A 57,671-nucleotide genomic window follows, 5' to 3' on the forward strand; every position below is an offset into this window, starting at 1 on the left:
TGTCCGTATCCCGCAGGCACTTCACTGTAACTTGTTGGCATCTGACTATATCCTGCTGGCATCTGTCCATATCCCGCAGGCACTTCACTGTAACTTGTTGGCATTTGACTATATCCTGTAGGCATTTCCCCATATCCTGCAGGCATTTCCCCATATCCTGCAGGCATTTCCCCATATCCTGCAGGCATTTCCCCATATCCTGTTGGCATTTGACTGTAAGCTCCCGGCATCTGTCCGTATCCTGCAGGCATTTGACCATATCCTGCTGAATCCATCATTGGCTGCTGAAATACAGGGCTTTGAGCACCCATCACAGCTCCCGGGTTGTACGCTGGATTTACAACTGGCATTTGCGGCATAAATGATGACGATTCATCATGGAAAAATTGCCCCGGCATAACTGATGTACCAGCAACGGTTGGAGCGACGCCTGGAGTACCATGGATCATTCCATGCGGCGGAGCCATTGCCATTCCTTGTGAATATGGCATCATAGGAGGTATTGGGAATCCGCCTCCCCCAAATGGCGGGCAGAAACCAGGCCCTGGCATTACTGGTGTGACAGGGACACAATATTCCTGGGGCATCTCACAAGGTGCTTCTTGAACAGGCAGGGGCGCTGGAATTGGAATTTCCTTCTTTGGAACCTCTGGCTGCACGGTCATATTGGCCATGTTTGTCATATAATAATTACTAACATCAATTTCTGGGACTACTTGTAGAGGCATTTTAGGAGTATAGGGTGCTTTTGGTGCTTCTTTGATGATAGGCACTTCTTTTTTCGGTACTTCTTTTTTCGGTACTTCCTTTAATGGCACTTCTTTAATAGGTACTTCCTTTTTCGGCATTTCTTTAATAGGTACTTCCTTTTTTGGTACCTCCTTTATCGGCATTTCTTTAATAGGTACTTCCTTTTTCGGTACCTCCTTTATCGGCACTGCTTTAATAGGCATTTCCTTAGGCTTCTCTTTGGCAAACGGGTGCTCAGCAATGGGCACTTCCTTTTTTACTCCTATATTGATTGTCCCTTCTTTTTTTACGGATCCCCCAGAGGTTGGAACCTTAATTTTCATACCGGGCATAATCATATCAGGGTTGCTGAGCTGTGAATTCATCTTTTTCAGCTCTTCAAAATTCACGCCGTACTTCTTGGCGATCTTCCAAAGAGTATCCCCTTTCTGTACGATATGGATCTTCACTCTGATTTCCCTCCTATGGCATAAGTCCATATAGTGTATGTGAAAATGGGCAAAGTGCTAACATTCTTCAAAAAAACTTATGCTATTTTTTTAATAAATATGTTTGTTTGTCATAACGGAATTTACGATTATCCTTATCTTTGGGAAAGTTTTATTTTTAGAAGCAGTATGTTAAAATTGGGTATTATGCCTACTGTGAGGAGCGGTTTTTACATATGGAACAAAAAAAGATTCTTGGGGAAGAGCGGAGAAAATTTATTTTACAATTGCTAAAAGAAAGCAGTACCCCAATTACTGGGAGCGATTTAGCCGAGCAAACCAATGTAAGCAGACAAGTGATTGTAGGGGATATCACGCTTCTAAAGGCAAAAAATGAACCGATAATTGCCACAAGCCAAGGCTACATTTATTTAAAGCAGAGTACCAGCATGCCAGTATTCGAAAGAACGATTGCTTGCAGGCATACTCCAAAAGATACAGAAAAGGAACTAAATTTATTAGTGGATCACGGCGTTTTAGTGAAGGATGTAAAAATTGAACATGCGGTTTACGGCGATTTAACTGCATCGATTATGGTTTCTAACCGCCAGGAAGTGAAGCAATTCTTAAAAAGATTGGAAACAACACAAGCCTCATTACTATCGGAGTTAACAGGCGGCTTCCATCTACATACTATTTCAGCAACTACTGAACAGGCTCTCAATAAAGCTGAATCCGCATTAAAGGCGGAAGGCATATTGCTTGAATCATAATAATGACCCGGATAGCACCGGGTCTTTTTTTTGAGCAAAAGCGTTTTTTGACCGATTCTCACCAAAAAGAGCGATCTCGGGTGTAAAAGGCGTTTTTTGTGACTGATTTCAGAAATTAACTTAGAAATGGGCGCAATAGCTTTTATTGTTACCGTAATCCCCAAGTTAGCGTGGGAACGGGTACAAATTGCTTTTATTGTGACCGTTATCCCCAATTTAGCGTGGGGCCGAGCACAAATAGCTTTTATTGTGACCGATTTCCACAATTTAACACGGGAACGAGCACAAATATCATTTTATTGTGACCGTATTCCCAAATTAGAGTTGGAACGGGCACAAAAAGCTTTTATTGTGACCATATACCCCCAAAAGTACATGGTATTGGGTAAAAATCTTGCATCTATTTATTTTTCAAAATCCACCATCTTGGAAGGATAACTTCCTAAAACCTTCACACCGCAGCCTAATGCCTCCAGTTCAGCGATTGCACCAGGAATCAATACTTCATCGAGCTTCATTTCAAGGTCAATAATGAAAAAGTAATTACCAATACCTGTTTTCATTGGCCTTGATTCAATTTTAGAAAGGTTTAATTTTCTCCAGGCAAAGGCAGATAACACTTGATGGAGAGCACCAGCCTGATCCGATGGAAGGGTAACCATGAGCGTCGTTTTGTAATGCGCTGAACCGCTAATCGACTCAAAATCCAAGATTTGTTCTGACAGAACAAAAAAGTTTGTATGATTATAATCAAAATCATGAATATTTTTTTGCACGATTTCTAATCCGTATTCCTTCGCCGCCAATTCATTGGCAATCGCCGCTGCAGTCATTTCAGGGTTTTCCATCACCATCTTTGCTGCTGCCGCTGTAGACGAAACACTATCGATTGGCACTCCCTTAAAATGGGTATGAAGGAACTTATGGCACTGGGCAATGGCATGGGAATGGCTGAACACCATGCTTACCTCTTGCCATCTTTCCTTATTTGCAGGATGAACCATCAAATGCTGCATGATAGGAAGCGTAATTTCGCCAACAATCGGAATTTGAACGACATGGGTTAAATAATCCAGGGTTATATTTACTGAGCCTTCAAGGGCATTCTCAACAGGAACAACTGCTAAATCTACATTTTTATCAACAATAGCATCTATACTTTCAGGAATTGTGCGATACGGCTCAAGCTCGTATCCATGAAATACCTTTTTTACCGCGAGTTCGGTAAAAGTTGCTTTTGGTCCTAAAAACCCGACTTTCATTGCTTCCCCACTCCCCTAATATAAATGAGCAAGCGCTTGTTCAGCACTATTGCTATTTTTCAAAATTTTGCATCACATTTATTTAAAAAGAAAGCTGAGAGCAGGCTCCAGCGGATAAAAGTCCACTATGCACCAGTTCCCAGCACCTCAACCTTCTCGACAAATTCAAGTCTTTGTAAGTTTGCAAGTAAATCGTCAAGCTCTGTTGTGATATTCGATGTGTTTAATGACAATGTCACATTTGCTCTGCCTTGTAGCGGTATCGTTTGGTGAATCGTTAAGACATTACAACCTGACGCCGCTACGACACTTAACAATTTGGACAGTGTCCCGGAGCGATCTTCCAAATGAAAGAAGAGTGAGATGATTTTTTCCTTTTGAATCGTTGAAAAAGGAAACACGGTATCCCTGTATTTGTAAAAGGCACTTCTGCTCAAATCTACCTTTTGAACGGCATCTGCAATCGATTCAGCCTTGCCCTTTTCAAGCATGTCTTTCACATCAATCGTTTTCTTCATCGCTTCCGGCAAAACATCCTCACGGACCAAATAATATTTTTTGTCAAAATTATCCATTTCCACTCTACCTCATTCTCTTACAAAACGTAAAAGGGATTCATGCCAACATCTACTTCGAATTAAAATTATTCAAAGAACTAGCCAAAAAGGTGGTGTGAACAGAGCTAGGCTTCTCTTATTTCGCAGCGTAAAACCACGATTGGATGTACTAATTCTTTTTTGCGCCGCTCCGCCCTTTTTCCTTACAAACTACTCAATAAACTCAAATTCGAACTCTAATAATTTTACGATATCTCCATCTTTTGCCCCTCGTTGTCTTAAAGCATCATCTACGCCAAGACCGCGAAGCTGACGAGAGAATCGGCGGACAGATTCTTCGCGTGAAAAGTCTGTCATCTTAAATAATCTTTCAAGTTTTTCACCTGTGAGGACAAACGAACCATCCGGGTCTCTTGTAATCGTGAAGTTTTCAGGGTCTGCCTCATGTTTGTAAAGAACACGATGAATACCGGTATCCTCTTCTTCATGCTCAAGCGGAAACTCTGGTGTTTCCTCTAATTTATCGGCCACAGCGAATAACAATTCACGCAGGCCTTTACGCGATAAAGCTGAAATAGGGAAGATAGGATAATCCTCTTCAAGCTGCTCTTTAAACTTTTGCAGGTTTTCTTCTGCATCAGGCATATCCATTTTATTGGCAACAATTATTTGCGGACGCTCGGTCAATCTTAAATTATACTCTTTTAATTCGCGATTGATGGTCAGGTAATCCTCCAATGGGTCCCTGCCTTCTGTCGCTGCCATATCAATCACATGGACGATAACCCTCGTCCGTTCAATATGCCGTAAAAATTGATGACCAAGACCGACACCTTCACTCGCCCCTTCAATTAAGCCCGGCAGGTCGGCCATGACAAAGCTTCTGCTGTCCTCTGTTTCAACCATACCTAGATTCGGAACGATCGTCGTAAAATGATACTCAGCGATCTTCGGCTTAGCAGATGAGACAACAGACAATAAGGTAGATTTCCCAACACTTGGGAAACCAACGAGACCAACATCAGCCAAAAGCTTCAATTCCAGAATAACATCACGCTCTTGGCCAGGCTCTCCATTTTCAGCAATCTCCGGTGCCGGATTTGACGGTGTGGCGAAACGGGTATTTCCACGGCCGCCACGGCCGCCTTTAGCTATGACAGCCTGCTGCCCGTGCTCAACTAAATCAGCAATGACCTCTTTTGTTTCCGCATCCATGACCACCGTTCCAGGGGGTACCTTAACAATCATATCCTTAGAGCCTCTTCCATGCTGCCCCTTGGACATGCCATGCTCACCACGATCCGCCTTAAAATGGCGCTTATAGCGAAAATCCATTAACGTTCTCAGCCCTTCGTTTACCTCAAAAACGACACTGGCACCTTTTCCGCCGTCACCGCCGGCAGGACCGCCATTTGGAACATATTTTTCACGACGAAATGCGACCATACCATTACCGCCGTCTCCGCCTTTTACATAAATTTTGACTTGATCGACAAACATCTAATTCCTCCAGTCTTGCATTTTACATAAACTGATGTCAAAACACCTTGTTATAGTACTGGCATAAAAACTTCCAGCGCGAGTTCACTTCCCGAAAATTCCTTGACCAATACATCCGCTGCGGGTTCAGCAAGGAATTTTTCAATCAGTTCCCTTTTTATTATTATCCCGCTAAAATCAAAAAAGAAACGAACACCATCTATTTGCGGTTCAATTGTGATGGATAAATGGTTTTCTTGAAATTCCTCTATTGCCTGATTTAAACATAAAAAAAAGGATTTTGTCCAATTTGTCATGTTTGTGTCATCAATTCTAATTGATTCTGAATCGATCATTACTTCATACTCTAGTTTAAATGAAGGATTTTCCCAATTGGATTTTAATAGCAGGGCAGCAAACATTGGCATATGTAAATTCGAAAGCTTTGTCTCATGCTGCGCTTCAATGACAATTTCATCAATGACTGCTCTTACCCGATCAATTCGGTTTAAATCCAGGTTTCCCTTTATTAGCTGGAGTTTGTTTAACCAATCATGTCGTGAGTGCCGCAGCACTTCCACGATATCCCATTCTTTCCCCATACGTACACTCCCACATTGTGTGTTGGACACTGTTTCTGATAGTATATCAAAAAAACAAACATGAGTAAGCAATTTTATATTGTAGAGGCGAAAAGAAGCTTATAAGAAGTAGGTTTCCTGACGTGTTAGTTGGGAGGTAAAATTCGCTAGCAAAAAGAAAACTCTAACCAAACAGGTTAGAGTTTCCTTTTGATGTCCTATTTAAGCTTCTTGAGCTACTGGATAAACGCTCACTTTTTTACGGTCACGACCTAAACGTTCGAATTTCACAACGCCGTCGATTTTTGCAAAAAGAGTATCGTCTCCTCCACGGCCTACGTTTTCACCTGGGTAAATCTTTGTACCGCGTTGACGGTAAAGGATCGAACCACCAGTTACAAATTGACCGTCTGCACGCTTAGCACCAAGGCGCTTTGCGATAGAGTCACGTCCGTTCTTTGTAGAACCTACTCCCTTTTTAGATGCAAACAACTGAAGATCTAATTTTAATAACATTTATTCCACCTCCTGCTTTTTGAAGGTAATTTTTATTTGCTTTCCGTACTCTTCTTCAATCGTCCGTAAGGAAACGACCATAGCTTCAAGAATCAGCTGAATTTTCTCGTGGATGTCATTCGGAAGTTCTTCCGGTACAACACAGCGGAGAAACCCATCTGCTCGATATTCAAGATCGGGAGTGACACCTGTCAGTTCGTGCACTGCGTTGATTGCTCCAACAGAGACAGCAGATACGCCTGCACAAACGATATCCTTTCCTCGATCCGCGAATAATGCATGACCGCTCATTTCGAAAGACTGAATCAAGCCGGATTCAGTACGAGTAATCGTAATCCCAATCATCTATAATCCAACACCTTACGCGTTGATTTTTTCGATGATTACTTTTGTGTAAGGTTGACGATGACCTTGCTTCTTACGGTTGTTTTTCTTCGCTTTGTACTTGAAAACAATGATTTTCTTCGCACGGCCTTGTTTTTCAACTTTAGCTGTAACAGTAGCGCCTGCAACAACAGGGCTTCCAACTTTTACAGTTTCACCGCCAACGAAAAGAACCTTGTCAAAAGTAACTGTTTCACCAGCTTCAACATCTAATTTTTCAATGTAGATTGCTTGGCCTTCTTCGACTTTAAGTTGTTTACCGCCAGTTTCGATAATTGCGTACATGAACTGCACCTCCTTATAAACTCAGACTCGCCATATACAGGCGTCTTGCGAATCTCGCAAAATCTTACTACCTGTTCTGCGCGGTTGTAGCACAGGTGCTACAAACATAACATTAGAATACTAACATAATTCAAGCAAGAGTGTCAATAGCTTTTGGGGAGATATCCTTGTCATCGCCAAATTGTTTCAAGACATAATACGGTTTAACAGATGGTTGTATGGAAAAATAAAGTTTTACATGCAGCAGGTCTTCTAATACTTTTCTGTGTGCATGATCTGCACCCAGAAGAGTTTCTTTCACCTCTCGGGTTGTCTCTATTAAAATTGCCTCGAATTCAGCATGACGATGCTCTAACAGCTCTCGCTCAAGCCGGAACGCGATGGTTTCAGCACTAAGGATCCGTCCTGTGCCGTCGCAGACTGGACATTTTACTTGGAGAGCCTCTGACAGTGTGACCTTTGTCTTCTTCCTAGTCAGTTGAAGAATCCCAAGCGGGGTAAAACCAATGATTTTTGTTCTTTTTTCATCTCTCATTATTTCCGTCTCAACCTTGTTGAGAATCGTCTGTTTATCCTGCTCGCGTTTCATATCAATAAAATCTATCAGGACAATGCCGCCGATATCGCGAAGGCGCAGTTGCTTGGCAATCTCTTGGGCTGCCAGCTGATTGGTTTTAAGAACAGTATCATGATAATCGTTCTTACCGGAAAATTTTCCAGTGTTCACATCAATAATCGTCAATGCTTCCGTTTCATCAAATATAATATAGGCACCGTGATCGAGCCAGACAATCCGCTTGAGCGCTTTGTCAATTTCATGCTCCACTTGGTTGGCTGAAAAAATATTCTCTTTTCCGTTGTAGTAACAGTGCTTCACTTTAGGGTTGGCCTGCTCAAGCATTTTTTTTACCGCTAGATCATCGACAATGACTTCTCCAATCTTCATCCTTGCAGCCTGAGTCAAGATCATTTCAATGAAGGTATCTTTTTGAAAAATTAATCCCGGTTTTTTTAGGGAGGTTGTTTTCTGCAATAGTTCTTGAAATTGTTGTCTTAACGTTTGCAGCTCTTCTTGAATTTCTTCCTCTGTACTTGAAATGCTAGAAGTACGAAAAATGATCCCCTCTTCTTCCGTTTTGTGACCGCTGCCAAGGCTGCGAAGCATTGCCTGCGCAGTTACATCGGCAATTTTTTTCGATACGGCCACATAACGTCCTTTAGGCATGTAAATAAGATGATTCCCCTGTATTTCAATAATCCCCGTAACTTTTGGTCCCTTTGTGCCGGTTGCATCCTTGTCCACCTGAACGAGAATTTTTTCTCCTTGATGCACGAACGAAGTGATATTTTTTTGTTTTTCAGATGAAAGCACGTATGCTGGCAGAGAGTCACGGTGCAAATAGGCATTTTTCTCCTCGCCAATATCGATGAACACAGCATTCATCCCCGGCAACACCTTTGTAACGGTCCCAAAATAAATATTACCGACCAGCGAGCGATGTTCTGGTCGGTCAAAAATGATCTGTTCTACACGGTGATCTCTTAAATAAGCAAATCGCTTCTCTCGTGCGGTGTAATTGATAATTAATGTTTCCAAACCACGTGTCCTCACTTTTAAAATAATAACTTATTCCTGTTATTTGTATTTCTAGAATTGCCTTATTAAGACTAATCTAGATGGATTTCCACCCGAAAGGTCCTTCATCGCCTTTATGAAGGACTAATCTCAATATCTTTTCTCCTGTTTTGGCCTTCATTGCCTTTATGAGGGCCAAATCTTGCTTTCTTTTCTCCGGATTTGTCCTTCAACGCTATTATGAAGAATCAAATTTAAAAAAACTTATATTCAGCCTTTATCAACCGCCAGGTATCCTCAGTCACAGCAAAAGCGCTCGTTTATCGGGCGCTTCCGCTCTTTTTATTATACCCTTTTTTAATATGAAAAGAGAAGGTCGCTGATTTTATCGGTTAGGCGCTTTTCTGTAAAATAGGCATGCAGGAGCTCGTTTTCATCCAATGTGCCTGTTTCCTTTCCGCCCGCATTGACGATGATCGGATGTTTACAGCCGCGTTGAAATTTTTCCAGCACATGGATGAGTAAGTCCTGTTCATTGGCCTGGATAGGCTTCAATGCCTGCAGACCCGACTTTTTTCCATAATAGCGCTCTAATAAAAATCTCATGAAAATAAAGCGTCGTTGTTTCCACTCATGGTAAAGTGAGAAAAATAAAAAGGCAATTACGACCCAAACATTTATATTAGCAGGTGCAGCCAGTAAAATGATTATCGAAAACAGGGATAGGCTGAAAAATGAAATCAACAGTGTCAGACGATGTGCATGTGGAAAAGAACTTTTTAATGAGAGCAGTAAGAATACCAGTTTTCCGCCATCAAGCGGCCAAACGGGAAAAAGATTGAACACCAAAATCATAACGTTATAACTAATAAATAGTTTAAATATATCTTCAGGAATCACGTGCAGCGAAACAAAGCCGTATGCTGCCGCCACCATCCACACATGCTGCAGCGGTCCGGCAAGCACAACAATCGATTCTTCCTTAAGGGGACGATTGCCGTGCTCATCCATTTCGGCAACCCCGCCGAACGGCAGAAGGGTGATTTTCTTAATTCTCCATGAAAAAAAAGAAGCCGCAGCAGCATGCCCCATTTCATGTATAAATATAATCGCAAGTAGCAGGCAGACTTCAAGGAAATGACCAGTTGCAATCGATAGGGCAATCACAATCCACAGCAACGGATGAATCTGTACTTGTCGTAGTAACGTAATGGCTCTATTCAAAGCGAATCACCTGGATCGGGTCGATGAAATCATTATCTTTTTTAATGGCAAAATAATACTTGCCTTTTGTTTTATCCTCACCGGTTGACACGGAAACCGTTCCCACCACCGTTCGCTTTTCGATATATTCATATAAGTTGACTTTTATTTCATCTAAATTTCCGTACCATGTTGTTGAATCATCGGGGTGTTGGATGATGACTGTTTTCCCCAACCCTTCTTTAACTCCAGCGAAAGTAACATGCCCATCATTTATCGACTGTACTACGGCACCTTTTTCCGTTTCAATCATGATGCCTTGGCCATTTTTTTCAAAGTTTTCAAGGATTTTTCCCATCGCCGGAACGGAAAAATCCGACTCTTTGACAACATTCTTTTTTCCAGCTCGATCGTCCTCTGAAAATGGGAGCAGGGCCAATGGTTTGCCGAACTTGTCTTCATACCAGTTGGAAACTGTGGCAAACTTAAAATCCTGGTCCATTTGCTTTGTAACAAAGTCCCTTACTGGCTCAAAGGTTGCATTATGATTGCGAAACATAATGGCAACTGTTAAAAAAAGGAGTACAGACGCCAATATTTTGAAAAAGAATACTTCCTTCTTAAATAATGGATGTCCGGAATCCCCGCCTCCTTTTCCAGTAGAGGTAGTATGATTAAAATTGTAGTTTTCGTCCTCGCCAGGCCAAATCATTTGGCGTTCTGGTGTTTTAGTCGTTGAGCCCTGTTCTTTTTTCCTTTTAGCGATTCGTCGCCGTATTTCCTCCGGTGTAGTCCGCGCCATACCCATCAACCCTTTTCCCACTTTTTGTACAAGTTTATGAAGAGCAATGGCATAGTATGACTTCACATAAAGGTTATCCTAAATTTTATTGTTACAAATGAATATATATAGAGTCCAAAATAAAAAATAGCCTGTCCACATCAATAAGGACAGGCACATTAATTATCGAACACCAAAAAACTTCTTAATTTTTGTAAAAACACCTTTATTTGCTTCTTCTAGCGGCTGAAGCGGGATGGATTCTCCAAGAATCCTTCTGGCAATATTGCGGTAGGCAATAGATGCCCTGCTATTTGGATTAAGGGCAATCGGTTCACCGTGGTTGGAGGCTTTAATGACCTCTTCATCGTCGGCAACGATGCCAATGAGTTCAATGGATAAATGCTGGGTGATTTCATCAATATCAAGCATATCGCCGCTCTTCATCATATGATTGCGGATACGGTTGACTACTAATTTAGGAGCTTCCATGTTCTGTTGTTTTTCAATCAGGCCGATGATACGGTCTGCATCACGAACCGCGGAAACCTCTGGTGTTGTGACGATAATTGCTCTATCAGCTCCGGCCAAGGCATTCTGGAAGCCCTGTTCAATACCAGCGGGACAATCAATTAAGATATAATCATAGTCTTGCTTTAATTCACTAATCAGTTCTTTCATCTGCTCGGGCTTAACAGCTGATTTATCAACGGTTTGTGCTGCCGGCAGTAAATATAATAACCCGTCAAAGCGCTTGTCCTTGACCAATGCCTGATGGATTTTGCACCTTTTTTCGACCACATCGACAAGATCATAAATAATTCTGTTTTCAAGCCCCATGACGACATCCAAGTTTCGAAGACCGATGTCTGTATCCACTAAGCATACTTTTTTTCCTTGAAGGGCCAATGCTGTGCCAATATTAGCAGAAGTTGTCGTTTTCCCTACTCCGCCCTTACCGGATGTAATTACTATTGCTTCACCCACTTTAATGTCCCCCTTCGAATCTGTTTAAATTAGGCCTTAAATGAATTAAAACTTGTAATCTATCAACAATAATTTGACGGTCCTCATCTATGTAAGCACATTCCATTTCCCTTTTCTCATTTTTTTGTATGGTATCTGGCGCGCGATTGATAGAATCACTTATCTTAAGCTGCGTTGGTTTCATATTGGACGCTGCAATAACAGCCTCCTCGTTGCCATAGCAGCCGGCATGTGCCAATCCTTTTAATGACCCCATGATAAAAATATTTCCACCGGCAACGACCGATCCGCCTGGATTGACATCACCGATTAATAGTAAATCACCAGGGGCTCTGAGCACTTGGCCTGAACGAACAATGCTAGAAACGGTCATGACCTCATTTTCGGCCTTTTGCCGTTTCGCTTCTTCCTTTGTCATGACATCCGATTCAATATCATCCACAACTAAATTCTTCTTTTGGCGAATCAAACTCTTCAGCTCTTCGCGTTGCTCCTCGGTTAAATATCGATTGCCAACGTGTACTTTCACGGAGAATAAGTTACGTTCCTCCTGTGTCCTCGAGTTGGCCGAAAGCTTTTGATCGAGTTCTTTTTTTAGTTCCTCGTAGGAACATGTATCATCAAGATGAAGGACAAGACCTTCCTTCGTTCCTTTTATTGTAACATTTTGCCGTTTTTTCATGGAGAAATTTCACCTCATAATTAAAAAAGCAATTTCAAAACAAGCAAATTTTTTCCTACCAAAAATGAAATTTGCATGTCGTCATGCACATTCCGAATCAAAAATACTAACATCCTAATTAAATTTCGACATGATGCGTCCATTCTCCTCTTTTTTAAAGAGAAAACTCATACTCCGTAAACCAAGATAAAATAATTATTCAGCTCTTAGTGCTTCAGCATGCTTTTCAAAAATCCGCTTAAAAGGATATCCCACAATAATGATAAAGACGGCATTCAAGATAAGGGTCGGATAAAAACGCAAATTGATAAAGCTCATAAAATCGAGGTTTGTCACATGGATTAAATGATCCATTTCGTAAACCCCCACTTCTAATAAGGCGATGCCAAAAAGAGATACGAGGAAGGCAATCACAATATTATTCTGCATGATATGCATGATTTTTGAAACAAGATAACAAATAAATGGATAAAGAAATAGGTAGATCCCAATAATTTCGATGTAGACAATATCAAATAATAATCCAAAAATAGCCGCATATATAATTCCCTGTTTCTTTCCAACATAAATCGTCAGAAATAAAAGGGCGGCAAAGAGAAAATGGGGAGCTACAATGAGATTCCGTCCCAACATGTCTGCTGGTGCATATTGAACAAAAAGACTTTCTAAAATAAATAAAAACAGAAACAAAAGAGGAAGAAGGAACTTTTTCACGATTCCTCCTCCTTCCCTTCAGTGGTTTCGGTTGCATCCACCGGTTTTTTGTTTGTTTTCGTAACGATCACATTTTTAATATCGTAAAAATCTGCCCCAGGTTTCACAAGTGCTGTCTGGTTTAATCCGTACTGATCCTGTTTAACCTCGACCACTTTTCCAATAGGTAACCCTGCTGGAAAAATACCGCCTAACCCTGAGGTGATGACAGTTTGGTCCTTTTCAATTTTTGCCCCTGAAGGGATGGCTTTCACCATAAGCAATTTCTTCTCTTTATCATAGCCTTCCACAAGTCCATGCACATCTGTTTCGCCTTGGACAATGGCGGAAATCCGGTTTTTCGGATCCATTGAGCTTAATAGCTGTACGGTAGAGCTAAATTGAGTAACACTTTTTACTTTTCCAATCAGGCCGTTTGCCGTGACAACAGCCATATTTTTTTTGACTCCGTTTATTTTACCTTTGTCAATAATAATCATTTCATGCCAACGATCAGGGTTTCTGCCAATAACAGTAGCTGGAAGTGGTTCATAATCTCTCAAGGTCTTTTTTTCACCGAGAACATCACGTAATTCTTTATTTTCTTTTTTCAGCTCTTGAACTTGTGCTTCAAGGCTGGCAAGATTTTCAATGCGTGATTTTAATTCCTTATTCTCTTCATATGTATTTGTCAAGTCCTGGAGATTTTCGAAAAAGCCTGCAACATAGTTGGTAGGCTTTGAAACCAAGGATTGAACCCAGCCGGTTGTGTCTTTAACAAATTGCTCCGGCCAGGATAATTTACTTCTCTCCCTTATAGAAAACCCAATCAATGCCACGAGAACAATTATGCTGACAAGCAAAATAATCAGTCGTTTATTCAAAAAGAACTGTGGCATGATTATACACCTCTATTTTTCTAATAAATACGAATTTTTAAATCTTTGAACTTTGAAAACTGACTAGCATTAGTGAACTTCGCTCTTCTCCCTTAAATAACACCTAATCAATATCGCTTTCCGTGTTGTCAGCTTCAGCGCCTAGGGGAACACAGACCCGTGGAACAAGGCGCTTCCGCTTTTCTGATTTAACGGGAATCTTTTGCTTTGTTTTTAAATAAATGAATATGATCGAGCGCCTTTCCTGTTCCAATGGCCACGCAATCAAGCGGGTTCTCGGCAATCAAGACAGGCATTTTCGTTTCTTCGCTAATAACCCTATCCAAATTACGAAGGAGCGCGCCCCCACCTGTTAATACAATTCCCCTGTCCATAATATCTGCGGCCAGTTCCGGCGGAGTCTTCTCTAATGTATTCTTCACAGCTTCGACAATCGCATAGACTGTGTCATTTAAGGCTGCGGCAATTTCTTTAGCCGTAATTTCAATCGTTTTTGGCAGACCTGTTAATAAATCACGTCCGCGAATTTCCATATTATCGATGCCATCAGGCGTACCAGCAGATCCGATTTCTACTTTAATCGTTTCCGACGTACGCTCCCCAATCATTAAATTATAATTTTTACGGATATATGAAATAATCGAATCGTCCATTTCATCACCGGCCACGCGAATTGACTGACTTGTCACGATGCCCCCTAATGAAATAATTGCGACTTCTGTTGTACCGCCGCCAATATCAACAACCATACTGCCGGTTGGTTCCCAAACAGGCAAGTTAGCACCAATCGCTGCCGCAAATGGCTCTTCTATCGTATAGGCATCCTTTGCCCCTGCCTGTCTAGTCGCGTCGATGACAGCTCTTTCCTCAACTGCCGTAATACCTGACGGCACACAAACCATAACATATGGCTTTCCAGAGAAAAGATTAGTACCTTTCTGTGCTTGACGAATGTGGTGCTTCATCATCGATGCAGTTGTTTCAAAATCAGCAATGACACCATCCTTCATCGGTCTCATCGCAACGACATTCCCGGGCGTCCGTCCAATCATGTTTTTCGCATCGTTTCCCACTGCCACGATACTTTTTGTATCGGTTTGCATAGCAACTACTGATGGCTCCCGTAAGACAATTCCTTTTCCTTTTACATATACGAGGGTATTTGCTGTCCCCAAGTCAATACCAAGATCTCTAGGTTTAATTCCAAACATAATGTTGTATCTCCCTTTCTGATACGAAATGCACAAATTCCTATAGGCAGGTAATTACCTTATTTATCATGTCTTTTTTCGTACTATTTATATAGCTTTTTTTAAATCAGTCCTAAAAAATCATACCCAATATTATAGCGCATCGTCAAATAATATCCTAGTGTTATAAATACCCTTTTTCCTTTAAACTCACAAACTTGTTTTCACCAATAATGAGGTGGTCGAGCAAATCTATTCCAATTATTTTTCCACATTCAACCAGCCTCTTAGTGACCTCAATATCTTCGCGGCTTGGTGAGGGATCGCCGCTGGGGTGATTATGCAGGGCGATTACTGATGCCGCAGACCGTTTTAATGCCTCTCGGAAAACCTCGCGAGGATGCACGATTGAGGCATTTAAGCTGCCGATAAAAACAGTTTGTTTATGAATTACTTGATTTTTCGTGTTTAAATATAAACAAACGAAGTGTTCCTGTGTCAAAAAGCGCATATCGTTCATGACATACTTAGCCCCGTCTTCAGGGGACCGAATCACATAGCGGTCAGTATAATTTAAGTTGGACATTCTTCTGCCAATTTCAACGGCAGCAAGAATTTGAATCGCCTTAGCCGAACCAATCCCTTTTATTTCGGTTATTTCTTCTAAGGTAGCTGATTTTAAAAGTCTTAAACCTTCAAAATGGTTAAGCAAGCGATTCGATAATTGTAATACCGACTCATCCTTCGTTCCGGTGCGAAGCAGGATGGCAATTAGTTCATGATTAGATAAGCTTTGCGGGCCATGCTGGATAAAGCGTTCCCTCGGCCGTTCATCTTGCGGAAAATCACGGATCATTAATGTATTTGTGGTCACTTTTTTTCCTCCCTTTTATCGAGGGAGTTAATGAACCTAATAAAAGTTAATACGGCAACTGATAGCCTGCCTTTTTCAATTCCCTAATAGTTCTGGCAACAGGCAGACCGACAACCGCAAAATAGTCTCCATTTATTTTTTTGACAAGCATACTTCCGAGCTGTTGAATGCCATATGCACCTGCTTTATCAAGCGGTTCGCCAGTTTGTACATAGGCCTTAATTTCTTCGTCCGTTAACTCCCAAAACCAAACTTCCGTTTTTTCATAAAAACGAGTTAAACTTTCTGGAGACACAATTGAAACACCCGTAAATACATCGTGCTGCTGACCTGACAAACTTTTTAACATACTTATTGCTTCTGCTTCATCAGCTGGCTTTCCTAAGATTCGATTATTCGCAACGACAATCGTGTCCGAACCAATCACAAAGGCATCTTTATTTTGATTAAAAACTGCCTGTGCCTTACGCTCGGCTAACTCCATCACTACTTCCTCCGGGGAGAGCGAAGGATCAAAGCTTTCATCAACTTCACTGCTTGAAATCGCGAATGTTAAGTGGAGATTTTCTAGAAGTTCTTTTCGCCGTGGAGAAGAAGAGGCTAAAATGAGGTTCTGCATTTAATCACCTTACCTTTTTGCATTTGTATAGGGAGATACAAGTTAATCGTATCAGAAATTGCCAGTGCAAACAATTTTTATATGATTAAAATTTGAAGAAATATGTCAAATTATGCAAAGTGATTTTTTTGCCACTAAAAAACCTGCCTCCATTGGACAGGCTTATCTTGCTTATATTTCCCGGATAATAATCGAGATATGTCGATTACATGGAATAATAGGTTGATAGGAAATTTAATAAATGCTGCTGTGCTTCGCGAATGCTCTTGGCATCTTTTGATTTTTGGAAGGCTTTAACCTTTTCTTCTGCGCTGGATAATTCTACTTTTAGATTTTTTACCTTTTCGTTTTTAAGGTCGTTTACTTTTAATTGTTCTTCAATGCCAGCTAATGCTTTTGTGGACTCTTCTGAAATGGATTTAGTTAATAGAGCACTTGAAGTCACTAAAGAAAGGGTCTCGTAAATCGCAGGGACAGTTTCTAAAAAGTCCTTTTCTTTTGTTGAAATATCTGAGACTTTCTTTTCATCTAGCAACAACGGTTTTGCAAATGCACCCTCAACACCCTTATCTTTATATTGGGTACTTAGCGATTTTGCCGTTTCAATCGAATCTGCAGCACCTAAAAAGATAAAATGTTTTCCTTCCATTTCTATTATTTGAGACGGTACACCCTTTGATGATATTTGAGATGCGGTTTCCTTCGCACCGTCTTTTGATGAAAAGAATCCGCCTTGAATGACATAAGCAGTTAGTTGCTTTAGGTCTGCAGATGTCGTCTTACCAGCAGCAGGCTTCTTATCAGTCCCACCTTTTTCTTCTACAACAGGTGGTTCAGTTACTGTCTTATCAGAAGGTCCTGTTGTCAACAACTTTAGCATAACAATACCTATCGTTGTACCAATCAGGATCGCAAAAATACTTGAAATGACGATGGATCCAAGCGGCTGGACATTCTTTTTCTTAGAATTGGATGAAAAGGATGTTATTTTAGGTACACTACTTTTCTTGGGCGTTTTACTGCTGACTATATTAAATTCTTCTATATCATTTTCTGAGGACTCTGGAATAATCCAGTCAAAGCTTTCATCGACAGATTCCTGGGCTGCTGCAGTCTCCAATAAAACATCCGAATCTAACTTAGAATCTAACTTATTCGAATCTATTTTAATTACTCTTGTAACAGGCTCGGTGCTCACTTCCGGCTCACTTTTTTTTGGTTCATCCTGAACAGGCTGGGTTTCTGCATTTAATTTGATCTTAATTGTATTGCCTTTTTTAGGCTTGTCCACTAATTGTACTCCTCTCTCTTCCGACGGGTAATTGGTTTCATCCTATCATAAAGGCAAAAAAAAATAACAAGACTTTTGTCGTCTTGTTATCGTAGACTTTCGCCAAATTATTTGTTAGTTCGCCATGTTGGTAATTAAGGTTGTGTTTGTGTCACAGCAGGAAACTCGCTTAATGGATTATCTTTTCCTGCCGGTGCAGGTGCGTCGATTTTCGGAAGATCTGCCGCCAAGTCAGCTAAACTAGGCATGTAAAAAACAGAAATCGTCAGGCTGTAGCTTATTGGTTTGACTTCTGGATCCAAACTAGTTATCTCTTGGCCGCCTGTATAACTAATCGATTCTACCACGACAATCCGCTTTAAAGATTCTATTTTCTAATAATAACAAGAGGATCTGGTACTAAGAAACGGATCGAGCGTCTCCGCATCTTCCATTCATCGATACACTCTTCCAAAATGCTCGTTAAGGAATCAATATCAGCTATCTTTCCATAACCAATAATGCCCGGGGGAAGAAACCTTTCATTCCACCTTTGTGCAGAGGAAGGGTCCGTTTGCTTCAATTCAAGAAAACGAATGGAATGGTCATTTAATACCAGGTTGATAATTCGGTTTTTGGGTGTAAATAGAGAAAAAGTCATACAAAAACACCTTAGTTAAAATCCTTGAGTAAGAAACCGCAGGTATAAATCAATTAAATCCGGTCCCCAATAATAGGCTGTCAATGTTCCTGCTGCAATAAATGGTCCAAATGGAATCGGCTGACGCTTCTTAACTATTTTAAAAAGCATGGCCAAGCCGCCTATTACTGCACCGTATAAGGTTGAGAGAAAAAATGATAAAAGTACCAGTTTAAAGCCTAATACAAAACCAAGAACGGCGTAGAGCTTCACATCACCAAAGCCCATCCCGCCCTTGCTGACAAACATGATCACAAAAAGAACAAGGAAACCTGTAACTGCTCCAATGAGGCTTCCCCACCATGGAGATAACGGCCAAAAAATCCTTTCCAATAAAAAAAGCCCTGCAAACCAGATTAGAATTTTATCAGGGATGATCATATAGTTTATATCTGAAACAACGATAATCATTAGCATCGATATTAGTGATAAGGCAACTAATAATTCTCCAGACCATCCAACAATTAAAGGTGTTATTCCAAAAAGAATTCCAGTAAGTAATTCCATAATCGGATAAATTGGAGTAATCCGTGACTGACAGCCGCGGCATTTCCCCCCTTGAATTATGTATGAATACACAGGGATGAGTTCAAATGGTGTCAACTGATGCCCGCAAGTGGGACATGCTGATCTTGGTGTAACAATTGATTTTTTTAATGGAACTCGAAGGCCGACTACGTTGAAGAAGGAGCCTAGAACTAATCCGTAAACAAATAATAAAAAATAAGTCATTTTATCTAACAGCTGTTGCAAATTGATCTTCAGTAACAGAGATACTATCATCATAGGTATCTTTAACTACAGGTGCTGATTCATGACCATTAATTGTATATTTTTTAGTTGATATATTATATGTTACAGAAAAAGACTTGTCCTTTAATTTTGATATATATGAATCTAAAGGAGTCGTAGCACTAGTACCTTCAGTATGAGTCCAAGTAATTGTATTATTCGTAGAATCACTAGGGGCACCCTCCGCTTGTGCTAATTTTGCTTCATCAATAATTTGGATTGCTTCTGTTATTTTTGCCTTATTTTTGCTATTATCAATTACCCTACTGATTGTTGGAACCGCAATTGCCGCAATAATCCCCAAAATAACGATAACTGCTAGTAATTCAATCAAGGTAAAACCTTTTTGTTCCTTAAGCTTTAAACGTAAACTTTCTACCATTTCAACATCTCCTTCCGGTTCTTTTAACCTAGTACTATTTCTCCGTGAGTATACAATAATTGTCATCTGAAGAAAAGAAAATTTTAGCAAAATTTGTCTCAATTTTAATATTTATGCAATTTTAGCTCATTTGGTCGAACATTGAGAACATTGGCATCATAATTGACATGACAATGACCCCTACAACCCCTGACAAAAGAACTATCATCATCGGATTGTCTTATTTGGACTTTTATAATAAAATCCGTATTATTACGTGGATTTACTTTCGCTTCAAATCCTAAGTTTGCATAATTCGGAAGAGAACTTCCTATATTTCTTTCTACTATAGAAAAATTCGATGGCAAAACAGCCTGATAGATTCCTGTTGCAATAACATTAAGTAATTCAGCTGTTTCAATCTTCTTTTTTATTAGCAAATTCTTATAATGAAAATGTTGATTCCTCTAGAATTTCAATGGTTGGATTTTTCTCAATATAACAGCTTGTAAATCAACAGGAACATCTCGTTAATCTCGATACATTTATTAAAGAGTGTGGAACCCAAATACCGCCTGAATTTAACATCAAATGGGGAGATAATGTAAATACAGTCATAAATGATGTTGATTATAATTAACAACATAAAAAGAGGTGTGACCAGTTGTAAAAAACAACTTAGACACACCTCTTTTTAACAAGACGAATACTCCGCCACCCGATTCCGGCCAGCACGCTTAGCACCCACATAAAGAGCCCGATCAGCATGCCTAATCAACGCCAATGAATCCTCCGCATCTTCTGGTGCCGTGGCAACCCCAATTGAGGCGGTAATCATGATCTTCTGTTGGTTATTGCCTAATTCCAAGGACTGTTGAAGTGTAAATGGCCAATTAGATACCATTTCTCTAATTTGTTCTGCCATTTGGTAGGCTTCTACTTTCGACATATCCGGTAAAAGAACAACAAATTCTTCGCCGCCATACCGCGCAACCGTTCCGCGGCATCCGACAAGCTTTCTCAATCTGCCGGCGAGTTCACGAAGAATTTCGTTTCCGCTTTGATGACCATACGTATCATTTACCTGTTTAAAGTGGTCAATATCAAGGATGATTAACGATAAAATTTTTCGCTCAAACTTAGCTACTTTTTCGAACTCCTCGGTCAGCAACGTTTCAAAGTAGCGATAATTAAATAAATTTGTTAAGGCACAGCGTTCACTTTGCCTTTTGGTTTGTTCAAAATTATTGGCGTTTTCAATTGCTACCGCAAAATGCGAACAAAGTATATCAATTATCATCAGCTGCGATTTTTCATAGGCTCGTTTTCGCTTTGAAGCAAGCACTAACACCCCGATTAGTTTTTTACTTCTCATAATCGGTACACCTAAAATACTTTCTACATCATTCGGAATGTTATCAGTAGAATACTGTTGCCATTCTTTCCTTGATGTAAATAAGAGAGCTTTTTGTTTCGACCAAACCATACCGCAAATCCCTTCGTTTTTTTTCAAAGAAAGGCTTTCGTTTGGCATTACTAATCCAGCTTCCATTCGACGAATCAATTTAAGTACTTCGCCGTCAGCCTCCAGTATATAAGAATAATCAACAGGCAGCATTTCACTCAGTTTCTGAATAAACAGATCTAGGACATCATCTACATACAGACGCTCTGCCATCTGATGACCGATCTCTGAAGCCTTCTGTAAATATTCATTTATTTTTTCACTTGAATAATAGAGATTAAAGATAATTGATAGACTGACAAATGGAATTCCCACAAACAATAGACCTATTAAGCCTACTTGATTAAAAAGTATGTACAACACAAAACCAATTGGGAGTGTGATTAATGTTGTTACCGTCTCGACGAAAAAATCCTTACCAAAAAAGGATTTTTTAATTTTATAAATAAAAAAAAGATTGAAAGAAACCATGATTTGATTTAGCAAATAGTTTAGGACTACATATAAAACTGCAAGCCACAATGAGCGGGGATCATGGGTTAAGTTTGGGCCTGTCTGCCCGCCAAGAATGTAATAAATAATGCCGCTGATAAAGGAAACTAAAAAAAACATATTTAAATTAAGTGGCAGCCTAAATAATTCTCCTTTTCGAAGGATCCTTAACTTAAGTAGTAAAACAACCACAGCTATCTGAGCAAAAATAATTTCGGCAAATAAACCAAAGCGCAAAAAGGTAGCAAGCGCTACCCATTGGATTAAAAAAATAAACATATTATTAATAACAATCGGCACCGCGGCTACTATTGAGGTTAATAGTAAAAATGCCAAAAGATCTAACCAATTTACAGAGATATTAGGGGGATAATTATTATAGGTGAACCACAATCCTGCCGGAACCATCAAGAGCCATACAAGAAAAATCGCTTGTTTCATTTGCGGTTTTACATCCATCCTAATCCCCCACCCCGACAAATATGCTTAATTCAAGATAACATTATTTTACCATTTATAATAGACATTGTCATAAGGAAAAGGTTTAATTTTTCAGATATTTACAAATGTGCGGCTTCGCTTCTGAAATAAAATAGAGGGAACCCGTCACTACTAACATATCACTAGCTTTTAACATTTTTATTTCTTCTAAGAGGTAGGATTGCCAATGATCGACTGCCTTTTTATTCTGAGATTGACTAATGTTAAGCAATTGGTCTGCTTTGGCTGCACGAGGAAAATCAAAGCTGACAAATGAAATTTGGTTTGCAATTTTATCAAGTTTGCTAATCATTTCATCAAGCTTTTTATCCGTTAACGCTGCAAATACAATATGGATATTTCGGTCATTGAATCTGATAGATAGTTCATGGGTTAACGCAGTTATTCCTTCTTCATTATGGGCGCCATCAATGATCACGAGTGGATTTTCTGAGAGAACTTCAAATCTTCCAGGCCAAAACGCTTGCTTTAATCCGACTCGTATTGCTTGCTCAGTGACTGTGAATAAGCCAATCTGATTTAAGTATTGGGCGGCAAGTATGGCTATTGATGCATTTTCCGTTTGATGCTGGCCAATCATGTTGAGTTCTAACTGCTCAAGGGATTGAAGTTTTGTTATAAATGTAAACACTTCTCCTCTTGCTAATGATTCATGTCCACTTATCGTAAACTCCTGATTTAACCTATAAATTGGCGCAGACATTTTTTCTGCCTGTTCTTCAATCACTTTTAGCGCTCCTGGATGTTTGACCGCTGTAAAAATTGGTGTCTCCTCTTTAATAATTCCAGCCTTTTCAAAGGCGATTTCCTCATACGAGTTACCAAGTATATTAGTGTGATCGAGACCGATATTTGTAATGATAGAGGCCAGTGGTTGAATAATATTGGTTGAATCAAATCTTCCACCAAGACCTACCTCAAAAATCACAATATCTACTTTTCTAATATTGGCAAAATAATAGAACGCCATCGCAGTAATGACCTCAAATTCAGTCGGGCCTCCAAGCTCTGTTTCCTCTTGCTCATCTGCTAATGGACGAATCATATTTGCCAGCTGTAAAAGTTCTTCGTCGCTGACTGGATTCCCATTGATACTAATCCGCTCGTTAAACTGTTCAATATACGGTGAAGTAAAGGTACCTACTGTATAGCCCGCAGATTGAAGTATCGAGCGCAAAAAGGTGACGGTTGAGCCTTTGCCATTTGTTCCGCCAACATGGATTGCTTTTATTTTGCTCTCAGGATTCTCGAGCTTGTCCATCATCCATTCCATTCTTTTTAAACCAGGTTTTATTCCTAGTCTTAGTCTTCCATGAATCCAGTCTAGGGCTTCATTATATGTAGTGAACATTTTGTAACACCCCATCTATTTTTTCTACTTCAACAGATTGATTCGCTGATAAAAGTGGGAAATTCGCTAATAAATTTCAAAATTCGCTGATAAAAGATTCGGGTTCGCCGATAAACCACAGAAAACCGCCGATAAAGCACCATCTCCCATAATATTGGACTGTTCCGACGGAATTCTGTTTGTTTTTTAAAGGATTTTCATAAGACGAGACGAATCCATTGCTAGATTCGCCTCATTCTTCTCATTATCCTCTTAATTCTTTAATACGAGCTTCAACAATGCTTCTCTTTTCAAGATAATCCTTTTCTTTTGCGCGCTCTTCAGCAACTACATTTTCAGGTGCCTTTTTCATGAATCCTTCATTGCTTAATTTCTTCTGAACTCGATCAACTTCTTTATTTAATCTCTCGAATTCTTTTTCAAGACGGGCAATTTCTTCATCAATGTTAATCAAGCCTTCGAGCGGCAGGATGATTTCTAAGCCTGTAATTACAGCGGTCATTGCTTTTTCAGGTACTTCAATATCAACACCCAATTGCAATTCTTCTGGATTACAAAAACGTTCAATATAGCTGCGGTTATTCTCAATCGCTTTTAGAACCGCTTCATCCTTTGCTTTTACTAGCATTTTGATTTTTTTGCTCATTGGTGTGTTTACTTCAGCACGGATATTCCGTACAGAGCGAATCATTTCCATGAGCAGCTTCATTTCTTGAGCTGCTTGGTCGTCGGAAAGTTCTAGTTTTACCACCGGCCATGCTGCTGTCGTAATCGACTCACCAGCGTGAGGAAGGTTTTGCCAAATTTCCTCGGTAATGAATGGCATGAACGGATGCAGCAGGCGCATTGTGTTGTCTAAAACATAGGCAAGAATCGAACGAGTCGTTTTCTTAGCAGCTTCATCATCACCATATAGCGGCAGCTTAGCCATTTCGATATACCAATCACAGAAGTCATCCCAAATGAAATTGTATAATGCACGGCCAACCTCACCGAATTCATAACGCTCGGAAAGTCTTGTTACATGTTCGATCGTTTCATTTAAACGAGTTAAAATCCACTTATCAGCAACCGACTTTTCACCGCTTAAATCAATTTCCTCATATGTCATGCCATCCATATTCATTAACGCGAAACGGGAGGCATTCCAAATTTTATTGGCGAAATTCCAGGTTGATTCTACCTTTTCAAAACTAAAGCGTAAATCCTGTCCTGGTGAACTTCCTGTTGATAGGAAGTAACGCAATGCATCGGCACCGTATTTTTCGATGACATCCATTGGATCCACACCATTGCCAAGTGATTTACTCATCTTACGTCCCTGCTCATCTCGAACAAGACCATGAATGAGAACATCTTTAAATGGACGTTCGCCAGTAAACTCGATGCTTTGGAAAATCATCCTAGATATCCAGAAAAAGATGATATCATATCCAGTCACAAGGGTATCATTCGGGAAATAACGTTTGAAATCAGCCGCTTCTTTTTTTGGCCAGCCCATTGTCGAGAAAGGCCAAAGTGCCGAGCTGAACCATGTATCTAATACATCCTTATCCTGCTCCCAGTTCTCAGCATCTGCCGGGGATTCAAGACCAACGTATACTTCTCCTGTTTCTTTGTGGTACCAAGCCGGAATCCGGTGACCCCACCAAAGCTGTCTTGAAATACACCAGTCGCGGATATTCTCCATCCAGCGTAAGTATGTTTTTTCAAAACGATCAGGAACGAAGTTTACTTTATTTTCTTTGTTTTGCAGGGCAATCGCTTCATCTGCGAGCGGCTGCATTTTTACAAACCATTGTGTTGAAAGATATGGTTCAACAACCGCACCGCTGCGTTCGGAGTGACCAACAGAATGAAGGTGGTCTTCAATTTTGAAGAGAACGCCCAGTTCTTGAAGATCTTTGACGATTTGCTTGCGGCATTCGAATCGGTCTAAGCCTTGGTATTTACCGGCCTTCGCATTCATGGAGCCGTCTTCATTCATTACAAGAACGCGCTCCAGATTGTGTCGGTTACCGACTTCAAAGTCATTCGGATCATGAGCAGGTGTAATTTTTACCGCACCTGAACCGAATTCCATATCAACATAATCATCGCCAACGATTGGGATTTCACGCCCCACGATTGGCAGGATTACAGTTTTACCGATTAAGTGTTTGTAACGATCATCTTCCGGATGTACTGCAACAGCCGTATCACCAAGCATTGTTTCAGGACGAGTGGTCGCAATTTCAATGTGACCTGATCCATCTGCTAATGGATATCTCATATGATAAAAGGCACCTTGAACATCCTTGTATATGACCTCGATGTCGGATAGAGCTGTTTTTGTAGAAGGATCCCAGTTAATAATGTACTCTCCACGGTAAATGAGTCCTTTTTTATAAAGGGTTACAAATACTTCACGAACCGCATCAGATAAACCTTCATCAAGGGTGAAACGCTCACGGCTGTAGTCAAGGCCTAGGCCCAGCTTTGCCCACTGCTGACGGATGTGTGAAGCATATTCTTCCTTCCACTTCCATGTTTCTTCAACGAATTTTGCACGGCCTAAATCATAGCGGCTTTTACCCTCGTTGCGGAGCTTTTCTTCAACTTTCGCTTGTGTTGCAATCCCGGCATGGTCCATCCCTGGAAGCCAAAGTACGTCATAGCCTTGCATTCTCTTCATACGAGTAATGATATCTTGTAATGTTGTATCCCATGCATGACCCAAATGAAGTTTTCCGGTAACATTTGGCGGCGGGATGACGATTGTGTATGGCTGCTTGCCTTGATCATCTTTAGCCTCGAAAAACTTACCTTTTAACCACCAGTCATAACGCCCTTTTTCAATTGATTGCGGGTCGTATTTGGTAGGCATTGTTATTTCCTTTGTTTCCATCTAAAACTCCTCCTTTTTTTACCTTCCGAGAAAAACAAAAAACTCCATTCGTCATAAAAGGACGAATGGAGTTTGCTTCGCGGTACCACCTTTTTTCCAATCCAGAAATATGATTGGCTCTTAAATAAGATAACGGATTTCATCCGTCTTCAACTATTGAGATTTTGCAATCCGTTCGCAGAAGAAGCTCATGGGCGACCTTCCGACGTTCCTCTTAGAAAATCTTCCAGCTAATGATTTCCCTCTCTTTAAGCAGGATGGCATCGTACTCTTCCCTGTCTTTGCTTTTATTATTAAGTATATAGTTATACTACCCAAAAAAGGGGATTGACGTCAATCAGGATGGCCAAATTTTTTATTTTTTATACTATATGCTTTTTTTAAGGGAACAAACTGGGTATTTTGAATATAAATATAGTGAAACTACAATAAGTGGGGGGATTTTTCCTCCCCCCGCTTATTGTTAGTTGAACTTATCGGGCTTTTAGGGGCAGTTGATCCCAGACGCACTTTTGATTATTTAAGTTTTAAAAGGGGGATCTTACTGCCCGTTAATGCGTGGAAAATAAATGTCATATTTTTTAGGGGGGGTTTCAATGAAAGGAAATTTTAATAAATACAAACACCGTCCCTGGTTTAGAACGTTTCGAAGATTTTGTGGACAATTAATTATTCCGTTTGTGATTTTCCAATTTATTCGGACGATTTTTTTACCAACTGTCTTTGATGTGTTATTGTTATCGTTTTTTATCGCAATTGCCATTTCAATTTACTTTGAAATTATTTAAGGAGCCCATTTTGCAGGTTTTTACTGCGGCTGGGCTCCTTCTTTTGCTTGTTTCTGCTGGTTTTCAATTTCCGTCATTCGCATCACGATATACTCGGAATTTTTTAAATGCCAATAGCGGTGCTGCAGCTGTCGGACAAATTTCATCTCATTCCTTGACCGCTCCTTACGGTAGTAGTTTTCTGCCACTTGCATGATAGGGATCGGCAAAGCTAAATAGCTGTAAAACAATAGTTTTTCATCTTCTTTAAACGGAAAGTATTTAAAATAATGATAAATCCAATCAAGAGCCGAATCATTCCTTTTTGGGCTGGTATTTAATGCTCGTGATAAATACGGCAGGAGATCATGGATCGGTGAGCCGTAGCGGGCATTTTCAAAATTTATGAAAAAGCCATAGCCCCGTTCATCGAAGAGAAAATGCTCTGATGATAATTTCCCGTGGGTAATCACCATCCGGGCCTTGTCGTTTTCTTTTGTGCTTTCATACCATTCTTCAAATTTTGATTTTGAAAAGCGCAGTGCTTGCCTTATTTCGTTGTAATATAAGCAATAAAGCAATTCAAACGGCGACATATAGGTCTTTTTTTCACATGTATCAATAAAGCCATCAAGGAATTCTTGATGTTTTTCAAGCTGCTGGATCGTCTTTTCATAATGCTCTGTTCGTTCTTCTTGGCTGACTGTTATCTCCTTGGCAGATAGGGTATGGAGCCTTGCTAATTCGCGAAAAAGCTGATGGTTTTTGTACTCGCGATTTTCTTTTTGATCGTTCGGCATCCATGGCATGATGTAATAAAGATTATTTTCATGTAAAACAGCATACCTCCCATCCATTGTCGGATAAATCGGCACAATTCGGTTAAACCCTTTTTGATATAGAAGATGAACATGGCGGATGAAATCCGTCCCGATAGTGGGAGGGACTTTTTTTAAGGCAAAGGTTCCTTTGTCTGAATAAATCTTTTGGACAATGCCGTAATCTTCAACAAAATAAGGCTCGATATGATAATTTCTTAATATTGGTGTAACGGTTTCTAATCGGTTCGAATCATTCATGAAAACTCATCTCTCTTTCAAAGAAAAGGAGGGAATACTTTTAAAAGAAGTTGAGCAGGTCAAAGAAACCCGCTCATCTTTTTTGCCATTAGATTATTTTTTCGCAAGGGCTCCAGGAATGTATAAAACTTGACCCTCGAAGACATCTTGATTCAGTTCTAGATTGTTGACACGGAGGAGATTTTGAACTGAAACGTCATAGCGATCTGCCAAACTATCAACTGTATCACCTTTTTGCACGATGCATACCTTTAATTTTGTTTGGCCCGTACTTTCGTCCTTCCGGGCAAAAAACTCTGTCAGCGTCATGCTTTTCTTTTTACCTGACAGCTTTTTCTTTACCTTTTTGATTACATCATCAGAAGAAGAAGATGAACTTTCTTCTTCAACCGTATGTTTTTCAACATAATGATGTTCCTCCGGCTCAATTTCCACCACAACTTCCTGTTTTATTTCCACCTCTTCATGCTTGCTGCCATCATTTCTTGCTTCTTGGAAGTTCCACGCAGGCTCGAAATCTTCTTCATCTTCATATTCTACCTGCGGCTGATAGTTAAAGGTCGGGAATTTCGGCAATACTTCAATAGGCTCTTCTTCTTGCTGTTTTCTTGCCTCTGCTTCGAACAAGAAATTGTCTTGGTAATTGCTTTGAACTGCTTGCTGTTCGACTTCTACTTCATCATCTTGGTATTCAGATTCAGAGCGATGAAGCACTTCGTACTCTGGTTCTTCTTCCATTTGTTGTTCTTGTTCTTCTGATCCGTATAAACCGCTGATGGTTAGCTCCGCCGACAGCTTCAAGCAACTGCGCTCAGGTAATGAATAATCAAATGATTCTACAAGGACGTCGATATCGTAAATGCTTTGAATCCGATTATTCGGAATCGTGATATCAACGGGGAATCGATGTGAAAATTCACAGTTGCCTTCTTCTTCACGTTCTGTAACCCTCTCTACAAATTTTTGAGAAGTAAAACCCTCATCTTCGTTTTCATCGCTTGCTTCGTAACTTTTATATTCGCCGGTTAGTTCCAGCGAACCACGTATGGTTACGTACTGATCGTTTTCCTGGATGGTGATGTCAGGGTCTAGGGAAATCGAAATTAGATCTTCGACTTCCTGTCCTTTTCTAAACCACAGCGACTCCTCCAAGGAAAATCGCAGGCACGATTGATTCTCCTGGGACAAAGCGACTCCTCCTTTCGTATCTTCCAAGTAAAATCACAATGTCACTTACACTCTATGAAGAAAGTTTTTTTTTTATGATAAAAAACGCTTGGTTGGTGAGAAAAGAATTGGAGTCTTAGGTACAAAAACTTGGATAGGGGAAGATTCTGAGGGTTTGAGTTGATGGGCTGTGGGGGCAATTCCGCGGATTTGTGCAGGAATTCCGCCAACTTGGAGTGTAATTCCGCTAAGTTATTATTTATTCCGCAAAACTTTCGATGAATTCCACCNNCTTTTGGGGTAATTCCGCCAACTTTTGGAGCAATTCCGCTAACTTGGAGCGTAATTCCGCCAAGTTAGTTATTATTTCCGCTAAACTTAAGATGAATTCCGCCAAACTGCTTTTTAGCATAACCATATAGTTCACCTAAGCCAGTCCACGAACTAACTCAGCATTTTGACTTCTAAAAATACATACAAAAAACACCCACCAAAACAAGGTGGGTGTCCACAACCATATTATTTAAGCTTCGAAAAAGCAATCTCAGCTGCTTTAATGGTCTTTTCAATATCTTCATCAGAATGTTCTGTTGATAGGAATAGTCCTTCAAATTGTGACGGTGGTAAGAATACTCCTTGGTTTGCCATTTCCCGATAATAGGCTGCAAAGAATTCCAAATTAGAGGTCTTCGCTTTTTCATAGTTGATGACGGCTTCGTTTGTAAAGAAGAAGCCAATCATTGAACCAGCACGATTAAAGGAGATTGGAATGTCATATTTTTCAGCAGCTGCCTCAAAGCCTTTTTGAAGCATGTCGCCTTTACGAATAAATTCCTTGTAATGCTCAGGCGTTAACTGGCTTAAGGTTTCTAGCCCAGCAGTCATCGCAAGCGGGTTCCCTGACAGCGTTCCCGCTTGATAAATTGGGCCGCTTGGAGCGATTTGCTGCATGATTTCTGCTTTACCGCCATAAGCTCCAACAGGAAGTCCGCCGCCGATCACTTTTCCAAGGCATGTAATATCAGGTGTTATATTGAAATAACCTTGTGCACAATTGTAACCAACACGGAAACCGGTCATAACTTCATCGAAAATAAGTAAGGAACCATTTGTGGAAGTAATCTCACGAAGTCCTTCTAAAAAGCCTGGAAGAGGCGGAACAAGACCCATGTTACCGGCAACAGGCTCAACGATGATACAAGCAATATCCTCGCCAAATTGTTCAAATGCATATTTGACACTTTCAAGATCATTATAAGGCACGGTGATTGTATTTGAAGCAATCCCTTCTGGTACACCAGGGCTGTCAGGTAAACCGAGTGTAGCAACCCCAGAACCCGCTTTGATCAATAACGAATCACCATGGCCATGGTAGCAGCCTTCAAACTTTAAAATCTTGTTACGGCCAGTATAGCCGCGTGCTAAACGAAGGGCACTCATTGTTGCTTCTGTTCCTGAGTTTACCATTCTTACTATTTCGATTGATGGCACGCGTTCAATCACAAGCTGTGCTAATTTATTTTCTAATAATGTCGGGGCTCCAAAGCTAGTACCTTGTTCCGCTGTTTTTTTCAATGCTTCGACGACACGGTCGTTGGAGTGTCCGAGAATAAGCGGACCCCATGATAGTACATAATCAATATATTCATTGCCATCAATATCATAAATTTTTGACCCTTTGCCTTTTTCCATAAAAATTGGACTCATATTAACGGATTTAAAGGCACGAACCGGACTGTTTACACCGCCGGGCATTAGGCTTTGGGCTTCTTTAAATGCTTCAATCGATTTTGTATACGAACGCATTCTATTCCCTCTTTTCAAATAATGTTTATTCCTCTTCTTCTTTAAGCCAGCGGCACACATCTTTTGCAGCGTAAGTAATTATGAGATCCGCGCCTGCACGCTTCATACCGATAAGCATTTCAAGCACGGTCTTTTTCTCATCAATCCAGCCGTTAAGAGCAGCTGCTTTAACCATTGCATATTCACCGCTTACATTATAAATAACGATAGGCAGGTTAAAGTTATTTTTCATATCACGAACGATATCAAGGTATGGCATTCCTGGTTTGACGATTAAGAAGTCAGCTCCCTCTTGAACATCTGATTCTGCTTCTCTAAATGCTTCCATGCGGTTAGCAGGATCCATTTGATAGGTTTTACGATCGCCAAATTGAGGCGCACCCTCTGCTGCTTCACGGAAAGGGCCGTAGAATGCAGACGCATATTTAACTGCATAAGACATGATTGGGATATCTGTAAAACCAGCTTCATCTAAACCGGAACGAATAGCAGCAACAAAGCCGTCCATCATGTTGGATGGTGCAATGATGTCTGCACCCGCTTTAGCTTGGGCAACTGCTGTTTTTACCAGTAATTCAAGCGATTCGTCGTTAAGGATTTTCTCTCCCTCAACCACTCCACAATGCCCATGGTCTGTATATTCGCACAAGCAAGTATCGGCAACCACTATTATATCTGGATAGTTTTCTTTAATGTAACGTGTTGCTACTTGAACGATACCATGGTCATGATAGGCTTGCGCACCGCAAGCATCCTTCGTCATTGGGATCCCAAATAACAAAACCGATTTAATCCCATGAGCGACGATATCATCCATTTCTGCTTTAAGATTATCCATCGATACTTGGAATACCCCCGGCATGGAAGATACTTCATTACGGATATTTTCACCTTCATAAATAAACAGCGGATAAATGAAGTCCTCCGCTCTTAAGTGATTTTCTCTCACAAGTGAGCGCATATTGGCACTTGAACGCAAACGGCGATGACGTGAAAATTGTAATTCCATTATTTTTCCCTCCATATGATTAAACATAATTAAGAAATTTTGCTTTGACCGGTGGATAGCTCCGCCTTTACTTGCGGATTTCCCTACTTACTTGCGAATAACTCCGCCTTACTTACGGTTATCCCCGACTTACTTGCGGGTTTATTTTTTAGAGAGTTTCTCTTCATTCTCTAAATAAGCTATCGTGCTTTTGATCATTTCTTTCACGGTATATTCCTCCGGAGAAGCATGTACCACAAGTCCATAACCTAGTAACTTTTTCTCTGTTATCGGCCCAATGCAGCCAATTACACAGTTCCGCAACTGCTCATGAAGTCCATTTTCGTTCACAACATCCATCAGATGATCGACAGTGGATGGACTAGTAAACGTGAGGATATCTAGCTGATTGTCACCAAGCATCTGCGCTAGCTTCACACGGCTTTCCTCCGTCATATATGTCTCATATATGACGACTTCATCCACCTCAGCTCCGACCTCTGTCAAAGCTCTGGCGATATATTCCCGGGCAAGATTTCCTTTCGGGAGCAGTACCCGTGAACTGTTGTTGATATATGGCAAAAACTCATCAACAAACACTTCTGCTACATAGGCCGAGGGGACAAACTCCGCACGCAGCCCTTTATCCTTCAAAACCTCAGCAGTCTTTTTCCCAATCACAGCGATTTTCGGAAAGGTCGTATCAACTTCATTATAAAAAGAAAAAAAAGTCTCGACCGTCACGTTACTCGTAAAAATAATCCAGTCATATGTATCAAGGGCCTTCAAACAGTCTTGAAGGCGCTGATTTTTTTCAATCGGACGAAATGCAATAAGAGGAATTTCGATAGGAGTCCCTCCGTACCTTTCGACTAGCTCTGAGAAGGATTTCGCTTGATCTTTTCCTCTTGGAATAAGGACTTGTTTATCAAGCAAAGGGAAGGATTCTAGCATAGACCTTCGAGCTCCCGTTTGACCCTTTCAATCAGGTCCTTGGCCCCTTTTTTAATTAATAAATCAGCAGCTTGAATTCCAAGCTCTTCCGGATTTTGTCCGCGAAGTTCTCCCTTGAAGACATCATGGCCTTCAGGCGAAGCGACTAATACATTCAGTATCACTTCATCGGTTTCATCATCTATTCGTGCAAAGCCGGCAATTGGTACCTGACACCCGCCCTCCATTTTTTGCAGGAAAGCACGTTCGGCACGAACCGCTCTTTCTGTTTTATTACAGGTGAATTTTTCAAATAGTTCGAGTAGTTCTTTGTCGTCTTCACGGCACTCTATTGATAATGCCCCTTGGCCAACTGCAGGAATACAAACATCCGAATCGATAAATTCGGTCACAACATCAGATGTCCAGCCAAGGCGGGAAAGACCAGCTGCCGCTAAAATAATCGCATCATATTCTTCAGATTCTAATTTTGCTAATCTCGTATCGACATTGCCGCGAATCCATTTAATCTCTAAATCCGGGCGCTCAATTAAAATCTGTGAACTGCGGCGCAGACTGCTGGTACCGATAATCGCTCCTGGTTTTAAATCTTTTAATTTTACATGGCCTCTTGAAATAAGAGCGTCACGGTGATCCTCACGGAAAGGAATACAGCCGATGATTAAACCTTCAGGAAGTACAGCGGGCATGTCTTTCATACTATGAACTGCCATATCAATCTCTTTATCAAGCATGGCCTGCTCGATTTCCTTTACAAATAAACCCTTACCGCCGACCTTTGAAAGGGTAACGTCTAAAATTTTATCGCCTTTTGTGACGATTTCTTTTACTTCAAATTCGAAACGCGGGTCAAGCTGTTTAAGCTGTTCAATAACCCAATTTGTTTGTGTTAATGCCAGTTTACTTCGTCTAGAACCAACAATAATTTTTCGCATGACTGCCTCCTAGTTTTACGAGTACCATAAATGAAATGATGATAATTGACTAAACAAAAAAAAGTTAATTAAAACAATTAAAAATGATGCTGTATTCCAAATGGCTAATTTTCTCCCAGATAGATTTTTCACAATTCGCAGGTATAAATAGATGCTGTAGGCCGTAAGTAACAGGAACGACCCGATAATTTTCATATCATACCAAGGCATCCCAGGAACCTTTAGTAATGCCCACTGTAGGCCAAGGATTAAGCTTAAAAGCAGCATCGGAACACCTATGACAGCCAATATGTAGGATGATTTTTCAAGCATTTCTAAATCCGCCAGCCGGATCAGGCGAGTTCCCCATTTTTTCCGTTTCAATAAATCATATTGAAGCAAGTATAATGACGAAAAAACAAAGGATAAAGAAAATGCCCCGTAAGATAAAATCGCCATTGTAATATGGATTAAAAGCAGTTCAGACATTAGCTTCTCAGCCATAATATGCGAATGGTATTGCATCGGGGCAAAGGTATGAATCGCCATAACAGTAAAGCCAAGGATGTTTGTGAAAAAGACGATAAAATCAACTCGTAATAAATGATTTATAACAATTGACAATGTTACTAATACCCAGGCATAAAAATAGAGTCCCTCGAAGATGGTTAGTACAGGGAACCTGCCTGTTTCTTTCATATAGAAAACAAGGAAAACCGTCTGTAAAACCCATACAAATGCAAGTAACCAGAAGGCAATACGGTTTGCCTTCCGGTTATGGTGAATGAAGTCGAAAAAATATAACAACACACTGAAGGCATATAGAACAACTGTTAATTCATGAAGCCTTGTCATAAAGACATCAAACATAGCCTCGGCCCCTTATGACTGAAAAGAAGCCTGAACTTCTCGAACCGGGATTTTATTCGTTTCGGCTGCTTTCGAATGTTGTTCCTGAACAAGCTCTTCAATATTAAATATTTTCATAAAGAATTCCATTGCCTGATCTGCATCCGGTCTTGCGGCCAATTCTTTCGCTTGTAATATAGGATCTTTTAAAAGCTGGTTAATAATGCTTTTTGTATGTTTATTTAACACTTTTATATCGCGATCAGATAAGTTTGGCAGCTTTCTTTCCAAACTAACCATAGTTTCCGACTGAATCGCAAGGGCTTTTTCCCTAAGTGCAGAAATAACAGGGATCACCCCAAGCATGCCAAGCCAATGATTGAAGTCGACAATTTCCTTTTCTATCATGAGTCTAATTTTTGCTGCGGCTTTCTGCCGCTCCTGCATGTTGGCCTCTACAATTCCCTCTAAATCGTCAATATCGTATAAAAAAACGTTTTCAAGTTCAGAAATTCTTGGATCCAAGTCACGTGGAACAGCAATATCGACCATGAATAATGGATTGCCCCTGCGCTTTTTCTCAACACGAGCCATCGTTTCTTTGGAAATAACAAAGTCCTTCGCACCAGTCGAGCTGATCAGGATATCTGCTTCTACTAGAGATCTCTCTAAATCGGCCAATGTTTTAGCCTCACCATTGAAACGGGCTGCAAGTACCTTTGCTTTTTCAAACGTACGATTGATGACTGTTACTTTTTTCACACCATGCCCATGCAGGTTTTGTGCTGCTAATTCACCCATCTTTCCAGCACCAAAAATTAACACATGTTTATTTGCAAGTGAACCGAAAATTTTCTTGGCCAATTCTACTGCAGCATAGCTGACAGAAACGGCATTTGCGCCAATATCTGTTTCTGAATGACCGCGTTTGCCCAATGTAATCGCTTGTTTAAACAAGTGGTTAAACACTGATCCCGTCGTTTCTTCTTGCTGTGCTAACATAAAGCTTGTTCGCACCTGTCCAAGGATTTGTGTTTCTCCTAAAACCATGGAGTTGAGTCCGCACGTAACATTAAATAAATGTTCAACTGCACCATCATTTTCATAAACAAATAGAAATGGTGAAAATTCAGTTTGTTCCATTCCAAACCATTCTGACAGAAATTCTTTTATATAATAACGGCCAGTATGCAGCTGATCTACAACCGCATAAATTTCTGTACGATTACATGTAGACAAAATAATATTTTCTAGGATACTTTTTTTGGAGTTTAACTTTTTTATCGCATCCACAAGTTCGGTTTCATTGAATGTTAACCGCTCACGGATTTCTACAGGGGCAGTTTTATAGTTAAGACCAACGACTACTATATACATTTTTGTTAAGTACACCCCCAATTAGATTACATAATTAACTAGTATGATTATATCACGCGCAATTTCGACTTTTCTCGAAAAATGTGAACAGAAACCGAAACTATGTGATAAGATATAGTAAAACTTGCCGTGTGCCGAGCCATTTCGGTCATGCTTTAACTTAATCGTTAGGATTTTTATTCTAAAGAAAATAATAGGACAAATTACTTCCTTATGTACAGTACCAAAAAAACAGACTAGATTCAAGTGAACCTTATTGGAAGTGGTGTTTTCAATGAAAAATCAACGAATTTTCCCTGGGATCATTCTTATCGGATTTGGAGCTTACTTTTTATTACAGCAAACAGGCATTACGCTTTTTCAGCAATTTTTCACCTGGCCGACATTACTTATCATTGTTGGAATAGCCTTTTTAGGTCAAGGTTATTCTGCAAGAGAATACGAAGCAATTCTACCAGGGGTCATCATGTGTGGCTTTGGTCTTCATTTTCATCTTTCAGGCCATTTATCATTCTGGCCCACGAATACAATCGGCATGTTAATCCTGATCATATCAATTGGATTTTTTCTTCGCTTTCAAAAAACAAACAATGGCCTGTTCCAAGCTTTCCTTTTTCTTATTTTAGCGATGTTGCTGTTATTTTATGATAAAATTGCCGAATATTTTGGATTGCTGCAAAACGGAATGAATTTTATTTGGAAATTTTGGCCCGCCCTTTTAATTGTTATTGGTATATATTTTCTACTAAAAAGAAAAAAATGACCGTGAAACTTCTAAAAGAATAGTTTTTTCTTCCAGCCCTTTTGGTTTGTTGGCTAATTGGGCATTTAGAAGCAGTTAAACTTCACAAAATATCTTAACAATTCCATACATTACTATCCTCTTTATACGGGAAAACGCCTGGCGCATCATGAACTGCGCCAGGCGTTTTAATTTCCCAATGGGGTATATATCAGCGTTTTTTACCTGTTTTTCAGTGGACCGAACTATTTATCAGCGATTCGAATTTTCCTTACATATAACTTTGCAGGATTTGCCATACTTGCTCTTTTCCTTCACCTGTTTCGGAAGAAAAAAGAACAAGATGATCATTTTTATCCAGCTCAAGGGTCTGGCGCGTAACTTTTAAATGTTTTTGCCATTTCCCTCTTGGAATTTTATCTGCCTTTGTTGCAATGATGATGCATGGAATTTCATAATGTTTTAAAAAATCATACATCATGACATCGTCGGTTGTCGGCGGGTGACGTAAATCGACAATCATGACAACCGCCCGTAATTGCTCACGAGTCGTAAAATACGTTTCAATCATCTTTCCCCAAGCGGCCCGTTCTGACTTTGACACCTTTGCATATCCGTATCCGGGGACATCGACAAAATGAAGTATTTCATTAATCAGGTAAAAGTTTAGCGTTTGGGTTTTACCTGGTTTCGATGAAATTCTGGCTAACCCTTTACGGTTAAGCATTTTATTAATAAAAGAAGACTTACCGACATTTGAACGGCCTGCAAGAGCAAATTCAGGCAGCTCTGTTTCCGGGTACTGCTCTGGTTTCACTGCACTGATGATAATGTCTGACCTAACTACCTTCATCGTACGTCACCGTCCAAAAGTGCATGCTTCAGGACTTCATCAACATGTGATACCGGTACAAATTCTAATTCGTTACGAACACTTTCAGGAATATCATCAATATCCTTTACATTATCCTTAGGAAGAATAACCTTCGTCAGTCCCGCACGATGAGCACTTAGTGTTTTTTCTTTCAAGCCGCCAATTGGCAGGACTCTACCTCGTAAGGTAATTTCCCCTGTCATCCCAACTTCGCGGCGAATTGGTCTGCCGGTTAATGCAGACACAAGAGCCGTTGCCATCGTGATCCCTGCAGATGGGCCGTCTTTCGGAACAGCTCCCTCTGGAACATGAATATGGATATCATATTTTTCATGGAAATCTTCTTCGATGCCAAGAACACTCGCTTTTGAACGAATATAACTAAAAGCAGCCTGTGCCGATTCCTTCATCACATCTCCAAGCTTACCTGTTAGTACGAGTTTTCCTTTACCAGGTGAAAGGGAAACCTCAATTTGCAGGGTATCGCCGCCAACGGTTGTATAAGCTAAGCCAGTTGCTACCCCTACTTGGTCTTCAGACTCTGCCATTCCATAGTGAAATCTTGGTTTGCCTAAAAATTCCTCGACATTCTTCTCAGTAACAATGACTCGCTTTTTCTCACCAGCAACAATGATTTTCGCTGTTTTTCGGCAAATGGTCGCCATTTGACGCTCAAGGCTCCGTACCCCAGCTTCACGAGTATAATAACGAACCACTTTTAGAATCGCTTCATCACGGACTTGAAGAATTCCTTTTGAAAGTCCATTTTCTTTAATTTGCTTTGGCAGTAAATGGTCTCTACAGATATGGACTTTTTCAAGCTCAGTATAGCCAGCAATCGTGATAATTTCCATTCTGTCTAACAGCGGCCCTGGTATGGTTGCAAGGTTATTGGCTGTCGCAATGAACATAACCTTTGATAAATCGTATGTTTCTTCTATATAATGATCGCTAAAATTATGGTTTTGCTCTGGGTCCAATACTTCAAGCATCGCACTTGATGGATCGCCACGGAAATCGCTTGACATTTTATCGATTTCATCTAGTAAAAAGACAGGATTAATTGTTCCCGCTTTTTTCATGCCTTGGATGATTCGACCCGGCATCGCCCCGACATAGGTTCTCCTATGGCCGCGGATTTCGGATTCGTCACGAACTCCACCCAGGGAAGCTCGGATAAAATTGCGATTGAGCGATGTGGCAATCGAACGGGCAAGACTTGTTTTCCCAACACCCGGAGGTCCTGCAAGACAAAGAATTGGACCTTTTAAGGAATTAGTCAGCTTCTGAACCGCTAAATATTCAAGCACTCGTTCCTTTACTTTTTCCAGTCCGTAATGATCTTGATTTAAGATCTTTTCGGCTCGGAGAATATCTATATCATCCTCCGTCTTTTTCGACCATGGAATCGCAATCAGCCAGTCAATATAGTTACGAATAACAGCACTTTCGGCTGAGCTTGTTGGCACCTTTTCGTAACGGTCAAGCTCTTTCATAGCCGCCTTATAAGCGTGTTCCGGCATGCCAGCCAGCTCAATTTTTTTCGTCAGGTCAGCAATTTCGCCTGTTTTACCTTCTTTATCGCCTAATTCCTTTTGGATCGCCTTCATTTGCTCACGAAGGTAGTATTCTTTTTGCGTCCGTTCCATCGAACGTTTTACACGCTGACCAATCTTCTTTTCAAGATTAAGGACTTCTTTTTCATTATGAATCGTATCAATAACGCGATTGACACGCTGCTTGATATCAATCATTTCAAGAATTTCTTGCTTTTCCTTTAGCTTGATCGGTAAATGGGACGCGATGATATCCGCCATCCGGCCCGGTTCCTCAATATCTGCGACAGATGCATACGTTTCTGCAGAGATTTTTTTCGATAATTTTATGTATTGCTCGAAATAATCAAGCATCGTTCTCATCAAGGCCTGGTCTTCTACATCCTTCGTATCTGGATCCTCATAGGTAACAATACTAACGGAATAATGGTCCTCATCATCATAAATAGAAACAATTTCCGCTCTATTTAAGCCTTCTACCAATACGCGAATCGTTCCATTGGGTAGTTTTAGCATTTGCTTAACCTTTGTTAACGTTCCTAGCTTATAAAGATCCTCTTCAGAAGGGTCCTCAATGGAAACATCCTTTTGAGTGGTCAAGAATATTAAATGGTCATCTACCATTGCTTTTTCGAGTGCCTGCACGGATCTTTCACGGCCTACATCTAAATGAAGAACCATTGTCGGATAAACGAGCAATCCTCGAAGCGGCAGGAGGGGGACGATCAATTCTTTCTTTTTCGCCAAAATACCTGCACCTCCACATGCATAAATCCTTTTTTTCTACTGTAAAGCAGAATAGTCTTTGTTGTACAATTCTATCCTATTTGTTTTTACGTGTCTATTTTTTGAGTGTGGAGACTAATCACTTTTTCAATATAATTATTTTCCCCAATATTACATTTTTCTTTCTAACAAAAAAACTCCGGCTTGATTTTCACCAAACCGAAGTTTTCTTATTAAATTGACTCTTTTTTCGTTAACTCAATGGATGCCGGGATGACATCATTTTTAGGAAAGGCATTGACTAAAGCTATTTCAAACACTTCGTGAAGATGCGTAACAGGAACAATGTTTATTCCATCAATTTCATTTAAGATGGTTTGCCGATTTTCCTCAGGGATGATGACGGTTTTAGCACCGGCCTTCCGTGCCGCTTTAACCTTTGGATAGACGCCGCCAATCGGTTTCACATTCCCATGAATACTGATTTCACCGGTCATTGCAACGGTGTTTTCAATGGGAATATTATAAATCGCGGAGTAAATTCCCGTCGCCATCGCGATACCTGCTGATGGACCATCGATTGGGACCCCCCCTGGAAAATTAACATGGATATCATAGTCGTTTGCCGGTACACCCATCGAGCGTAAAACGGTAATTACATTTTCAATTGAGCTACGCGCCATACTTTTCCGACGAATTGATTTACCCTGTCCACCAATACTTTCTTCTTCCACAATTCCCGTGATGTTTATCGAGCCTTTTTCTTTAGCCGGGATGACAGTCACTTCTATTTCGAGCAGCGCCCCGGAATTCGGTCCATATACTGCAAGTCCATTCACAAGCCCAACGTGTGAAATTTCGTTTATCTTTCTTTCTATTCTTGGTGTCATCTGACTGGAGTGAATGACCCACTCGATATCTTCGTCCCTGATATAATCGCGATCTTCGGTAATAGCTAGACCCGCCGCAATTTGAATCATATTTACTGTTTCTCGGCCATTTCTTGCATATGTAGATAAGGTATTGACGCCCGTTTCATTTATTTTCAGATTTACTTTTTCAGCAGCCTTTTTTGCTACGGTCACAATCTCTTCCTGATTTAAATCCCGGAAGAACACTTCCATACAGCGAGAACGAATGGCTGGAGGTATTTCACTTGGCGTTCTGGTTGTGGCCCCAATTAAACGGAAATCGGCTGGAAGGCCATTTTTAAAAATATCATGAATATGCGTTGGGATTTGGTTGTTTTCCTCATGATAATAGGCGCTCTCGAGGAAAACTTTGCGATCCTCTAATACTTTTAAAAGTTTGTTCATTTGTATAGGATGCAATTCGCCAATTTCATCGATAAAAAGGACGCCGCCATGTGCATTAGTAACTGCCCCTTGTTTCGGCTGCGGTATTCCTGCCTGCCCCATTGCTCCTGCTCCTTGATAAATCGGATCATGGACTGAACCGATTAGTGGATCAGCAATGCCTCGTTCGTCAAATCGTGCGGTTGTCGCATCTAATTCAATAAATACAGATGCGGGTTTAAATGGCGATTTAGCATTCTTTTTAGCTTCCTCCAATACGAGGCGGGCTGCTGCTGTTTTTCCGATTCCGGGAGGGCCATAAATAATCACATGCTGTGGGTTCGGTCCGCATAATGCTGCTTTTAATGATTTTATTCCATCCTCTTGTCCTACAATATCATTGAAGCTTGTCGGGCGGACTTTCTCGGATAAAGGTTCCGTTAATGATATTGATCTCATTTTACGAAGCTGTTCCATTTCCTTCCGGGATTCCCGATCAATGGACACTTTTTGCGTACGCTGGTTCCTCAGCAAATTCCAAAAATACAGTCCAATAATGATTCCGAAAAAAAGCTGTATAAATAAGGCAATCCCCGTCCAACTCATACATTTCCCTCCTACCAACTAAATACTCAATATATATTAATAAGTATTTCCTGCAATAAGGCGGAATAAACTACAAAATGTAAAAACTAATTGGCGAGGAAAAGGCGCTTTTAAACACGTATACAAATGTTTAAGATGGTTTCCCTTGTGATTTCGCTGATATTTACTGGGGATGGCTATGATTTATGGGACAATGACTGATTTATAGATAGTTTTGGCTGATTATTCATTTATTGGAAGTGAACGATACAAAAAAGACCCAGCTTGTAAGCTAGGTCTCGTACAGTTATGCAGATTTTTCTTCCGCCACAACAGTTCCATCTTCTAAAACAAGCTTTGGAACGCTGTTGTCGATAACGGTTTCTTTTGTAATGATACATTTTGTGATATCTTCGCGAGATGGAAGGTCAAACATAACATCAAGCATGATTCCTTCAATAATCGAACGTAACCCACGGGCTCCCGTTTTACGTTCGATTGCTTTCTTCGCAATTTCAGTAAGTGCACCTTCTTCAAATTCAAGCTCGACAGCGTCGATTTCCAGCATTTTTTGATATTGTTTTACAAGCGCATTTTTTGGCTTGGTTAAAATCTCAATTAATGCTGCTTCGTCCAGTTGTTCGAGGCTGGCGATTACCGGAAGACGACCGATAAATTCAGGAATCAATCCAAAACGGAGTAAGTCCTCAGGCAATACTTTTGAAAGAAGCTCTTTTTTGTCAACTTCTTGCTGCTTATTATCAGCACCAAAACCAATAACTTTTTGGCCTAAGCGGCGCTTGATAATCGGCTCAATTCCATCAAAAGCACCACCGCAAATAAATAATATATTCGTTGTGTCGATTTGGATAAATTCTTGATGCGGGTGTTTTCTGCCGCCTTGAGGTGGAACACTCGCCACCGTACCTTCAAGAATTTTTAACAATGCCTGCTGAACACCTTCACCGGATACATCTCTTGTTATCGAAGGATTCTCGGATTTTCGGGCAATTTTATCAATTTCATCAATATAAATGATACCTTTTTCTGCTTTTTCCACATCATAATCTGCAGCTTGAATCAATTTTAATAAAATGTTTTCAACGTCTTCCCCTACATACCCAGCCTCTGTAAGAGAAGTAGCATCAGCAATAGCGAATGGCACATTCAAAATACGAGCTAATGTTTGCGCCAATAATGTTTTCCCGCTGCCAGTAGGTCCGATCATACTGATATTACTTTTTGAAAGCTCAACGTCATCAATTTTACTATTAGAGTTGATGCGCTTGTAATGGTTGTAAACGGCAACAGACAACGACTTTTTCGCTTGGTCCTGGCCAATGACGTATTCATTGAGAATTTCACAGATTTCCTTTGGCTTTGGAACGTCTTTAAATTCTACTTCTTCTTCTGTTCCAAGTTCTTCCTCCACTATCTCCGTGCAAAGCTCGATGCATTCATCACATATATAAACTCCCGGCCCGGCCACTAGTTTACGAACTTGATCCTGTGTTTTGCCACAGAAAGAACACTTTAATTGTCCTTTTTCATCATTAAATTTAAACAATTCTTTCACCCCTCAAAACGTGTTAAACCCCATTTGAAGCACACGAATTACACAAACAAAGTCCGAGTTTTTCTATTTTTTTATGGTATGTATTTTGCATTGTAACACATTTAACCAATGGACTGGAAATAAAACGCTTTACATCATTATGTTTTCTTTTCTCGGTTTTTGTTTGTGTCATTCAATAAAAAAACTTATGTACTCATTAATCTTAACCATTATTTTAAAAATTAAATCTAAAACCTGTATGAAAATTATTAATTCGCTATGTCTTTCCTAATTTCCTGCCCATTGTTTAAGAAAAGCGGAAGCGCCTTGACCAGGGGCGATATAGGGAGAATTATCGACTGGCAAGCAAAGCGAAGCCAGAGATTAGTCTCCCTTAATGCGTACAGAAAGCGATAGCTTTCTGTAGCCAGGCATAAGACAAGCAGGCGAGAAGGTTGCTCTTTAACCTTCTTGACTGATTGGCTTATGACCCCGATCCCCTAGGCGCTGCAGCTAGACATTAAAAAGGTTTCCCTGACCTTATTATAATATGTAATTGAAAAAATGTATAAAACAAGGCACGATTTTTTATCGCGCCTTGTTTTTCTATTCATTATTTCTTGTTTTCAACAAGAAAGTTTACTGCTTTTTGAAGTTTAAGGTCTGCTTTGATGCCCTCAACGCCGCCAAGAGCTTGGGTGATAGCGTCAACAGTCATGTTGTACATGCCAGCCATTTTCTCAAGTTCAGCGTTAACATCTTCGTCTGTTACTTCAAGGTTTTCAGCTTTAGCAATCGCTTCTAATGTTAAGTTAATTTTCACGCGATTTTGTGCCTCTTCCTTCATTTGTCCGCGAAGTGCATTTTCATCTTGACCTGAGAATTGGAAGTAAAGCTCAAGGTTCATGCCTTGCATTTGAAGGCGTTGTTCAAACTCTTGAAGCATGCGGTTAACTTCAGTTTCAACCATTACTTCTGGAATTTCCACTTCAGCGTTTGCAGCTGCTTTTTCCACTACAGTGTCACGGAGGTGGTGTTCAGCTTCATGCTTTTTGCTGTCTTCTAAACGAGTTTTGATTTTTTCTTTTAATGCATCCAATGTTTCAACTTCTTCGTCAACATCTTTTGCAAACTCATCATCTAATTCAGGAAGTTCTTTTCCTTTGATTTCATGGACAGTTACTTTGAAAACAGCTGGCTTACCAGCAAGCTCTGCAGCATGATATTCTTCAGGGAATGTTACTTCCACATCTTTAGATTCGCCAGTAGCTACTCCTACAAGTTGCTCTTCAAATCCAGGAATGAAAGAACCTGTACCTAATTCAAGTGAGTGGTTTTCAGCTTTTCCGCCTTCGAAAGCTTCGCCATCAACGAATCCTTCAAAGTCGATGACAACTGTATCACCGTTTTCAGCAGTGCCTTCTTCTTTCACAACAAGCTCTGCTTGGCGGTTCTGAAGAGTTGTTAATTCAGCTTGAACATCTTCATCTGTAACGTTTGTATCAAGTTCTTCTACTTCTAAGCCTTTATATTCGCCTAGTTTTACTTCAGGCTTAACTTGAACAGTTGCTTTGAAGATTAGCTCTTTGCCTTTTTCCATTTGCTCGATGTCGATATCAGGACGATCAATTGGATCAATTCCTGTTTCGTCAATTGCATTTCCGTAAGCTTCTGGAAGAAGAATATCTAATGCATCTTGATAAAGTGATTCTATACCGAAACGCTTTTCGAACATTCCACGAGGCATTTTACCTTTACGGAAGCCTGGAACGTTTACTTTCTTAACAACTTTTTGGAATGCTGCGTCTAAGCCTTTGCTTACCTCTTCAGCACTTACTTCTACAGTAAGGACACCGCGGTTTCCTTCTAACTTTTCCCATTTTGCTGTCATACCTTTTTTCCCTCCAACAAATCTATTCTCATTTCATTCGATAACGAATTTGAGTCGGAATAGGCCTTGTCCATTAAGCCATTTTTCCATTTTTTAAATGTAAAAGATAGTTTTTTACACAATGCAACCCCTACATTATATCACAGGATTGCTTTCTTTCAACAGCGAGACCTAAATATTAGGGTAGGAAATTTTCTCAATCTCCTTTATTTGTGCCATTGCCTGCTCAATTTCTACTATTCCTGCTCCATATTCACTTGCTATTTTACTAATTTCATGATCGATTCCCAGGTACTCTTGAGCAAGTAGATGAAAGGCCGCTGCCCATGCCCATGGATTTTCCGGCTCTAGGTCAAATGGATAGCTGATAAAAAACGTCCGCTCGACCATTCCGATTGTATTTTCAAAGAGACCTGGGTTATTACTTTCCAATCGATCCTCGAGTAAATCTTTTACTGCCATCATTTGTGGCTGTACTCTAACTTCCGGCAGCTCTGTTGGAATGAATGTATTTTCTTTGAAAAATTTTCTCACTACTAGTTCCTTATTAATTTCTTGTTCTTTTAAAAGAGTTAATAGCATTGTTTTTAGAAATGGATGACCTGTTTCAGCTTTTAAATAATCGGCAATTTCATCGAGGTAAGGGCGGATGTTTTTCTCCGCTAAACCTGCGACAACCAGCATTTGCTCATTTAAGTTATTTTTTGATAAGAGATTTAGGTTTTGAACCTCTGGTTCTATTTCTTCTTCTGACTGACGATTCTCTGCCATTCTTCGGCTGAATTGAAGGATGGTTAAAAAATGATCATGTTTCTCAGTCGGAATTTCTTTTTCTTCTAATAAGACCTCGATGGTCGAAACAATTTCCTGGTATTCGTGAAGCTGAATCAGCACAGTCAAATAAAGATCAACCATTTGAAAATAGTCGCCGATTCCTTTTAATAACATTTCCTTCGCAAGTACTTTAGCTTTTTTAAAAGAACCCGCTTCAAAATACGCAAGGACAAGCCCGATTAAAATATCGTCATTATCCTGATCCAAATCCCTTGCTTCTTCTAAAAAGGTAATGGCGTCTTTGAATTTTTTCTGTTCAAGGCTTTCTAAGCCTTTATCTGTCAATCTTTTTTCGAGTCCGGGAAAATAGACCACATTATCTTTTCGTTTCACTTGTTCCCGTTTTTTCATAGGAATCCGTCCTTCGGCACGTCGTTGGAAAATAGTGTAGCATAAATAAAAGACAAAAAAAACTCACCTGCACTGGTGAGTTGATATTTGGTATGTAGTTTGAATGGTACAAGAAAATGGCGTCCCAGGAGAGATTCGAACTCCCGACCGTACGCTTAGAAGGCGTATGCTCTATCCGGCTGAGCTACTGGGACGTATTCATGTATCAAAGACAAGATTTATTATATTATCCTAATAAATAAAAGTCAACAGGTTTTTGTTCATTTTTTAAAACAAAAGAATGGGGGAAGAAAATCCCCCTTCACTTCACCACATATATCAATTTTATTTGACGTCTATAAATATAGAAGTTTTTCTAGGTACATTTATTTTTACAGGACAAATTCCCTTTGGAGGTCTGTCAATTCCCGCCCATTTACCTCAAACACTAAGAGCTTAATTTTATCGACTAACAGCTCAAGGATGACATATGTTTTCTCTAACCGCTCGCGCGGAAGGCGGATGCTGCCAGGATTTAAAAATAATGTACCATCTATCACTTCCGCACCAAGGACGTGCGAGTGGCCAAAACAGACGATATCAGCATTTACTTCCTGTGCCTTGTATTTTAATTTCATTAACGTTGATTTCACCGAGTATCGATGTCCATGTGTAATAAAGAATTTCCGGCCTGCAGCTTCAGAAATGGTTTCCATAGGATAACCGCCGCCGAAATCACAATTTCCCATCACTGTTAAGTAACCGGAAATGGCTTTATCATCGGGCATTAATTGCGAATCTCCGCAGTGGATCATTAAATCAACTTCTTTTAGATGTCTTTCTCTAATGATCTCGAGTTCCTTCGTCAATCCATGGCTATCGCTGATAACTAACACCTTGCTCATGTCTGCTCAGCTCTTTCGATAATTGAATCCAGGATTACATCAAGCTTTTTCAACGCATTAGCCCGGTGGCTGATGTTATTTTTTTCATCTGATGATAGCTCTGCCATGGCCATTCCATTTTCGGGTACATAAAAAACAGGATCATAGCCAAAGCCATTTGTTCCTCGGCGTTCTTCCAATATCCGGCCTTCGCAAGTACCTGACACCGTCCATGTTCCTTGCCCCGGTATAGCGACAGCTAATGCACAGTAAAATCTTGCGGATCTTTCTCCTTCTGGAACACCTTGCAATTCTGATAGCACTTTATCTGTATTGTTTTGGTCATTTTTTGGCTCGCCGGCATATCGAGCGGAATAGATTCCTGGTCTTCCTTCAAGGGCGTCCACCATAAGACCGGAATCATCACCAATAACCATTTTATTTAGTGCTTGGGATACCGCTTCGGCTTTTAGAATAGCATTTTCTTCAAAAGTTGTGCCTGTTTCTTCTACCTCTGGAATTTCAGGAAAATCAAGCAGCGTCAAGACCTTGATTCCTCTGCTTGCAAAAATATGTTCGAATTCACGAGCTTTCCCAGGATTTTTTGTAGCAATAATAACTTCTTTCATTGTAATCGCCTCTCCATGTTAAAAAAAATTTTCTTAATTGTAATGTCTAGTTAAACCTAAGGCTACCCGCAGGTAACGCGGACTCAATCACCTAATTCGAGTCTACTTCTTCCTTCTACCTTCAATTTTTCGAGTGATATCCTCACCCAGTGCTGCTTTTTGCCGCTCAAATAGCTCCATCAGGCCCTCTTGCGCGGCATTTAGCAGGCCTTGCAGTTGATTATAAGAGAAGGTTGATTCTTCGCCTGTTCCCTGTAATTCAACAAATTCGCCGCTTCCGGTCATCACCACATTCATATCAACTTGAGCCTTAGAGTCCTCTGCATAATTTAAGTCAAGCACAATTCCGCCATCCTGTAAAATTCCGACACTGGTTGCAGCCAAATAATCGGTAATCGGAAACTTTGATAATGACTTTTTCTCCGCTAAAGCATTCAAAGCAAGTGCCATCGCGACAAACGCACCGGTGATGGAGGCAGTCCGTGTACCGCCATCTGCCTGAATGACATCACAATCAATCCAGACTGTTCTCTCGCCGATTGCTCTAAGGTCAACAATCGCGCGAAGAGCACGGCCGATTAACCGCTGAATTTCCATCGTACGGCCGGACACCTTTCCTTTGGAGGATTCACGGATATTTCTTGATTCTGTTGCCCTTGGCAGCATTGAGTATTCAGCCGTGATCCAGCCTTTGCCTTCCCCTCTCATAAACGGCGGTACTCGATCTTCAATACTTGCTGTACAAATCACCTTTGTATTCCCGACAGAAATAAGGACAGAACCTTCTGGATGCATTAAATAATTTGTTTCAATATGTATAGGTCTTAGCTGTAATGGCTCTCTTCCATCAACACGCACAAAAATTCCTCCCTCAAAAAATACTATGATTATTTCAAATAAAGAAGAGGCGGCGCTCGAGCCAACCTCTTTCATTGCCACTATATAGTATAACAAAAAGTTTTTTTTAAAAACTACCTGTATTGACTTTTTCCGGACGAGTGACAGGCTCAGTTAATTTTTTTCCTTTATCATTTTTGATTTCCGCTTTACCGTCTACCTGAACAGCAACCTTTTTAACCCCTTGCTGTTCCGTTAAAGAAAGTACCAGTGTATCAAGTAACGATTGTGAAATTTCCTTTTTATCAAAGCTGTCATAAATATCCTTATTGAAGTTCAACGTTACGGTTCCGTCTTGATATTTTGGTGCCTCAAGCAGTTTGACGTCAGACACGAACTCAGATACAAGGGTAGACTTTGCACTAGGCCCTTTAATGAGTTCATTTACAACTGCAGCATTATTATCCTTCTCATTGTTACTTACACGGCGCGTGACCGGAACATAGTAGTATGAGCCCTCTTCACCGCCAATATAGTAGACAGTTACCGGCTTCGTATTGGTAATATCAACGACATCTGTTGTATCAATATTAATCCCTGTAGTTCTTGATAGATTTTGGCTGATAGGGGTGCCGTTGACTGGCATTTCAGTCAGTTCGTGGCCGTTCATTTTAAGCTTAACTGATTTAACATTATCAAATTGGGTCAGCGTCCAAGTGACCGATTGAAGTATCTTCATCTCATCTTCAGGCTTGTAGTCTTTAAATTCTTTTGAAAAGTTAACCGTTGCTACGCCTGTATTTTTATCAATGTCGACAGAAAGAGTTGTATCCTCAGGAAGGACAGCTCTAAAACCATTTGGCAGCTTGTTCGTTACAGGTCCATTCGCCACTAAATGTTCAAGTGCTTGTGTTGCTACTGAAGTTGTTTTCGGCAGGTTTAATGTTTGTGGAACGACATATCCATCTTTATCAATCAGGTATAGCTCTGTCTTTACTACGTTTTCCACCTTACCTTTATCTTTTGCCGTCGTTTCCTTACTTGCTTTTTTATCGTCAACAGTCACACTCTTTGGCGGATCAATTTTCTTTTGCTTTTCACCTCCAAATAATCCGCACCCGGAAAGCAGAACGGTTGAGGTAAGCACGGTTACACCAAGAATTTTTGCTTTATTTTTAGACACATTAATTCCCCCCTAAGACAGTTTGTACTATCATGTATACGAGCCTTATGAGAAATTAGACCGTCTTGTGAAATAAAAATAGAACAATTTTTTCATATTCACTTCTTGGGACTAAAAATAAATTCAATCAGAATTTATTTGAGTCGTATCAGTATCATTATGAAATCTATTGTTTCAAATCCTAACCCAAATATCTTTTTTATAACCACGGATGCTCTTTTTTCCGCATCATGGTCACAATTATCTTTTTTTGTAACCACGGATGATCCCTTTTTATAGAATATTGGCCCCAATAAATATAGCAAAAGCCCCCATCATGCTGATAGGAGCTTCAGTTTATAGTTCTATTTTATTTACATTGTCTATAGGAATACCCATCCACTGTGAGGCAATTTTTGAAAAGAGCCTTTTTGAGCCTGTCGTGTAAAATTCATGCTCGGGTTCGGTCTCACAGGTGTCGAGCTGTCCATTGTATTGGAGAATAGCACTAATTTCACGTGCGGTTTCGTCACCAGAACTAATGACTTTAACGGCCTCACCCATTAGATTTTTTATAAGTGGTTCAAGCAATGGATAGTGAGTGCAGCCCAATATCAATGTATCTAAATTATGATCCAATAATGGCTTTAGCGCTTCGTCCACTATTTTCTCAGCAATCGGTCCACTATATTCCCCGCTTTCCACAAGAGGAACAAACTTCGGACATGCATGACTGGTGACAAAAAGCCGGCTGTTTAGCGATTTCAAGGCTTTTTCGTAAGCACCGCTTTTGACAGTACCTATTGTGCCGATAATGCCAACCCGATAGTTTTTCGTCCGCTTAATCGCCGCTCGTGCCCCTGGATTAATAACCCCGAGAACAGGAATGGACAATTCTTTACGTATCTCGTCAAGCGCGGCAGCCGTTGCTGTGTTACAAGCAATCACAAGCATTTTGATATTTTTTTCTAATAAAAAAGTGGTCATTTCCCAAGTGAATCTCTTCACTTCCTGCCTCGTTCTTGGTCCATAGGGGCAGCGGGCTGTATCTCCCAAATAAATGATTTTCTCATTTGGAAGCTGCCTCATAATCTCTTTGGCAACGGTTAATCCACCGACGCCGGAATCTATAACACCTATTGATTGTTTCAAGCATCTCGCCTCATTTTAACGCATTTCTTGATGAAGTTTCATTAAGCTGGTGTGAAGAAGTTGAATATCTTCTTTTGAGAAGTCTTTCAATACTTCCTCTAAGTATACTTGCCGCTTCTTAATAACCTCATCAATAATTCTCTTACCCTCATCGAGCAAGTGAATCCTTACCACACGACGATCGGCTGAATCCTTTACCCGTTCAACGAGAAGGTTTTTCTCCATCCTGTCTACAAGATCGGTCGTCGTGCTGCATGCCAAATACATCTTATTCGAAAGGTCACCGATTGTCATATCGCCGTCTTCAAAAAGCCATTGCAAGGCCACGAATTGTGGCGGAGTAATCTTATAATTACTCAACATTTCTCTTCCCTTTTGCTTGATGATTCCGGAAATGTAGCGTAAATCCTTTTCAATATGAGCAAAAATATCCTCAGTTACTCTTTGTGGATTTTCGAGTTCCATTTGTTTAACACTCCTAAAATATGCTTCTCCTCAAAACCAACAATTCCAAGTAAAATATTTAAAGCTTGTCCTTATTTTCTACTTTTTTCGTAAAAATTTCAAGCTGAATCTATTTGATAAAAATTTTACCTCAAAAAAATTCAACCGTATATTTTCATAATTGAAAGAATCAAATTAGTTTCACATTACTTGGAGATGCTATAGAATAATGAACAGATAAAAATCAGTGTCAATAATAAACAAAGGTGAGAAGATTATGGAGATAAACATAAGTAATGCTGCATTAAAATGGTTTCAGGAAGAAGTTGAGCTAAAAAAAGGAGATAAAGTAAGGTTTTATACGCAAATCTACGGCAGCAGCCCTATCCAAGAAAATTTTTCACTTGCGTTTACGGTTGATAACGACCCCATTGATATGTATGTTAATACCGAAAGTGAAGGAATAACATTTTTCATAGAAGAAACAGATTTATGGTTTTTTAATGGACACAATTTACATGTTGATTACAATCAACAAAAGGATGAATTAGAATTTAGTTATAAGAAATCAAGTGATTAAATAATAAAACCGCCATCCAAATGGATGCCGGTTTCATTTATTTTCAAGTACTCCCATTCGGAAGGGCACTAAACCTGCTTTGGTCTCATCAACGGTAAAATCACTTCAACAATGGTTCCCTTTTTGTCACTCCAAAAGTGAATCGTTCCGTCATGATTTTCGACAATTTGTTTGGAAATCATGATCCCGAGTCCTGTGCCGTCCTCTTTCGTGGTAAAAAACGGTTCTCCGAGACGTTTTAAAATATCCTGTGGCATGCCTTTGCCGGTATCTTTAAAGAGCAATTTTATCTTATTAAAACTATGTTTTTTAAGCTCAATTGTGACAACACCGCCTTTTGGCATTGCTTCTATAGCATTTTTTAAAATATTGATAAACACTTGTTTTAACTGATTTCGATCACAGTTTATCATGAAGTTTTTAGCACAATAACTCGTTTCAATGTGAACACCATTCATTATTGCCTGAGTATCAATTAACGTTTTTACACTATCAATCAGTGTATTTAAATCAACTGGTTCAAATTTTAACTCATGCGGTTTAGCCAGCACCAATAACTCACTAAGAATCAGTTCAATTCGATCCATTTCAGATTTGATTATTTCAAAGTATGTTTGATTATTATCTGCTTGTGCCTCCATTAACCGAAGAAACCCTTTAATCGCGGTTAGGGGATTTCGTACCTCGTGTGCAATCCCTGCAGCCAACTGCCCTGCCACATTTAATTTTTCTGAGTTAAGTAAGAGTTCTTGCGTCCTTTTCTGTTCCGTAATATCTCTAATAATGATATGCTTAGCTGGTTTATTTTGGAAAATGGTAGGTATTCCTTTAACTTCCGCGAAAAAAATAGTGCCATCCAAGCGGATTAATTTGTATACATAAAAGTCTGTCGCATCCCCTCTTGTCACAACTTTGATTCGTTTTTTTGCAATCTCGTGATAATCCGGATGAAAGAAATCGATAACCTTTTTATTAAGAATATCCTCTTTTTTTGTTGCTCCTAATAATCTTGCACCTGTTTCATTTATAAATAGAATTTTATTCCCCCTCGCGATAAACACGGCATCAGGTGAATACTCAACGATATCTCGATATGTTTCTTCACGTTTTTTTGCTTCTTCTTCTACTTTCGTTTGCTTCGAAATATCTCTAATAACACTTACCACTTCCAATACAAGAAGTGTTTCAGGGTCAATGATTGGTTTACAAAGTGACTCCATCCAAACATATTCTCCGTCTTTTTTACGAACACGATAGCAATCCCTTCCATTTCCCAGGGTGCAGAGAGACTTTTTTCGATTCATATATGCCTTCTTTTTATCATCTGGGTGAATGAATGTTAAACTATTTTGATTGATTACTTCATCTTCTGTATAGCCAAGAATATGTTCACAGGAAGGCGATACGTAGAGAATTTCCCCCTGCATATTCGTGCTGATAATGACATCTAGGACATCGTCTGTTAATATCCGCTGCATTTCCTCAATTTTTCTTACTTCCTCTTTCTTCCTTTTTAATGCAGTTATATCCCTTCCTACCGCACACACCCCTACAATTTGATCGTTCATACTAATCGGAATATTCGTTACATTTAGATCGACAAGCTGGCCGTTTTTGTTTATCATTTTACAATCAAAGTTTTGGAATTGACCTAATACAGCTTTATGAAAATGATGAAATACTTTATTTACATTATCAATTGGAAAAAGGAATTGAAGTTTCAACTGTTTAGCTTCTTCTGTTGAAAATCCTGATATTTTTTCGAATGCTGGGTTCACTTGCACAACATGACCTTCTATATCTAAAATGAACATACTATCTTGATTACAAGTGAACAATGTTTCACATCTACTAATATTTTCATCTAAATATTTTACTAAAAGCATTCTCTTCTCATTTTTTATTGCTTCAACAGGACCTTTCATCTCTCTCTATCAGTTCCTTTCTCCCCGAAATTAATGAAACATATAAAAAGCCAAGATGAGTAAGACTCCCATCTTGGCTTGTGTCTAGCTCAATTGTCTAACTCACTTTCGCCTCTATGTTGTCGGGTTTAAGATCTGTACGATGGCACTTTTATCAATATTTTAATCCCAATCCACAAAGATACATTCACTCTCATTATGTAGAATGGCTCCGATTGTAGCTCTTAATTTACCAATGAAAACCATCCTTTAATTAAATAAAAGCATTATTTCCTTTATCCTATTTTTATTGTAAATTTTACTGATTAAACTTTCAATACATTTCTACTATTTTCCATTAACATATGTAATTTTTGTTCTTTTTTACCTGTAAAAATAGGCTGGGAAATGTGTTTACTGATAGATGCAGAACAATAGAACTAATTCATATCTAAAAATCTTCTCTTTAAATACGGGAATTTATTTTATCATTTAGATTTCATGGAAAAATAATTCCATAAAATCCAAGCCATTGATCTATAAAAGATGAACCGGCCTCCAAAAGTGGATGCCGGTCATCATTAAAGTTCTAGCTCTCCCATTCGAAGGAGCTCTACAACTGCTTGTGAACGCCCCTTTACACCAAGCTTTTGCATGGCATTTGAAATGTGATTCCTAACGGTTTTTTCGCTTATAAATAATTCACCAGCGATTTCTTTCGTTGTTTTGTCTTGGACTAGTAGTTCGAATACTTCTCTCTCACGTTTGGTGAGTAGCGGCTTGTGAATATAATCATTCTCCTTCAAGTATTGTAACCCTCCTTGCCTTCGCCAGTAATGAATCGTGGGGTGGGTATAAATTTAGTCACCATATCTTATGTGAACAATACAAATGTAGTGACTATATTTGCTTAAAGGAAATGATTTAATAAAAAAATTATTGTTTCTTTAAAAAATTAAAAGCCCCTAGGATTTAGGAACTTTTGGGCTTTGCATAAATAATGTATCGTTTTGGCGCATTACCTACATATCGGAATGGATAGCAGGTAGTGACAATTAATTCTTCCTGTTGATTTTGTAATGTGATAATACTGGTATCGTCAGATTTCACAACTTTTGTATGTGTAATTTCATATGTGTAGTTCCCATTTGGCATTTGGATATTAAGTGAATCACCGATTTCCAATTCACCTAATTTGCGGAAAACTGTATCACGGTGGCCAGACAAAACAATTTGCCCCTGCTCACTAGGAAAATAGGAACCTTTATAATGCCCAACACCTTTTTCAAGGTCATCTGGATCTGTTCCTTCAACGATGGCCAATTCTGCCTTGATCTTAGGAATTGTTAAAAGTCCTACCGTTTCTCCCATACCTGGCGGCGGACTATTTTCAACTTTCTTTTTTTGTGTATCTGTATGCTGTTCGGAAATGATTTCCTTTGCTTGCTTAAGAGATGCTTCCGTTTGAAATTTCATATCAACATATTGCCAGAGTCCAACAGCTAAAAGAATGATGCCGACCAAAACAATAAATAGAGGAAGCTTAGATTTCACTTTCAAATACCTGCCTTTACATAAGGACCTTATTTATAAGTATAACAAAAGGCTGCCAATAGGAATATTGAAATCATTAGGCCTTAAAATAAAGAAAACTCGCCGATTGGCGAGCCCCTAAGGGCGAAGACACAGTTGCACTTATGCGTTAGGAAAGTATAAATTTGAAAAATTTATACTTTCCTAATAGCCGAAAAAAACCTTCTTTTCTAAAGTAGAAAAGAAGGTTTTAAGATGAGCATAAGCAGCGTCCTGCGGCTAGTGGACTTCGCTAAACGGCTGCTTCCGCTTTTCTATTAGTCCTGATCACTTCCAAAGAAGTTCCTGAATGCCTGCATGGTAGCGTCACGGTTAATGGCAGCGATTGAAGTCGTAATTGGAATCCCTTTAGGACATGCTTGCACGCAGTTTTGGGAGTTACCGCAGCCTTGCATTCCTCCATCCTCCATAAAAGCATTTAAGCGTTCTGCTTTATTCATCTCACCAGTTGGATGGGCATTAAATAAACGAACTTGGTTAAATACAGCAGGTCCCATAAAGTTAGTTTTACTGTTTACATTTGGACATGCTTCCAAACAAACACCACATGTCATACATTTGGAAAGCTCATATGCCCATTGACGTTTTTTCTCAGGCATACGGGGACCTGGCCCTAAATCATAGGTTCCATCAATTGGTATCCATGCTTTAACTTTTTTCAAGGAATCAAACATTCTGCTTCGGTCAACCTGAAGGTCACGTATAACCGGGAATGTTCGCATTGGTTCTAAGCGAATTGGCTGCGTTAATTGATCAACTAATGAGGAACAAGATTGGCGCGGTTTTCCATTAATCACCATTGAACAGGCACCGCAAACCTCTTCTAGACAGTTCATATCCCAAGTGATTGGGGTAGTAGCTTGTCCCTTTGCGTTGACAGGGTTTTTACGAATTTCCATTAATGCCGAAATAACGTTCATATTTGGACGATAAGGAACTTCAAATTCTTCCTCATAAGCAGGAGAATTCTCGTTATCCTGACGAACGATTGTAAACTTCACCGTTTTATTTTCTGCCATTCCTTCCTACTCCCCTTTCGTTTAATGTTTTTTTGAATAATCGCGCTCACGCGGTTTTAGTAAGGAGGTATCAACATCAGCATAATGGAATTCAGGAGCCGTTTTCGAATCAACAAATTTAGCCATAGTTGTTTTTAAGAATTCCTCATCATTCCGTTTAGGGAAATCAGGCTTATAGTGAGCACCACGACTCTCATTCCGGTTATATGCACCAATCGTAATAACGCGGGCCAATTGAAGCATATTCTGTAATTGTCGTGTGAACGCTGCACCTTGGTTGCTCCATTTCGATGTATCTTGGATGTTAATGTTTTGGTAACGTTCTAAAAGTTCCTGAATCTTTTCATCTGTTTTTAACAGCTGATCGTTGTAACGAACAACTGTTACGTTCTCTGTCATCCATTCTCCAAGCTCTTTGTGAAGCACATAAGCATTTTCAGTACCATTTAGAGACATAATAGAATTCCATTTCTCTTCCTGTTCTTTCACATGACGGTCGAAGACAGTAGAAGAAACGGCTTCAGAACTCTTTTCAAGTCCATTAATATACTTCAAAGCGTTTGGTCCCGCGACCATTCCGCCGTAAACAGCTGATAGCAATGAGTTGGCACCAAGACGGTTTGCACCGTGCTGTGAATAATCACATTCACCAGCAGCGAATAAACCTGGGATCGTCGTCATTTGGTCATAATCAACCCATAGTCCGCCCATCGAATAGTGAACAGCAGGGAATATTTTCATCGGAACTTTGCGTGGGTTATCACCCATGAATTTTTCATAAATCTCGATAATTCCGCCTAGTTTTACATCCAATTCGTGCGGATCCTTATGGGATAAATC

General features: G+C 39.9%; 56 protein-coding genes, 1 tRNA gene, 2 pseudogenes and 2 other annotated features (1 of these 61 running past the window's edge). Of the genes and pseudogenes, 6 read left to right on the top strand and 53 right to left on the bottom strand.

What is annotated here, in order from left to right:
- The first annotated feature begins 324 nt into the window (after window positions 1–324).
- On the top strand, window positions 325–606 hold the full coding sequence (locus tag V7150_RS26595; protein WP_420490281.1) for a hypothetical protein: 282 nt from the start codon (window positions 325–327) through the stop codon (window positions 604–606).
- A 156-nt stretch (window positions 607–762) separates the two neighbouring features.
- A pseudogene (locus V7150_RS26600) lies at window positions 763–909 on the top strand (hypothetical protein); the annotation flags it as partial.
- 203 nt (window positions 910–1,112) lie between these two features.
- Here V7150_RS26600 and V7150_RS26605 read toward each other — a convergent pair.
- Window positions 1,113–1,229 (bottom strand): annotated as a pseudogene (locus V7150_RS26605) (LysM peptidoglycan-binding domain-containing protein); the annotation flags it as partial.
- A 185-nt stretch (window positions 1,230–1,414) separates the two neighbouring features.
- On the opposite strand from V7150_RS26605, the gene V7150_RS11980 reads away from it, so the two are divergent.
- A complete protein-coding gene (locus V7150_RS11980) occupies window positions 1,415–1,951 on the top strand; it encodes a transcription repressor NadR (RefSeq protein ID WP_335518099.1) in 537 nt (178 codons plus the stop codon).
- A gap of 404 nt (window positions 1,952–2,355) precedes the next feature.
- Here V7150_RS11980 and pheA read toward each other — a convergent pair whose 3' ends face one another.
- The 26 genes from pheA to V7150_RS12110 all read right to left on the bottom strand — a co-directional run bounded on the left by pheA (window position 2,356) and on the right by V7150_RS12110 (window position 26,338).
- On the bottom strand, window positions 2,356–3,213 hold the full coding sequence (gene pheA / locus V7150_RS11985; protein ID WP_335518102.1) for a prephenate dehydratase: 858 nt from the start codon (window positions 3,211–3,213) through the stop codon (window positions 2,356–2,358).
- A gap of 125 nt (window positions 3,214–3,338) precedes the next feature.
- On the bottom strand, window positions 3,339–3,788 hold the full coding sequence (locus tag V7150_RS11990; protein ID WP_335518105.1) for an ACT domain-containing protein: 450 nt from the start codon (window positions 3,786–3,788) through the stop codon (window positions 3,339–3,341).
- A gap of 192 nt (window positions 3,789–3,980) precedes the next feature.
- Window positions 3,981–5,270, bottom strand: coding sequence for a GTPase ObgE (obgE, locus tag V7150_RS11995; RefSeq protein WP_335518108.1), 1,290 nt, complete (start codon window positions 5,268–5,270; stop codon window positions 3,981–3,983).
- 50 nt (window positions 5,271–5,320) lie between these two features.
- Window positions 5,321–5,851, bottom strand: a complete 531-nt coding sequence (locus V7150_RS12000) for a sporulation initiation phosphotransferase B (RefSeq protein WP_335518111.1) — start codon at window positions 5,849–5,851, stop codon at window positions 5,321–5,323.
- Between the two features lie 201 nt (window positions 5,852–6,052).
- Entirely contained in the window at window positions 6,053–6,346 is a 294-nt protein-coding gene (gene rpmA / locus V7150_RS12005) for a 50S ribosomal protein L27 (protein WP_026572313.1), read from the bottom strand.
- Complete coding sequence (locus V7150_RS12010) at window positions 6,347–6,691, bottom strand: ribosomal-processing cysteine protease Prp (RefSeq protein ID WP_335518115.1); 345 nt, start codon at window positions 6,689–6,691, stop codon at window positions 6,347–6,349.
- Between the two features lie 15 nt (window positions 6,692–6,706).
- Window positions 6,707–7,015, bottom strand: a complete 309-nt coding sequence (gene rplU / locus V7150_RS12015) for a 50S ribosomal protein L21 (protein ID WP_283919673.1) — start codon at window positions 7,013–7,015, stop codon at window positions 6,707–6,709.
- A 13-nt stretch (window positions 7,016–7,028) separates the two neighbouring features.
- Window positions 7,029–7,111: a sequence feature (ribosomal protein L21 leader region), on the bottom strand.
- Window positions 7,112–7,145: 34 nt separating this feature from the next.
- Window positions 7,146–8,612: an Rne/Rng family ribonuclease gene (locus V7150_RS12020; protein WP_335518119.1), complete on the bottom strand. Its 1,467-nt coding sequence runs from the start codon at window positions 8,610–8,612 to the stop codon at window positions 7,146–7,148.
- Window positions 8,613–8,948: 336 nt separating this feature from the next.
- The gene (locus tag V7150_RS12025; protein ID WP_335518121.1) at window positions 8,949–9,815 is read right to left on the bottom strand and encodes a M50 family metallopeptidase; all 867 of its coding nucleotides are present in this window, start codon (window positions 9,813–9,815) and stop codon (window positions 8,949–8,951) included.
- On the bottom strand, window positions 9,808–10,596 hold the full coding sequence (locus V7150_RS12030) for a M23 family metallopeptidase (protein WP_335518317.1): 789 nt from the start codon (window positions 10,594–10,596) through the stop codon (window positions 9,808–9,810). The genes V7150_RS12025 and V7150_RS12030 overlap by 8 nt, the downstream gene beginning before the upstream one ends.
- Before the next feature lie 162 nt (window positions 10,597–10,758).
- Window positions 10,759–11,562 (bottom strand): septum site-determining protein MinD, encoded by an 804-nt coding sequence (minD, locus tag V7150_RS12035; RefSeq protein ID WP_335518123.1) that lies wholly within the window; start codon window positions 11,560–11,562, stop codon window positions 10,759–10,761.
- Between the two features lies 1 nt (window position 11,563).
- Window positions 11,564–12,244 (bottom strand): septum site-determining protein MinC, encoded by a 681-nt coding sequence (gene minC, locus V7150_RS12040; RefSeq protein ID WP_335518126.1) that lies wholly within the window; start codon window positions 12,242–12,244, stop codon window positions 11,564–11,566.
- A 195-nt stretch (window positions 12,245–12,439) separates the two neighbouring features.
- The gene (mreD, locus tag V7150_RS12045; RefSeq protein WP_335518127.1) at window positions 12,440–12,958 is read right to left on the bottom strand and encodes a rod shape-determining protein MreD; all 519 of its coding nucleotides are present in this window, start codon (window positions 12,956–12,958) and stop codon (window positions 12,440–12,442) included.
- Window positions 12,955–13,836, bottom strand: a complete 882-nt coding sequence (gene mreC, locus V7150_RS12050) for a rod shape-determining protein MreC (RefSeq protein ID WP_335518130.1) — start codon at window positions 13,834–13,836, stop codon at window positions 12,955–12,957. The genes mreD and mreC overlap by 4 nt, the downstream gene beginning before the upstream one ends.
- 188 nt (window positions 13,837–14,024) lie before the next feature.
- Complete coding sequence (locus tag V7150_RS12055) at window positions 14,025–15,047, bottom strand: rod shape-determining protein (protein ID WP_335518133.1); 1,023 nt, start codon at window positions 15,045–15,047, stop codon at window positions 14,025–14,027.
- A gap of 163 nt (window positions 15,048–15,210) precedes the next feature.
- Window positions 15,211–15,900, bottom strand: a complete 690-nt coding sequence (gene radC / locus V7150_RS12060) for a RadC family protein (protein ID WP_335518136.1) — start codon at window positions 15,898–15,900, stop codon at window positions 15,211–15,213.
- Between the two features lie 46 nt (window positions 15,901–15,946).
- Window positions 15,947–16,519 (bottom strand): Maf family protein, encoded by a 573-nt coding sequence (locus tag V7150_RS12065; RefSeq protein ID WP_335518139.1) that lies wholly within the window; start codon window positions 16,517–16,519, stop codon window positions 15,947–15,949.
- Window positions 16,520–16,724: 205 nt separating this feature from the next.
- Window positions 16,725–17,810 (bottom strand): SPOR domain-containing protein, encoded by a 1,086-nt coding sequence (locus V7150_RS12070; protein ID WP_335518142.1) that lies wholly within the window; start codon window positions 17,808–17,810, stop codon window positions 16,725–16,727.
- A 134-nt stretch (window positions 17,811–17,944) separates the two neighbouring features.
- Window positions 17,945–18,157 carry a hypothetical protein gene (locus V7150_RS12075; RefSeq protein WP_335518145.1) on the bottom strand — a complete coding sequence of 71 codons (213 nt, stop codon included), beginning with the start codon at window positions 18,155–18,157 and terminating at the stop codon, window positions 17,945–17,947.
- Between the two features lie 20 nt (window positions 18,158–18,177).
- Window positions 18,178–18,450 (bottom strand): hypothetical protein, encoded by a 273-nt coding sequence (locus V7150_RS12080; RefSeq protein WP_335518148.1) that lies wholly within the window; start codon window positions 18,448–18,450, stop codon window positions 18,178–18,180.
- 15 nt (window positions 18,451–18,465) lie between these two features.
- The gene (locus tag V7150_RS12085; RefSeq protein WP_335518151.1) at window positions 18,466–19,221 is read right to left on the bottom strand and encodes a prepilin peptidase; all 756 of its coding nucleotides are present in this window, start codon (window positions 19,219–19,221) and stop codon (window positions 18,466–18,468) included.
- A 1-nt stretch (window position 19,222) separates the two neighbouring features.
- Window positions 19,223–19,663, bottom strand: coding sequence for a type II secretion system protein (locus V7150_RS12090; RefSeq protein WP_335518153.1), 441 nt, complete (start codon window positions 19,661–19,663; stop codon window positions 19,223–19,225).
- A 104-nt stretch (window positions 19,664–19,767) separates the two neighbouring features.
- On the bottom strand, window positions 19,768–20,082 hold the full coding sequence (locus V7150_RS12095; RefSeq protein WP_335518156.1) for a hypothetical protein: 315 nt from the start codon (window positions 20,080–20,082) through the stop codon (window positions 19,768–19,770).
- Window positions 20,083–20,336: 254 nt separating this feature from the next.
- Window positions 20,337–22,058, bottom strand: coding sequence for a sensor domain-containing diguanylate cyclase (locus V7150_RS12100; protein ID WP_335518159.1), 1,722 nt, complete (start codon window positions 22,056–22,058; stop codon window positions 20,337–20,339).
- 85 nt (window positions 22,059–22,143) lie between these two features.
- Complete coding sequence (locus V7150_RS12105; protein ID WP_335518163.1) at window positions 22,144–23,451, bottom strand: bifunctional folylpolyglutamate synthase/dihydrofolate synthase; 1,308 nt, start codon at window positions 23,449–23,451, stop codon at window positions 22,144–22,146.
- A gap of 244 nt (window positions 23,452–23,695) precedes the next feature.
- The gene (locus V7150_RS12110) at window positions 23,696–26,338 is read right to left on the bottom strand and encodes a valine--tRNA ligase (protein ID WP_335518166.1); all 2,643 of its coding nucleotides are present in this window, start codon (window positions 26,336–26,338) and stop codon (window positions 23,696–23,698) included.
- Between the two features lie 54 nt (window positions 26,339–26,392).
- Window positions 26,393–26,629, bottom strand: a binding site (T-box leader).
- Window positions 26,630–26,934: 305 nt separating this feature from the next.
- Between V7150_RS12110 and V7150_RS12115 the strand changes: the two genes are divergently transcribed.
- Window positions 26,935–27,126 carry a hypothetical protein gene (locus tag V7150_RS12115; RefSeq protein WP_335518168.1) on the top strand — a complete coding sequence of 64 codons (192 nt, stop codon included), beginning with the start codon at window positions 26,935–26,937 and terminating at the stop codon, window positions 27,124–27,126.
- A gap of 20 nt (window positions 27,127–27,146) precedes the next feature.
- On the opposite strand, the gene ysxE is transcribed toward V7150_RS12115, so the two are convergent.
- The 8 genes from ysxE to hemA all read right to left on the bottom strand — a co-directional run bounded on the left by ysxE (window position 27,147) and on the right by hemA (window position 36,239).
- Window positions 27,147–28,184, bottom strand: coding sequence for a spore coat protein YsxE (gene ysxE / locus V7150_RS12120; RefSeq protein ID WP_335518172.1), 1,038 nt, complete (start codon window positions 28,182–28,184; stop codon window positions 27,147–27,149).
- Window positions 28,185–28,277: 93 nt separating this feature from the next.
- Window positions 28,278–29,372 carry a stage VI sporulation protein D gene (gene spoVID / locus V7150_RS12125; protein ID WP_335518175.1) on the bottom strand — a complete coding sequence of 365 codons (1,095 nt, stop codon included), beginning with the start codon at window positions 29,370–29,372 and terminating at the stop codon, window positions 28,278–28,280.
- A gap of 498 nt (window positions 29,373–29,870) precedes the next feature.
- Window positions 29,871–31,157 (bottom strand): glutamate-1-semialdehyde 2,1-aminomutase, encoded by a 1,287-nt coding sequence (hemL, locus tag V7150_RS12130; RefSeq protein ID WP_335518177.1) that lies wholly within the window; start codon window positions 31,155–31,157, stop codon window positions 29,871–29,873.
- Window positions 31,158–31,182: 25 nt separating this feature from the next.
- On the bottom strand, window positions 31,183–32,166 hold the full coding sequence (gene hemB, locus V7150_RS12135; protein ID WP_335518180.1) for a porphobilinogen synthase: 984 nt from the start codon (window positions 32,164–32,166) through the stop codon (window positions 31,183–31,185).
- A gap of 141 nt (window positions 32,167–32,307) precedes the next feature.
- Window positions 32,308–33,099: a uroporphyrinogen-III synthase gene (locus V7150_RS12140; RefSeq protein ID WP_335518182.1), complete on the bottom strand. Its 792-nt coding sequence runs from the start codon at window positions 33,097–33,099 to the stop codon at window positions 32,308–32,310.
- Complete coding sequence (gene hemC, locus V7150_RS12145) at window positions 33,093–34,034, bottom strand: hydroxymethylbilane synthase (protein ID WP_335518185.1); 942 nt, start codon at window positions 34,032–34,034, stop codon at window positions 33,093–33,095. Before hemC ends, V7150_RS12140 begins: the two co-directional genes overlap by 7 nt.
- 15 nt (window positions 34,035–34,049) lie before the next feature.
- The gene (locus V7150_RS12150; RefSeq protein ID WP_335518187.1) at window positions 34,050–34,883 is read right to left on the bottom strand and encodes a cytochrome C assembly family protein; all 834 of its coding nucleotides are present in this window, start codon (window positions 34,881–34,883) and stop codon (window positions 34,050–34,052) included.
- 12 nt (window positions 34,884–34,895) lie between these two features.
- Window positions 34,896–36,239, bottom strand: coding sequence for a glutamyl-tRNA reductase (hemA, locus tag V7150_RS12155; RefSeq protein WP_335518190.1), 1,344 nt, complete (start codon window positions 36,237–36,239; stop codon window positions 34,896–34,898).
- 274 nt (window positions 36,240–36,513) lie between these two features.
- Here hemA and V7150_RS12160 point away from each other — a divergent pair, with 274 nt between their 5' ends.
- Window positions 36,514–37,002 carry a LiaF transmembrane domain-containing protein gene (locus V7150_RS12160; RefSeq protein WP_335518193.1) on the top strand — a complete coding sequence of 163 codons (489 nt, stop codon included), beginning with the start codon at window positions 36,514–36,516 and terminating at the stop codon, window positions 37,000–37,002.
- A gap of 250 nt (window positions 37,003–37,252) precedes the next feature.
- On the opposite strand, the gene yihA is transcribed toward V7150_RS12160, so the two are convergent.
- The 13 genes from yihA to V7150_RS12225 form a co-directional block, all read right to left on the bottom strand.
- Window positions 37,253–37,834 (bottom strand): ribosome biogenesis GTP-binding protein YihA/YsxC, encoded by a 582-nt coding sequence (yihA, locus tag V7150_RS12165; RefSeq protein ID WP_335518196.1) that lies wholly within the window; start codon window positions 37,832–37,834, stop codon window positions 37,253–37,255.
- Window positions 37,831–40,158, bottom strand: a complete 2,328-nt coding sequence (gene lon, locus V7150_RS12170; protein ID WP_335518199.1) for an endopeptidase La — start codon at window positions 40,156–40,158, stop codon at window positions 37,831–37,833. The genes yihA and lon overlap by 4 nt, the downstream gene beginning before the upstream one ends.
- A 212-nt stretch (window positions 40,159–40,370) precedes the next feature.
- A complete protein-coding gene (lonB, locus tag V7150_RS12175; protein ID WP_335518201.1) occupies window positions 40,371–42,038 on the bottom strand; it encodes an ATP-dependent protease LonB in 1,668 nt (555 codons plus the stop codon).
- A 286-nt stretch (window positions 42,039–42,324) separates the two neighbouring features.
- The gene (gene clpX, locus V7150_RS12180) at window positions 42,325–43,584 is read right to left on the bottom strand and encodes an ATP-dependent protease ATP-binding subunit ClpX (RefSeq protein WP_335518205.1); all 1,260 of its coding nucleotides are present in this window, start codon (window positions 43,582–43,584) and stop codon (window positions 42,325–42,327) included.
- 601 nt (window positions 43,585–44,185) lie between these two features.
- On the bottom strand, window positions 44,186–45,463 hold the full coding sequence (gene tig, locus V7150_RS12185) for a trigger factor (RefSeq protein ID WP_335518207.1): 1,278 nt from the start codon (window positions 45,461–45,463) through the stop codon (window positions 44,186–44,188).
- A gap of 171 nt (window positions 45,464–45,634) precedes the next feature.
- Window positions 45,635–46,648, bottom strand: a complete 1,014-nt coding sequence (locus tag V7150_RS12190; protein ID WP_335518210.1) for a tetratricopeptide repeat protein — start codon at window positions 46,646–46,648, stop codon at window positions 45,635–45,637.
- A gap of 117 nt (window positions 46,649–46,765) precedes the next feature.
- Window positions 46,766–46,842: transfer RNA gene (locus V7150_RS12195), tRNA-Arg, on the bottom strand.
- A 177-nt stretch (window positions 46,843–47,019) separates the two neighbouring features.
- Window positions 47,020–47,532, bottom strand: coding sequence for a metallophosphoesterase family protein (locus tag V7150_RS12200; protein ID WP_335518215.1), 513 nt, complete (start codon window positions 47,530–47,532; stop codon window positions 47,020–47,022).
- Window positions 47,529–48,140 (bottom strand): XTP/dITP diphosphatase, encoded by a 612-nt coding sequence (locus tag V7150_RS12205; protein ID WP_335518218.1) that lies wholly within the window; start codon window positions 48,138–48,140, stop codon window positions 47,529–47,531. The genes V7150_RS12200 and V7150_RS12205 overlap by 4 nt, the downstream gene beginning before the upstream one ends.
- A 102-nt stretch (window positions 48,141–48,242) precedes the next feature.
- Window positions 48,243–48,998 (bottom strand): ribonuclease PH, encoded by a 756-nt coding sequence (gene rph, locus V7150_RS12210; RefSeq protein ID WP_335518221.1) that lies wholly within the window; start codon window positions 48,996–48,998, stop codon window positions 48,243–48,245.
- Window positions 48,999–49,104: 106 nt separating this feature from the next.
- The gene (locus tag V7150_RS12215) at window positions 49,105–50,160 is read right to left on the bottom strand and encodes a GerMN domain-containing protein (protein ID WP_335518224.1); all 1,056 of its coding nucleotides are present in this window, start codon (window positions 50,158–50,160) and stop codon (window positions 49,105–49,107) included.
- Window positions 50,161–50,496: 336 nt separating this feature from the next.
- Entirely contained in the window at window positions 50,497–51,291 is a 795-nt protein-coding gene (racE, locus tag V7150_RS12220; RefSeq protein ID WP_335518227.1) for a glutamate racemase, read from the bottom strand.
- A 15-nt stretch (window positions 51,292–51,306) separates the two neighbouring features.
- Window positions 51,307–51,756: a MarR family winged helix-turn-helix transcriptional regulator gene (locus V7150_RS12225; RefSeq protein WP_335518230.1), complete on the bottom strand. Its 450-nt coding sequence runs from the start codon at window positions 51,754–51,756 to the stop codon at window positions 51,307–51,309.
- 256 nt (window positions 51,757–52,012) lie between these two features.
- Between V7150_RS12225 and V7150_RS12230 the strand changes: the two genes are divergently transcribed.
- Window positions 52,013–52,315: a HesB/YadR/YfhF family protein gene (locus tag V7150_RS12230; RefSeq protein ID WP_335518232.1), complete on the top strand. Its 303-nt coding sequence runs from the start codon at window positions 52,013–52,015 to the stop codon at window positions 52,313–52,315.
- Window positions 52,316–52,383: 68 nt separating this feature from the next.
- On the opposite strand, the gene V7150_RS12235 is transcribed toward V7150_RS12230, so the two are convergent.
- From V7150_RS12235 to sdhA, 5 genes are all read right to left on the bottom strand, one after another.
- Window positions 52,384–54,240, bottom strand: coding sequence for a PAS domain S-box protein (locus tag V7150_RS12235; RefSeq protein ID WP_335518235.1), 1,857 nt, complete (start codon window positions 54,238–54,240; stop codon window positions 52,384–52,386).
- 560 nt (window positions 54,241–54,800) lie between these two features.
- Entirely contained in the window at window positions 54,801–55,025 is a 225-nt protein-coding gene (gerE, locus tag V7150_RS12240; protein WP_335518236.1) for a spore germination transcription factor GerE, read from the bottom strand.
- A 166-nt stretch (window positions 55,026–55,191) separates the two neighbouring features.
- A complete protein-coding gene (locus V7150_RS12245; RefSeq protein WP_335518239.1) occupies window positions 55,192–55,773 on the bottom strand; it encodes a class D sortase in 582 nt (193 codons plus the stop codon).
- Window positions 55,774–56,069: 296 nt separating this feature from the next.
- On the bottom strand, window positions 56,070–56,831 hold the full coding sequence (gene sdhB, locus V7150_RS12250; protein ID WP_335518243.1) for a succinate dehydrogenase iron-sulfur subunit: 762 nt from the start codon (window positions 56,829–56,831) through the stop codon (window positions 56,070–56,072).
- Window positions 56,832–56,852: 21 nt separating this feature from the next.
- On the bottom strand, window positions 56,853–57,671 hold the 3' portion of the coding sequence (gene sdhA / locus V7150_RS12255) for a succinate dehydrogenase flavoprotein subunit (RefSeq protein ID WP_335518245.1). It continues 933 nt past the right edge of the window; the window shows 819 of its 1,752 coding nt (coding positions 934–1,752); its start codon lies off the right edge, out of view; it ends in the stop codon at window positions 56,853–56,855.

The organism is Neobacillus drentensis (genome assembly GCF_036965245.1).
GTDB lineage: Bacteria > Bacillota > Bacilli > Bacillales > Cytobacillaceae > Neobacillus > Neobacillus drentensis_G.

What these genes read in the sequence shown, in the direction of transcription:
- V7150_RS11980 (WP_335518099.1), top strand. Translation starts at nt 1,415, where the DNA reads ATGGAACAAAAAAAGATTCTTGGGGAAGAGCGGAGAAAATTTATTTTA.
- pheA (WP_335518102.1), bottom strand. Translation starts at nt 3,213, where the DNA reads ATGAAAGTCGGGTTTTTAGGACCAAAAGCAACTTTTACCGAACTCGCG.
- V7150_RS11990 (WP_335518105.1), bottom strand. Translation starts at nt 3,788, where the DNA reads ATGGATAATTTTGACAAAAAATATTATTTGGTCCGTGAGGATGTTTTG.
- obgE (WP_335518108.1), bottom strand. Translation starts at nt 5,270, where the DNA reads ATGTTTGTCGATCAAGTCAAAATTTATGTAAAAGGCGGAGACGGCGGT.
- V7150_RS12000 (WP_335518111.1), bottom strand. Translation starts at nt 5,851, where the DNA reads ATGGGGAAAGAATGGGATATCGTGGAAGTGCTGCGGCACTCACGACAT.
- rpmA (WP_026572313.1), bottom strand. Translation starts at nt 6,346, where the DNA reads ATGTTATTAAAATTAGATCTTCAGTTGTTTGCATCTAAAAAGGGAGTA.
- V7150_RS12010 (WP_335518115.1), bottom strand. Translation starts at nt 6,691, where the DNA reads ATGATTGGGATTACGATTACTCGTACTGAATCCGGCTTGATTCAGTCT.
- rplU (WP_283919673.1), bottom strand. Translation starts at nt 7,015, where the DNA reads ATGTACGCAATTATCGAAACTGGCGGTAAACAACTTAAAGTCGAAGAA.
- V7150_RS12030 (WP_335518317.1), bottom strand. Translation starts at nt 10,596, where the DNA reads ATGGCGCGGACTACACCGGAGGAAATACGGCGACGAATCGCTAAAAGG.
- minC (WP_335518126.1), bottom strand. Translation starts at nt 12,244, where the DNA reads ATGAAAAAACGGCAAAATGTTACAATAAAAGGAACGAAGGAAGGTCTT.
- mreC (WP_335518130.1), bottom strand. Translation starts at nt 13,836, where the DNA reads ATGCCACAGTTCTTTTTGAATAAACGACTGATTATTTTGCTTGTCAGC.
- V7150_RS12055 (WP_335518133.1), bottom strand. Translation starts at nt 15,047, where the DNA reads ATGTTTGGAATTAAACCTAGAGATCTTGGTATTGACTTGGGGACAGCA.
- V7150_RS12065 (WP_335518139.1), bottom strand. Translation starts at nt 16,519, where the DNA reads ATGCAGAACCTCATTTTAGCCTCTTCTTCTCCACGGCGAAAAGAACTT.
- V7150_RS12080 (WP_335518148.1), bottom strand. Translation starts at nt 18,450, where the DNA reads ATGACTTTTTCTCTATTTACACCCAAAAACCGAATTATCAACCTGGTA.
- V7150_RS12085 (WP_335518151.1), bottom strand. Translation starts at nt 19,221, where the DNA reads ATGACTTATTTTTTATTATTTGTTTACGGATTAGTTCTAGGCTCCTTC.
- V7150_RS12090 (WP_335518153.1), bottom strand. Translation starts at nt 19,663, where the DNA reads ATGGTAGAAAGTTTACGTTTAAAGCTTAAGGAACAAAAAGGTTTTACC.
- V7150_RS12100 (WP_335518159.1), bottom strand. Translation starts at nt 22,058, where the DNA reads ATGGATGTAAAACCGCAAATGAAACAAGCGATTTTTCTTGTATGGCTC.
- V7150_RS12105 (WP_335518163.1), bottom strand. Translation starts at nt 23,451, where the DNA reads ATGTTCACTACATATAATGAAGCCCTAGACTGGATTCATGGAAGACTA.
- V7150_RS12110 (WP_335518166.1), bottom strand. Translation starts at nt 26,338, where the DNA reads ATGGAAACAAAGGAAATAACAATGCCTACCAAATACGACCCGCAATCA.
- V7150_RS12115 (WP_335518168.1), top strand. Translation starts at nt 26,935, where the DNA reads ATGAAAGGAAATTTTAATAAATACAAACACCGTCCCTGGTTTAGAACG.
- ysxE (WP_335518172.1), bottom strand. Translation starts at nt 28,184, where the DNA reads ATGAATGATTCGAACCGATTAGAAACCGTTACACCAATATTAAGAAAT.
- hemL (WP_335518177.1), bottom strand. Translation starts at nt 31,157, where the DNA reads ATGCGTTCGTATACAAAATCGATTGAAGCATTTAAAGAAGCCCAAAGC.
- hemB (WP_335518180.1), bottom strand. Translation starts at nt 32,166, where the DNA reads ATGGAATTACAATTTTCACGTCATCGCCGTTTGCGTTCAAGTGCCAAT.
- V7150_RS12140 (WP_335518182.1), bottom strand. Translation starts at nt 33,099, where the DNA reads ATGCTAGAATCCTTCCCTTTGCTTGATAAACAAGTCCTTATTCCAAGA.
- hemC (WP_335518185.1), bottom strand. Translation starts at nt 34,034, where the DNA reads ATGCGAAAAATTATTGTTGGTTCTAGACGAAGTAAACTGGCATTAACA.
- V7150_RS12150 (WP_335518187.1), bottom strand. Translation starts at nt 34,883, where the DNA reads ATGTTTGATGTCTTTATGACAAGGCTTCATGAATTAACAGTTGTTCTA.
- hemA (WP_335518190.1), bottom strand. Translation starts at nt 36,239, where the DNA reads ATGTATATAGTAGTCGTTGGTCTTAACTATAAAACTGCCCCTGTAGAA.
- V7150_RS12160 (WP_335518193.1), top strand. Translation starts at nt 36,514, where the DNA reads ATGAAAAATCAACGAATTTTCCCTGGGATCATTCTTATCGGATTTGGA.
- yihA (WP_335518196.1), bottom strand. Translation starts at nt 37,834, where the DNA reads ATGAAGGTAGTTAGGTCAGACATTATCATCAGTGCAGTGAAACCAGAG.
- lonB (WP_335518201.1), bottom strand. Translation starts at nt 42,038, where the DNA reads ATGAGTTGGACGGGGATTGCCTTATTTATACAGCTTTTTTTCGGAATC.
- tig (WP_335518207.1), bottom strand. Translation starts at nt 45,463, where the DNA reads ATGACAGCAAAATGGGAAAAGTTAGAAGGAAACCGCGGTGTCCTTACT.
- V7150_RS12190 (WP_335518210.1), bottom strand. Translation starts at nt 46,648, where the DNA reads ATGAAAAAACGGGAACAAGTGAAACGAAAAGATAATGTGGTCTATTTT.
- V7150_RS12200 (WP_335518215.1), bottom strand. Translation starts at nt 47,532, where the DNA reads ATGAGCAAGGTGTTAGTTATCAGCGATAGCCATGGATTGACGAAGGAA.
- V7150_RS12205 (WP_335518218.1), bottom strand. Translation starts at nt 48,140, where the DNA reads ATGAAAGAAGTTATTATTGCTACAAAAAATCCTGGGAAAGCTCGTGAA.
- V7150_RS12225 (WP_335518230.1), bottom strand. Translation starts at nt 51,756, where the DNA reads ATGGAACTCGAAAATCCACAAAGAGTAACTGAGGATATTTTTGCTCAT.
- V7150_RS12230 (WP_335518232.1), top strand. Translation starts at nt 52,013, where the DNA reads ATGGAGATAAACATAAGTAATGCTGCATTAAAATGGTTTCAGGAAGAA.
- V7150_RS12235 (WP_335518235.1), bottom strand. Translation starts at nt 54,240, where the DNA reads ATGAAAGGTCCTGTTGAAGCAATAAAAAATGAGAAGAGAATGCTTTTA.
- sdhB (WP_335518243.1), bottom strand. Translation starts at nt 56,831, where the DNA reads ATGGCAGAAAATAAAACGGTGAAGTTTACAATCGTTCGTCAGGATAAC.